Origin of the sequence: Devosia sp. (assembly GCF_014860165.1) — a bacterium.
Classification (GTDB): Bacteria; Pseudomonadota; Alphaproteobacteria; order Rhizobiales; family Devosiaceae; genus Devosia.
Map to the genome: position 1 here is coordinate 1 of NZ_JACZKG010000075.1, position 57,671 is coordinate 57,671.

Consider the following 57,671-nt stretch of genomic DNA (forward strand, 5'->3'; position numbering starts at 1 on the left):
GGGCGATGGCGGCCGGTGCGGTGCCAGCGCCCGAAATGACGATGCGCAGGGCCTCGAGGATGGCTTCGCCGCCGGCGGGAGGTGCGTCGGGCTGTTCGATCAGCTTGTGGATATGGTCCTTGGCATCGAGCGCCACGGCGATCAGTTCTGATGTGGCCGGGGTGTGACCCTTGCGGACCTGGTCGAAGGCGGTCTCGAATTCGTGGACGAAGGTGGCGACGGCGGTGAAGCCGAACATGGCGCCCGAGCCCTTGATGGTATGGAGGGCGCGGAAGGTGGAGTTGATCAGGTCGTCATTGGCAGGGTTCTGCTCGAGGTCGAGCAGGCCCAGCTCGAGCTGGTCGAGCAGTTCCCTTGCTTCCTGGCGAAATGTCTCGGTGGGATCGGGGAAGCTCATGCGCCGGTGACCTTCTTGATCACGGCCAGCAGCTGCTCCTGCTTGAAGGGCTTGACGATCCAGCCGGTGGCGCCGGCTTCCTTGGCCTGGCGCTTGAGCTCTTCATCGGATTCAGTGGTCAGCAGGATGATCGGCACGCCCTTGCTGGCAGGGTGCTGACGATATTTCCGGATGAATTCGATGCCGTTCATGACGGGCATGTTGAGATCGGTGATGACGGCATGGACCGTCTGGCTGGTGGCCTTGGTATAGCCATCGGCGCCATTGATGGCCTCGATGACATCGAGGCCCGCAGCCGAAAGCGTCATCACCACCATCTGCCGGATGGATGCGGAATCGTCGATGGTCAGGATCGTCTTGCTCATGCTGGCTTGCCCTCGCCCGGTCTTGCAGATTGTGTCCAGAAGTCGCCATCGGGGGTCAGGGGATGGCCATTGGCATCAAGGCAGCCGACCTCGATCAGCAGCGCGCGCAGCACCCCTGAGGGCGGCGCGGCCAGGAACAGTGACTTGCCCGTGTCCCGGGCCTGCCTGTTGGCGGCCAACAACAGCTGGATGGTGGTGATGTCGGCGCCTGATATCGCCTCGGTCGCGATGGCGACCCTGTCGTGTCCGGTGAGCGCCTGGCGCAGCGACAAGGCGATGTCCTGGGCCGCTCGAAGGCCGGCATCGCCTGATATCTTGACCGTGTAAACGCTGCCCCTGGTCATGACAATGACCGGGCTGAAAAGCACGAAACGCAACGCATAACTTTTACTACCGTTGGATGGGCGGCCGCAGCAGTGGAGCCGTATTATCTATCGATCAATTACGCCGCTGACTGAGGCATTCCTTGATTTCACTACGCACATCGTATTCCCATCCGATGCATTACAGACTGTATGCGAAGTTGATTAAGGCACCCTTACTGATTGATACTTCCCTTGATCAATTTTCTTCTGCTCAAACTCAGCAAATAATCTGCGATTGATTCAGAATCCTCGCAGTGGATTCAGATGATCGACTCAGTCTCGATTCTATTGCGTCGAGTCTTCGACTCAGACGGCGCGAGTCAGACTCGAATCAAGGGCAAAGTATTATTGCCGATCCGGCCCAGTATTGTTCGAGGATGCCAAATTCCGGCGACCGCCTGATCTTGCCCGGAACCTCGCGGGCCGGCATTTTTACCGGGGAACGCGGACCATTCGCGGCGCATGGACAAACCGCAGGGGTCCAAACGAGCGTGCGATGCCGAAAGGGGAAGGGGAGCTAGAAGCCGACCGCGGCGGCCTGAGCGCCACCCATGATGGCCTCGATTTCGGGCCACTTGGCGCTGAAGGCGGCAACGCAGGCGGGGTCGAAGTGGCTGCCGCTGCAGGCGACGATTTCGGCATAGGCCTTCTCGATGGGCCAGGCCGCCTTGTAGGGCCGTTCCGAGCAGAGTGCGTCGAATACGTCGGCTATGGCCACAACGCGCGCCTCGATGGGGATATCGCCCCCCGACAGGCGGTCCGGATAGCCCGTGCCATCCCAGCGCTCGTGGTGGCTCTGCGCGATCAGCTCGGCGGTCCGGATCAGTTCGGACGAACCGTTCTCCAGGATGCGGGCGCCGATGGTGACATGCTCGCGCATGATCCTGAACTCTTCGGGCGTCAGCTTGCCGGGCTTGCCCAGAATGGCATCGGCAATGCCGATCTTGCCGATATCGTGCAGCGGCGCCGCCAGGTAGATCATGCGGCAGCGCTGGGCGCTGAGGCCGATGCCTGATGCAATGAGCTGGCTGATCTGGGCGACGCGCGAGACATGTTCACCCGTATCGCCGTCGCGATATTCGATGGCACGCGCCAGGCGCCAGATGATCTCCTCTTCACGCGCCAGCAGGTGCGCCGTGGCCGTCTCGACCTCACGCGCCAACCAGGCGGCGCGGTCGGCCAGCTCGACCTGCGCGGCGCGCAGGGTCAGCAGGTTGGCGACACGGGCCTGCAGCTCGGTGGGATCGAAGGGCTTGTTGACGAAGTCGGTGGCGCCTGCGCGGATGGCCTCGATGCGCGTATTGCGGTCCATGTCCGAGGTGACCATGACGATGGGCACCAGCCGGTAGGCGTCGCGGGCGCGCAGGGCGCTGGTGAACTGAACGCCGTCCATTTCGGGCATGATGTGGTCGACCAGCACCAGGTCGTATTGGGTGAGCCTGGTCTGTTCCAGGGCCTCGAAGGGATGCAGGTATGCATCGATATCGGCGTTGGTGGCCGCCCTGACGATCGTACCGATCATGGCAAGGCTCGACCGACTGTCGTCAACGATCAAGATACGCATATCCGCCCCCGGAACTGGCGCAAGGATAGGCGTGAAGCCGTTATGCGACTGTTAATTGCCACGACTTGAGGCGGCCAGGGCGCCAAACGTCGCCATCCCCAAGGCCGACTAGGCAAGCTTAAGGCAAGGGCGTAGGGTTAGTGCCAATGGCCTCGAGGGAGAGAACAATGGCGCAGATCAGCTCGAGGATATCCCAGCGCGCTTTGGCCGCCGACAAGTCCTTTGCAGCGGTTGCCGACTTTTACTTCAATTCGCGGTACGGCAAGCAGCGCGGGGACGGCGGCATCGCGGACTTCACGTTCGGCAATCCCCACGAAATGCCCCTGCGCGGCCTTGTCAGTGCCTTGACCCGAGCGGCGGAACCCGAAGACAAAAACTGGTTCGCCTACAAGTCGAGCGAACCGGAGCCGCAGGCTTTCCTTGCAGAGCGGCTGAGCCTGGAGCTCGGACTGCCCTTCGAACCTGAGGACTTCGCACTGACCGCGGGCGCCTTTGCTGCCATCTCGCTGGCTTTCCGCGTCCTGCTGGATGCCGGCGATGAGGCAATCTATTGTGAGCCCGCCTGGTTCTGCTACGAGCCGATGCTGCATCTGGCAGACGCGGTTCCGGTGAAGGTGGACCTGAAGGCCGACAACTTCGACCTGGACATTGCGGCAATCGAGGCGGCGGTAACGCCACGAACGCGGCTCGTTATCATCAATTCACCGCATAATCCCACCGGGCGAATCTACAGCGCCGAACTGCTCAAAGAACTGGCGGAGATGCTTGAGCGTCAGTCCCTGCGGATCAATCGACGCATATATCTGCTTTCCGACGAGCCTTACCGGCGGCTCCGCTTCGACAACGCCCCATTTGTCAGCGCCGCGCAACTCTATCCATGGACCTTGATCGACTATAGCTATGGCAAGGTCTTGCTCGCGCCTGGGCAAAGGCTTGGATATCTGGCGATTTCGCCACTGATGCCAACGGCTGAACGCCATCAGTTGCGGGCGGTGATGTTCGCAAGCCAAATGGCGCTTGGCTGGTGTTTTCCCAACGCGATCATGCAGCACGCGATCCGCGATCTTGAGGATCTCAGTATCGATCTTGCTGCTTTGCACAGGCGAAGGAACACCTTGCTACAGGAGCTTCAAGGCTCCGGATGCCAGGTTACCAATCCAGAGGGCACGTTCTATCTCTGGGGCCGGTGGCCCGGAGATCCGGAACGACTCTGGAATGACCTGGCGGACAGGAACGTCTTCGTCATGCCCGGCACGATCCTCGGGGCGCCAGACTGCTTCCGCATCAGCCTGACGGCTTCCGACGCGATGGTGGAAGCAGCTCTGCCTGTTCTACATGAAGTTCTGCGCTAGACAATTCTGACCCGATAGGGGCGGGCGTCTTGGGGCTGCGCAAATTCGCCCTGGCTGCGCCACACACGCACCGACCCGCCTTGACGCACCGGCCGATTTCCAGCATCTAGTTGCGCGTCGCGGGTGTAGCTCAATGGTAGAGCAGAAGCTTCCCAAGCTTACGACGAGGGTTCGATTCCCTTCACCCGCTCCAAAAATCCCACATCGTCGCACGGATATGCTCGTCGGCACCGGCCGGCCCGTTTCCGTGACACCGTCACATCAGCGGATTCAGCTGTTCCATGGTCGGATTAGCGCCGTAGTCATTCGCCAGGGACGCGGGCGCTGGCGATTTCCGGCCGTGTCGATGCATGGTCGACAGCGTCAGATACGGGCATCGGCGCAAGAGCTCGCCAACAGATGTCGACGACAACTGCAACGGCCGTCAGGGCCGAGAGCTTGAGGAAGATCGACGCCTCGCGGCCGGCCATCCAGGCGGGTCCGCCATATGACGCAGCATAGAGGCAGGTGGCGCCGATGACCACAACGATGGCCCCGCCGAGCAGGCAGGCTCCGATCCAAGGCAAGTGTCTGGGGGTGGGCAAGACGCACTCCTGATTGCGTTCCCACCCTGCCCTGCAAGGTTTTCCACCGACCCAAATTCGGGATCGCAATTGTATCCAATCGGGCAGCTATTGATTCACCTTCCGCTGCAAGGGTTGGCCTCGGTGACGAGTCGAACCCGTTGTTCCGGCAAGGAGAAACCTGCTTGAAATACGCGCTGAGAATCGTCGGCCTCCTCGCCATCCTGTTCGCGGTCTATGTGATTGCCGGCGAGCAACTGGTCGGCTCGAGCGGCAATGCCTATGTGAACACGCGGCTGGCGGCCGTGCGGGCGCCGCTCGAGGGAATGCTGCAACTGTCGGTCGTTCCAACTGGCGGGCGCATCGCGGAAGGCGAGGTGATGGGTTCGGTCGCGACGAGCCGCGACAGCGACTCGGCGCTGTCCTGGATCGAGCAGGGCCGGCTCGAAGCGCTGGCCGAGCTCAAGGCCCTGGACCGTCTCGAGGCTGTTGATGAAGCCGCCAGGCGCCTTGCGACCGAGCGGCTGGCTGCGTACGAACGCATGCTGCAGGCCCGGCGGGCCGCACTTGTTGCGCGCAACGTCGCCTCGATCCGCTCGCCGGTCGGTGGGGTGGTATGGAGCCTGCCCGTCTATAGTGGGGATGTCATTGCCCGTGGGGACGTCATCGCCAACCTTGCCGATTGCGACGGGCTGTTCGTGCACGCCACGGTGGATCAACGCATCTTCAACGAGCTCAGCCCCGGCGACGCCGCGCAGTTCCGTTTTCACGATGGACAGGTGGTGCCGGTCATAGTGACCCTGCGGGCCGGCACGGGGCCGCGTACCCTGTTCGACACCCTGGCGGTCAGCCCAACCCGGGAGCAGACGGAGGGGTATGCAGTGCTGCTCGAGGGCGCTGGCCTGATGGCGAATGGCCAGTGCCCGATTGGCGAAACCGGACGGGTGGTATTCAGCGAGGGACCATTGGGCGCGATCGGCGATTTCATCGGCGCGCTGGGCCTTTGATGCTGAACTTTCCCGACTGGGTTGTCGCGCTGGCGCCTTCCATCCTGCTTTTGGGAATAGGCCTTGCCGTCGCGCCGATGTTCTCGCGCACCTTCATCCCGGCTCGTATCGCCATGGCGCTTGTGGCGATCGTCTTCAGCCTTCGCTACGTCACATGGCGGGCAACAGAGACATTGGCGCCATGGGGATGGAGCCTCGACACCCTGGTCAGCTGGTCGTTCTTCGCGTTCGAGGCCGGCAGCATCGTGTCCGGGGTCTCGGCCTTCATCATCCTCTCGCGCTACCGGAACCGCTCGCCCGAGGCCGACGCGGCCGCCGCGGGCATGGCCGCGCGAAACCCGCGGGTCGCCATCTTCATCGCGACCTACAATGAGGAATGGCCGGTGCTGGAACGCACCATTGCCGGCGCCCTGGCCTGCGACTACCCCAACAAGACGATCTACGTGCTCGACGATGGCCGGCGCGGCTGGCTGGGTGAACGGTGCCGGGACATGGGGGTTGTCCATGTAACAAGACCGGACAACAGGGACAGCAAGGCCGGCAATATCAATCACGCGCTTGCCTTGCTCAGGGCGCATCGGCGGGTATCCGATTTTGTGGCCGTGCTCGACGCGGATTTCGTGCCGCATCGCGATTTCCTGACGCGCGGACTTGCCCTTTTCGCCGATCCCGCGGTGGGGCTGGTGCAGACGCCACAGCACTTCTTCAACCCCGATCCAATCCAGCACAATCTGGGGATCAGCCGCTCCTATCCCGATGAGCAGCGCTTCTTTTTCGACTACATGCAACCGGCGCGAGACGCCTGGGGCATTGCGGTGTGCTGCGGGACATCGTCCATCGTGCGCTGGTCAGCGCTCGAGGCTATCGGCGACTTCCCCACATCGAGCGTGACGGAAGACTATTTGCTGACCGCAACCCTCGCCATGCATGACTATGCGACCGTCTATCTCAATGAGCCGCTGAGCGAGGGATTGGCGCCCGAGGGGCTCAAGGAATACATCACGCAGCGCGCCCGCTGGTGCCTGGGGCTGATGCAAATCGTTCACAGCGAGGCAGGCCCGATGAGCCGGCGTCGCCTGCGCTGGCGGGATCGGTGGAGCATACTGGATTCAGCCGCCTATTGGCTGACCACCTTCCCGTTCAAGCTCGCCTGCCTGATCTACCCGCTGTTCTACTGGTATTTCGGCGCCATCGTCATGGATGCGCAGCTCAACGAGGTCATCTTCTACTTCGTTCCCTATTATCTCGGCACAATGCTGTTCCTCAACTTTGTGTCGGTGGGGATGTTCGTTCCTGTGGTCAACGACATCAGCCAGCTCGTGGGCGCCTGGGAAATTTCGCGCGCCGCGATAGCCGGTCTGGTCCGGCCGCGCGGGCACGCCTTCAAGGTGACGATGAAGGGGGGCGACAGGGGGACCCTGACCGTGCAGTGGAGCCTCATGCGACGCTTCCTCGTGCTGTTCCTGCTCACGCTGGGCGGGCTGTCGGTCGGGCTGGCATCAGACTACCTGTTCGACGCGCGTGCCGCCGAGGGGAAGAGCGTCATCCTGTTCTGGACGCTCTATAATCTCCTGGTTCTGGCAGGAACCGTGCTGGTCTGCGTGGAACTGCCGCGCACTGCCTCCGTGCTGCGGTCCCATCCGGAGCGCGTGGTGGTTCGCGGCGCCGGGCGGGAATGGAACGCCTGGCTTGAAGACATCAACCTGGAGGCCGTGCGCCTGCGCGGGCTTTCCGTGCCCGCTGGTACGCAACTCAAGGTTGCCGTTGCCGGGCTGGGCGGCGTGTCGGCGACGACCACGCTGCTGCTGGGCGCCACCGTGGACGCCGATATCTTCCTCACCAACCAGCAGCGCGAGTTGCTCGTGGAAAAGCTCCACACGCGCGCGGGCGCCCCGGGGACCACGGGCGTTGCCGCCATTGCGCTGGGCGCCGGCCTGCTGCGCCGGATCATAGCCGGCACCGTGCACTAACCCGACGATCCCGAATCCCCGCCGGGGCCGGACGCCTGGAATCGCGCCAGGGCCTCCGACAGCACCTGGCTTTCCGCCGTGCGGCGATGTTCCCTGATATAGGCTGTGGGCTCGCCTCTGGACTGTGACAGAAGGGCCGCGCTCAGCCGGCGAAGCGGCCTGATCAGAATGCCGGCGACCAGAGCAAAGATGACCAGCACGGCGAACCACAGGACGGCCCCGGCGGCCCACATCTGCCTCTGGAAGCTCTGTTCGGACAGATCGAACGCACTCTCCTCCAGCCGCGCGACCAGCGCCCAGCCAAAGGAGGGCATATCGGCATAGGTCAGGTTTGGAACGGTGAAGCTATGGTAAGCCGTGCCGTCGCCCCAGGTTTCGGTGAAGTTCGACGTCACCCCGCGCCGGGCCGCCTCGAACGAGGGCAGCGCCGCACTGGCTTCGTCGATCGGCGCCGTGGCGAGGATCACCGTACCCTCCCTGTTGACCACGAAGGCATCCAGTTCGAGTTGCCGGGCGGCCTCCGCGGCGACGTTGCGGACCCAGCGCCAGTTCACATGCGCGCCAAGCACGCCCATGACCTGGCCATCGGCGCCGACAATGGGTGCCGAAAAATCGACGAACCGCAGGGGTTCGCTGGTATCATTCTGCAGCAGGCGCGCCAGAAGTACCGCCTCATGCACGTCGCCGGCGAAGGGACCGGCCAGGCCCTGCTGAAACCAGGGTCGCTCGGCCACGCTCTGCCCCTCCAGCAAGCCACCGGTCGAGGCCAGTATCCTGCCTTCAGGCGATGCCACGCCCATCCATGAGATCTTGTCGGGATTGCCCGCCAATGCATCGAGCCGCTCGCGCAGCGCGGGAAGGTCCGCCCTGGAGAACTCGGCGGCCGAAGCCTCCAGCTGGCGCCACTCCTCATAAAGCGTTCGCGTGAGAAAGCTGCCAAGCGCCTGCGCGCGAACGCGCACCGCATGTTCCGAGGTCTCCGCCTGATAGGTGTTCAGGTTGTTCTGGAAGACCAGTGCAACGATGACAAACACAACAGTGCCAATCAGGCCAACCACCAGAGTGAGCAAGGTCCGTAGCTGCATGGCGCTTCATCTCCCGGTGACGGCTAAGGGGTGCAACGGCCCGTTTGTTCCCGACCACCAGTCGACAAGGTTAACCCGGTCAAAGTCCGGGCCGTTTCAGCACTGCCTCGGCGTATGGCTCGCCGGCATGCTGGATGGAAGCGATATCTCCCGCACAAGCATGACCCCGGGGGAAAGCCGGTGCTTCCCCCCGCGGTCTGTCTGACGCTCGCTTCATGGCATCGCTCTTGCCCCGCTGCGGGGCGGGCATCGGCCGTTCTCTCAGGCCCTTTCGTACACCCGGACGCTGCGGCCGTCGGGTCGGGCTACCAACCTGCCCGGCTGGCGGATCAGGGCCGTTGCCCGTTCGGCCATGCCGGGATCGGTGATGAGCTTGCCGCTGCCGGCATCCTCGGTCGATAGCACGCTGGCCTTGAGCAGGCGCGAATAGGGGTGCTCGGGATTGTCGAGCACGGTCCGGGCATCGCCCATTTCCACGATCCGCCCGCGCTGCATGATGATCAGGCGGTTGGAGATGTAATAGGCGGTGGCCAGGTCGTGGGTGATGTAGATGACGCTGACCCTGAGGTCGTCGCGCAGGCTCTTGAGCAGGTTGACGATGCTCATGCGCAGGCTGGCATCCACCATGCTGACCGGTTCGTCGGCGACCAGCAGCGGCGGATTGGGGATCAGCGCCCGGGCGATGGCGGCACGCTGCAGCTGGCCGCCGCTCATTTCATGGGGGAAGCGCCCGCGGACTTCCGCAATGCTCAGGCCGACCTTTTGCAGGGCGCTGTCCATTGCCGCGTCGAGATCGTCGCGATGGCGCAGCTTGAGGAAACGCTTGGCGGTGGATTCGAGGTAGCGATCGATGCGCTTGAGCGGATTGAAAGCCTCGAACGGGTTCTGGAAGACCGGCTGCACATTGGCCATGAATTCCAGCCGTTCCTGGCGCCCCACCCGATGGCTCACGGTCTTGCCGCGAAAGCTGATCTCGCCATCGGTGGGCAGTTCCAGACCCAGGATCATGCGCGCCAGCGTGGTCTTGCCCGAGCCGGATTCCCCGATGATGGTGAAGATCTCCGGCGTCTCGGCGCTCAGCGACAGGCTCGCATCCTGGACGGCGTCGACGGTCTTGCGCGACAGCAGGCCGCCCATAGTGAAGCGCTTGGATACGTTGCGGACGTCGAGCAGTGTGCTCATGCCATCACCTCATGCCGCTGCGGCACCACAAGCGGCTCTACGTCCTGCCAGCGCCAGCAGGCAGAACGGTGATCATTGGCCACTTGGATGAGCGGCGGGACATCCGTCTTGCATTTGTCGATCGCCAGCGGGCAGCGGGGGTGGAAGCGGCAGCCGCTGGGCGGACTGGCGAGGCTCGGCGGGCGACCCTCCAGCGCCGGGCGCTGGGCGGTGTCGCCGATGCGCGGCAGGCTGGCCACCAGGTGGGCGGTATAGGGATGCTTGGGCGCGAAGAACATCTGCCGCGTCGGCCCCTCCTCCACCAGCCGCCCGGCATAGATGATGCCGACCCGGTCAGCCATGTTGGCATGGACGGTCATGTCATGGGTGACGAAGACCACGGACGAGCCCATGTCCTGCTGGATTTCGCGGATCAGCCCCAGCACTTCCTTCTGCACGACCACGTCGAGCGCCGTGGTCGGCTCGTCGGCAATAACGAATTCGGGGTGGCAGACGGTGGCCAGGCCAATGGTCACGCGCTGGCGCATGCCGCCCGAAAGCTCGTGCGGATAGGCATTGAGCACGTCGGCGGGCAACTTGAGGCGCTCGAGATGGTTGAGCACACGCGCCCGGTACGCTTCGCCGCTCAGCCCCAGCGGGCGCCTGGCGAAATCCTCGAAGGTCCGCCCGATGCGGCGCACCGGGTTGAGCACGCTCATGGAGCCCTGCATGATGTAGCTCAGGTGCCGCCAGCGCACCGCCTCGATCTGGGCGGGCGTGGCTGTCGCGACATCGATGGGGCCGTTCTTGAAGTCATACTTCACCGACCCGGCCACGATACGCATCGGCGGCCGGATTGCGGCGGCCAGCACCTTGATGAAGCTGGTCTTGCCCGAAGAGCTTTCCCCGGCAATGCCGTAGATCTCGTTCTTGCGGATGGTCATAGTGATGTCGTCGACGGCGCGCACTTCGCGTTCCACGCCGAAATAGTTCATCTGGTAATAGGCCTTGAGGCCCTCGACCTTGAGCAGATCTTCGGTCATTGGCCTAGGCTCCCATGCGGCGCAGGCGGCTGCGCGGGTCGATATATTCGTTCATCGAGACGGCCAGCAGGAACAGGCCCAGGAACGTCATGACGATCAGGATCACCGGGATGACGATCCACCACCAGGTGCCCACCACCATGGCCGAGTGGCTGTTGGCCCAGTAGAGCACCGTGCCGATTGTGGGCTGGTTGATATTGGTGAAGCCCAGCACTGCCAGGGTCACTTCGAGGCCGATCGACCACAGCATGTTGTTCATGAAGGTGGCGAAGACGATGGGCATCACATAGGGCAGATGTTCTTCAAGCAGCACCTTGGGCGTGCTCATGCCCGCGAATACCGCATGGCGGGTGAATTCGCGATGCTTGAGGCCCACGGCCACCGAGCGGATGAGCCGGGCGTCGAAGGGCCAGCCGAAACCGGCCATGATCAGCGCCAGGGTGAAGCTGTCCATATTGTTGCGCAACACGAAATAGAACAGCACCAGGATCGGGAAGATCGGCACGGAAACGAAGATGTCGTTGATGAACATCAGCACCCGGTCGACCCAGCCGCCGAGATAGCCCGAGGTCAGGCCCACCGCTATCGAGATGATGCGACTCAGCACCGCCACGGTCAGCCCGAAGATCAGGCTGTTCTTGAACGCGGCCGCCAGGTGCCAGAACATGTCCTGGCCGCGTGAGTTGGTGCCGAACCAATACTGCGCGGACGGCGGCTGATCGGGAATGGTCATATAGATCAGCGACGGATCGACCGGCGAGAAGAAGCTCGCGGCGGAAAACGCCACGATGATGACCACCAGGACGAGGCCGATGGTGAATTCGGCATTGTAGCGAACCAGGTCGCGGAAGACGGCAAACATCGGCGCTACTCCGCCTTCACGCGTGGATCGAGCAGAGGATGCAGCAGATCGACAGTAAAGATCGCCACGGCGACGGCGGTGATCGACACGGTCGAAACCGCCAGCACCAGCGAATAGTCGCCATAGTTCACGGCGTCGATCAACAGCGACCCCAGGCCCGGATAGTTGAACACCTGCTCAGTGATGACGGTGCCGGAAAACACGCCGCCCAGCGCCAGCGCCAGCGCAGTCAACTGCGGTACCATGGCATTGCGGATCACGTAGCCGCCCACGATCGTGGATTTGTCCACGCCCGCCAGTTCCGCATAGGTCACATAATCGTCGTTGACGACATTGGACACCAGTGCGCGCATGCCGATGAACCAGCCGCCAAACCCCACAATTACCACCGAAAGGGTGGGCAGAATGGCGTGCTGCAGCACCGAGCTGATGAACGGCCAGTTATAGCCGGGCGTAACGTCCATGGCGAAACCACCCGAAATGGGCAGCACCGGCCAGAGGAAGCCGAAGATGATCAACAGGATGAAAGCCACCACGTAATAAGGGATGGGCTGGATGCCCATTGCGATGATGCCGAAGAGCTTGAAGAAGCGGTTATTCTGGTTGTACCCGGCCAGCGCGCCCAGGAGGTTGCCGATGACGAAGGTGATCAGGGTGGCCGACACCAGCAGCCCCAGAGTCCAGGGCATGGCCCGCGCCACGATATCCATTGCCGGCGTGGGGAAGGCCATCAGCGAGGGCCCGAAGTCGCCGCGGACGAGCCGCAGCCAGAAGTTGACATACTGCTCGTGGAGCGGCGCGCCGGTGCCAAACAGGTCACTCAGTGCCGCGCGCGTCGAGGCGATGGCTTCAGGCGAGAGGTTGGCACGCGAGGACAGGCGACCCAAGACTTGTTCGACCGGATCGATCGGTGAGAGATGCGTCACCAGAAACGTCGCCGAGATGGCACAGAAGATTACTGCCAGCATCTGTAGCGCGCGTTTTGCGATGAACCATAGGTAACCGTGCATGCGGACTCCTCAACCGTCCTCTTGATCCTCTCTCCATCGCGGAGAGGTGTCTCGGCAATGCCGAGACGGTGAGGGGAGTGGCGAGCGCGCCCATACGCGCCCCTGTTCCAGGCATTATCCCACCCACCGCGTCATTCCCGCGAAGGCGGGAATCCATTCTCATCTTTCCCCGGCGGCCTAAATGTGGAATCCCGTCCGCGCAGGAATGACGCCGGGCATTTTGGACCACCGCGAAAAACAGAGAGGGGCACGAGGCAGGTCGCGCCCCTCAGAACGGCCCGGCAATGACGCCGGGCCATCCGGGAGGACGACGTTACGCCACGGGCGTGATCTGGGTGAAGATATACCGGCCGTTGGACCAATTGGTCACCGGGTTGGCATAGTTGTTGTTCGCGTCCGGCCAGCCAGTCCAGTACTTGTTGGACTGAATGGAGAACACGTTATACGCCATGATCGGGATATTCGGCATTTCCTCGAGGTGAAGCTTGACGAAATCCGTGCCGTATTCGATGCCCTTGGGGTCGTTGAAGTCGATGCCGCGGATCTTCTCGATGATCTCGTCGAGACGCGGATCCTTCCAGCGCATCCAGTTGCGGTCTGGCTGCGAAGCGCCCGGCTCGGCGACATAGGCCGAGTGGTAGCTGTCGAGGAAGAAGCTGAGGTCGGGGTGACCGCCCCAGGTTTCCACGGCCCAGGCGATGTTGACTTCGTAATCGCCAACGCGCTGGCGGCCCCAGGTGTCGGAGTCGACCTGTGCAGTCGCCTGGATGCCGTTCTGCGACCAGGTCTGCGCAATGATCACACCGAGACGGTTGACCACGCCTTCGGCCGGCACCATCACCTCGAAGGCGAAGGGCTGTCCATCGGGCATCATCCACTGGTTGCCATTCTTGGTGAAGCCGGCAGCCGTGAGCAATTCGCCGGCAGCTTCGACATTCTGCTTCCACCAGCCGTAGCCGAAGGCGTTGCGGATAGCCGTTTCGTCGGTCGGGACGGCGTCACCGAACTGCGGCCGCACCATATCGGCAATCTGGATACCGATGGTGGGGTCGTAGGGCTTGACCTTGCTGGTGCCGGTGTCGATCTCGTAGTCGGTCAGGAACTGCTGGAGCGGACCATGGTAGTCGCGCGGATGCGTTCCGGTCGGCGGCACCGAGATGGCGGACAGCGTTGCTGCACCACGATAGGACGCCATCGACATGGCACGTGCATCGAGCATCAGAGCCAGGGCCCAGCGGACGCGCTTGTCCTGGAACTTGGGATTCTGATGGTTCGGGATGGCCATGACCAGGGTCGGATCGGGGTGGGCATAGGGGAAGCCCGGGAACCAGCCCTGGATCTGCGGGTCCTGCTGCACGACCGAGAAGGTGCCTTCCGGCGTTAGATCGTGGACCATATCAAGATTGCCGTTGCGGATCTCGATCAGGCGATTGTCGGTGGAAATGTTGTTCCGGTAGATGATGTACTTCGGCTTGGGCTCGCCCACCATGCCGAGAGCGGTCGCTTCCCAATCGGCGCGCTTTTCCCAGATATACCAGGTGCCGTTCGGATCGAAGGAATGGAGCGTGTACGGCCCCAGGCTCACCGGCGGGTTATTGTCGAATTTCAGGATATCTTCCTGAGCTTCCATGATGTGCTTGGGCATGATCCATGCCGCAGTCCAACGCACCGAGAACAGCGCGTGGAAGCGCGAGTTCGGGGCATTGAGCACGAAGTGGACCGTATAGTCGTCCGGCGCTTCGACCGTCTTCACCTGGGCGGTGAAGGCGCCATTGTAGGGCGTACCCGGCGTGGCCTTCTGCTTTTCGACAGTATAGACGACGTCGGCGGCCGTGAAGTCGACGCCGTCGCTCCACTTAATGCCCTTTTTGAGCTTCACGGTCATCTCCGTGAAGTCGGCATTGTATTCCCACGGGCCGTCGGCCAGGGAATTGTAGACTGCGTTTTCGCTGGCGCCCTCGACGCCGGCATCGGGGTCGATGAACCACAGCGTGTCCGTGGTCAGGTTATGCGTGCCGTTGCTGGTACCGGCGCCGCTGCCCACGACCCAGGGATTGAACCAGGCCGGATTGCGGATCACGCCTTCGGGATTGTGAACGATCACAGTCTCGTTGCGTGGAAAGCTCGTCAGGTCAGGCGCCGCGCCTTCAGCAGCGTCCTGGGCGAATGACAGCCGGGTACTGGCCAGCATCAGCGCGGTAACGGAAGTTCCGATAAGAAAATTGCGTCTATCCAATTTTTCCTCCCTTGGGACGCCCTCCAGCGCCCTCATTAATCATACTAAGGACCCCCTGACTGTTGTCAATGAGGATCATGATGTTCATCATATTTCTGGATACAAACGGCGGGCTCCATCAGTTTTGATGGAGCCCAGGCGTTCTCAGCCGAGCTTCACCCGCACCATCTGGTAAGAGTATGGCGGCAGGGCGACAGTCAGGGTGTTGCCGGCAATCCTGGCGCCGGAGCCCTTGCGTGGAGCCACTTCCTGCTGGTTCCTGGCGGTGTTGACCGCCTTGAGGTCCGGATGGGTCATCACCTGGTGATCGATGACGGTGCCATTGCCGAAGCCCTGCAGGCTGACTTCGGTCTCTATGGTCTCTGATGTGTGGCGATTGACCAGGAAGAAGCTCAGCGTACCATCTTCTTCGTTATGAACGCCTGACACATCCACGAAGGGGGTATCGGCGGCATGGGTGGTCTCGTAGCCCGGCGAGCTGGTCACCAGCTGCAGGGCGGTGCCACGTCCGAAGACCGAAGCGAAGAAGTAGGGGTAGTAGATGGTCTGCGCCCAGGCCGGGCCGCCCTTTTCGGTCATGATCGGCGCGATAACGTTCACCAGCTGGGCGATGCAGGCGATCTTCACCACATCCGAGCGGCGGATGAAGGTGTTGAGGATCAACCCCACCATCAGCACGTCTTCGAAATTGTAGATGTCCTCGAGCAGGCCCGGCGCATGCGGCCAGCCGCCATTGCCGTCCAGGATCTCGCGATCCTTCTTGTTGGAATGGTACCAGACGTTCCATTCGTCGAAGGAGATGTAGATGTCCTTCTTGGACTTCTTCTTGGCCTTCACCTGCTTGATGGTGGACGCCACGGTCTCGATGTAGCGGTCGAGCTTGTGGCTCAGGCCCAGGTAATTGGGCGTATTGTCGTCGCGATTGGCGAAATACATATGCAGGCTGATGTGATCGACATGCTCATAGGTATGCTCGAGCACGATGCGTTCCCAATCGGGGAAGCTGGGCATGTCCATATGCGACGAGCCGCAGACGATCAGTTCGAGCGACTTGTCGAACATGCGCATGGCGCGGGCCGTGTTGGCGGCCAGCTTGCCATATTCGTCGGCATCCTTGTGGCCGACCTGCCAGGGGCCGTCCATTTCGTTGCCCAGGCACCACATCTTGACGTTCCACGGTTCCTTGCGGCCGTTTTTGATGCGCAGGTCGCTCCAATAGGAGCCGCCGGGATGGTTCACATATTCGAGGAAATTGCGGGCCTCGTCGACGCCGCGCGAACCCAGGTTCACAGCGAGCATCATTTCGGTACCGACGGTCGCGCACCAGTCGGCGAATTCATGCACGCCCACCGCATTGCTCTCGGAGGTGTGCCAGGCCAGGTCGAGGCGAACGGGGCGCTGGTCGCGCGGGCCGATGCCATCTTCCCAGTTATAGGCGGAAACGAAATTGCCGCCGGGGTAGCGGACCACCGGCACATTGAGGTCCTTGACGAGCTTGACGACGTCGCCCCGCATCCCGTCCTTGTCGGCGGTCGGGTGATCGGGCTCGTAGATGCCCTCGTAAACGGCCCGGCCGAGATGCTCCAGGAATGCGCCATAGACACGATCATCGATCTTGCTGATCGTGTAGTCCTTGTGCGCGACGACGGACGCCTTCATCATTTCCTCCATTCCCATTCCTGATTTATATCAGTTACTGCGTTTTAAACGTGCGCAGGGCACCGACGCAATAGGGGCTCGGGAAAAATATGATAAATGGCTAGCGGGCGGTCTGCAGCCGCATGATGATGTCCTGGTCGTAGTTGCCGAAGCCGCGGCCGAAAATGTTGACGCCGCCGGGGTGCTTGGCATCGTCCTTGACCGCGATCCGCAGCCGGATCGAGTGATGCGTGGTCAGGTCAAGGTCGCCCAACGAGACTGGGGATATCTTCATTCCGTCCACATAGGTGCCGTTCTGCGTGACGCGCCAGCTCTTGAGCTTGCCGTACTGGCTGCCCTTGAGCTTCCACCAATCGGGCGTATAGACGCCGCGCTTGTCGCCAAAATCGCCCGGCGAGGTCCAGCTGCCGATTTCGGTGCCGTTGACGGACAGGGTGATGTCGCTGGGCCAGTCGGCCGAGGTGCCCGGCACCTCAGAGCTTAGCTCCATCGAGAATTCGATGGCTTCGATCTTGCGCTGGCCCAGCTTGGCATTGTTGGGAAACTGGTATTCGAGATAGCCGCGGGTGAACCAGATCAGCCCGGCCTTCATCCGCTCCGGGTTGAGGAAGGAATCGGGCACATCGAGCAGTCCGATGATGCCCTCGACCGAGCAGGAGCCGCAGGGCGCCGAAACTTCGCAGCTAGTATAGAGTCCAAGCGGCATCGACACCTCGATGGTGTTCTCGCGCGGCGGACTGGAATCCTCCTTGAACATCACCACCACCTCGTCGAAGGCGGAGTGACACACCTTCTGGTTGCCCTTGCGGGCCTTCTGCGTCTCCATCCGGATCAGGCCGGAGCTTTCGAGGATTTGCAGGTTGGTCGACACCGTCGACTGCGGCAGGCCCAGATGCTCGGCAAGTTCATTGCCGTTGAGCGGCCCCTTCTGGCGCAGGGCCTTGAGAACCTTGACCCGGATCGGCGATGCCAGAGCCTTGAGCACCTCCATGCCTTCCTCGGGGTCGATCAGCAGAAAATTCCGGCTCATTGTGCATCCGTTAGTGCGTGCTGCCAGCTTTGTGTATCAGAGCTTTCGATACTTATCTGGCGTGGCGAGGCTTCGTGTCAATGGCGGCAGGCCGCCCCGTTATCGTCAGGCCTGTACCGAGGCCATGACGCGCGCCTCGTCGAGGTCGATGACCTCGCCCACGATGGCCGTGGCTTCGGCGGCGTCGGCATTGCCGATGGCCGCCACCAGCCGCGTCAGGGCTTCGAGCGTGGTCGTGAGATAGTCGCCGGGGCCTTGCGCGAGGCATTGCTTGAGCGCCAGGGCCACGGTCAGTTCGACGATGCCGGTCACCGACCGCAGCAGGGCGTTGCCCGAGGTTTCGGCGACGGTGCGGTGGATTTCCAGCGCCGCGATGCCGTGGTTCTCGAGATCGCCGCCGGCTGACTCCATCTGGTGCAGCCAGTATTTCATGACGCGGATATTCTCGGCGGTGCGCCGCTGGGTGGCGAGGGCAGCGGCGCGGATTTCGAGCGCACGGCGCACGTCGAACAGGCTTTCGTAGAAGTGGCGGTCGGGCTTGGCATAGAAGTGCCAGGAAAGCACCTGCGGGTCAAAGAAGCTCCAGCGGCTGGGTAGGGAGACGCGGGTGCCGACCTTGGGGCGCGCCTCGACCAGGCCCTTGGCCTCGAGCGTCTTGAGCGCCTCGCGCAGCACAGTGCGCGATACGCCATAGGTTTCCATCATCACCGCATCGCTGGCGAGGATCGAGCCCACCGGATACTTACCCGTGACGATGCCCTGGCCGATTTCGTTGATGACGAAGGTATGGAAATTCCGTGCAGCGGGTCGCCCGGACAGCGAGCGAATAAGGCTGCCTGCTTCGATCATGCTACACTTTCTCGGGCGACTCTTCTCCGGGAGCGGAGGCCGCAAATATGATGCGCTGCAGGACAATGAACAAGAACAGCAGCACGCCGATCACGATCTTGGTCCACCAGCTCGACAGCGTGCCGTCGAAGATGATGTAGGTCTGGACCAGACCCAGCAGCATGACGCCGACAAACGAGCCCAGCACGAAACCATAGCCACCCGTCAGCAGCGTGCCGCCGATAACCACCGCGCTGATCGCGTCGAGCTCGACGCCAACCGCCGCCAGCGGATAGCCGGCCGATGTGTAGAGCGAAAAGACGATTCCCGCCAAGGCCGCCAAGACGCTGGACAACATGTAGATCTGTACCGTCGTGCGGGCCACCGGCACCCCCATCAGCAGGGCCGATACGGGATTGCCGCCCAGCGCATAGACATAGGAGCCAAACCGGGTGCGATGCGCCAGCAGGGCACCGACGAGGAAGACAGCCACCATCAGCAGGCCGATGAAGCTCAGCCGGCCGCCGCCCGGCAGGCGAATGATAAGGCCGGAAATGGCGGCGTAGAACTCGTGGTTGATCGGCACCGAATCCTGGGTGATGACCGAGGCGCCACCGCGCGCCAGGAACATGCCGGCCAGGGTGACGATGAAGCTGGGCACCTGCAGATAATGGATGGCCGCGCCCATGGCGCCGCCGAACAGGGCCGCGACGCCCAGGGCAATGGCGAAGGCGGCCAGGGGATGCAGGCCCATCCAGGAAATCAGCACGGCCACCAGCACCCCGGTGAAGCCGATGACGGCCCCCACCGACAGGTCGATACCGCCCGAAATGATGACAAAGGTCATGCCGACGGCGGCGATACCCAAAAAGGCATTGTCGGTGAGGAAGTTGCCAAGCACGCGGGTCGACAGCATGCCGGGAAACTGCAGCACGCTCAGGGCATAGGCGATGAGGAAAATGACGGCGGTGGCGGCGAGCGGACGAAGACTGCGTTTCATTTCGAGCCCGCCTGCCTGGTGTCGCGTTTGAAGAAGCCGGCGGCGTTGCCGACCAGCGGCGATTGCAGCATCAGGATGAGGATGATCATCCCGGCCTTGACGATGAGGTTGAACTCGGGCCGGAAGCCGGAGACCAGGATGCCGGTATTCATCGCCTGGATGATGAGCGCCCCGACCACCGCCAGCGGAATAGAGAATTTGCCGCCCAGCAGCGAGGTGCCGCCGATGACCACGGCCAGGATGGCGTCGAGTTCGAGCCAGAGGCCGGAATTGTTGGCATCGGCGCCGCGAATGTCGGCGGCGACGATGATGCCGGCAATGGCGGCGCAGAAGCCACTGAGCGCATAGACCAGCACCAGCAGCATGCGGCTGTGAATACCGGCCAGCGATGCCGCCGCGCGATTGACGCCGATGGCCTGGATGAACAGGCCTATGGCAGTGCGCCGGACCAGCAGCGTCACCAGGATCATCAGCACCAGGGCGATAACCGCCGCCATGGGAAAGCCGAGAAAGGAGCCGGTGCCGATGAAGATCAGGCTCGGCTCGTTGAAGGTGACGATGGAGCCCTCGGTAATGAGCTGGGCAATGCCGCGGCCGGCCACCATGAGCACCAGGGTGGCCACGATCGGCTGAATGTCGAGTATCGCGACCAGGAAGCCATTCCAGAGGCCGCAGGCAATGCCCACGGCCAGGGCCGCGACGACGGCGATGGGGGTCGGATAGCCGGCGACGACCATGGTCGCGGCCACGGCGCCGCACACCGCCATGATGGCGCCGACCGAAAGATCGACGCCCTTGGTGGCGATGACCCCGGTCATGCCGATGGCGAGGATAGCGACCGGCGCGCCGCGATTGAGCACGTCGATGAAGCTGCCGAACAGGCGTCCATCCTGCCAGGAGATGCGGAAGAAGTTCGGGAACAGGGCCCAGTTGATCAGCAGCACGGCGACAAGGGCCAGCAATTGCGGATTGGCGAGGCGTTCGAGATGGAGCCGCTTCATGCGACGGCCTCGTCGGGATGGTTGGCGATGGCCTGCACGATGACTCCGGGATTGATGTTCTTGCCGCGCAGTTCGGCGACCATTTCGCGGTCGCGCATCACCACGATGCGCGAGCTATAGGCGACGACTTCGTCGAGCTCGGACGAGATGACCAGCATGGCCATGCCATCCTCGCGCAGCCGGTTGATGGTGCGGACAATTTCGGCATGGGCGCCGACATCGATGCCGCGGGTGGGTTCGTCGAGAATGAGGAAGGCGGGATCGGTGGCCAGCCAGCGCGACAGGATGACCTTCTGCTGGTTGCCGCCCGAAAGCAGTTTGACCGGCATGTCGAGCGAGGCGGCGCGGATATCCATGGCCTCGCCGAAGCGGCCGGCAATTTCGAGCTGCTCGTCGCGGTTGAGCGCCTTGAACCAGCCCAGCTTGCCCTGGAGGGCGATCACGATGTTCTCGCGCACGCTGAGATCACCGAGGATGCCCTCGGCCTTGCGGTCTTCGGGGCAGAAGCCGAAGCCGTGCTTGATGGCGTCGGTGGTCTTGCGGATGGCGGTCGGCTTGCCGTTGACCGAGAGCGTGCCCTGATCGGCCGGGTCGGCGCCGAACATGATGCGCGCCATTTCGGTTCGGCCCGAGCCGAGGAGGCCGGCCACGCCGACCACCTCGCCCTTGTGGATGGTGAGATCGAAGGGCAGCACGCCGCGCTTGCGACCGTAGCCCTTGAATTCGAGCAGCACTTCGTCCGGATTCTCGCTGGGCTCGACATCGGTGGCGCCGGAAAAGGCGATATCCTTGCCCAGCATCAGGCGGACCACGTCGGTGCGGCTGAGCGCATCGAGCTGCCTGGTGTCGACCAGCTTGCCGTTGCGCAGCACCGTAACGCGGTCGGCAAGGGCGAAGACCTGATCGAGGAAATGGGTGATGAAGATGATCGCCAGGCCGCGCGCCTTGAGGCCGCGCACCACCTCGAACAGGCGTTCGACCTCGTTGCGGTCGAGGCTGGCGGTGGGTTCGTCCAGGATCAGCACCTTGCCCGAAAGCTGGACGGCCCGCGCAATGGCGACGATCTGCTGCACGGCAACCGAATGGGTCCCCAATTCGCTCGCCGGGTCGATATGAAGATCATAGATGGCCAGCAGCGCACGGGCATCGGCTTCCATCTTGCGGAAATCGACGAAGCCGAAGCGGCGTGGCTGGTGCCCGAGAAAGAGGTTTTCCGCCACCGAGCGGTTCGGCAGCAGGTTGACCTCCTGGTAGACCGTGCCGATGCCGAAGGTCTGGGCATGCAGGGGATTGTCGAGCGACACCTTGGCGCCATCGACATAGATGCCGCCGCCATCGGGCTGGTAGGCGCCGGTCAGTATTTTGATGAGGGTGGATTTGCCGGCACCATTTTCGCCCAGCAGGGCATGGACTTCGCCCGAGCGCAGGCCGAAATCGACGCCATCGAGAGCAACATGGTTGCCAAAGATCTTGAGGACGCCGCGTGCTTCGAGCACGTAGTTGTTGTCCGCCATATCGCCCCTCCCCCAGTCAGCCGATTCAGCTTAGCACCGATTTCGGTTCGGCCGTCATTGCCCGGCTTGTCCGGGCAATCCAGCAGCCCGCAATGGACCACCCGGACGAGCCGGGTGGTGACGTTGCGGAGGTATCCGGTATTTGTCGAGCTTAGTAGCCCAGACCCTTGCGGGTGTCATACTCGCCCTGCGGGTTATCAGCAGGCGTATAGAGCTTGGACTCGGTGATGATGAACTTCTCGGGTTCGGTGCCGTCGGCCAGATAGGCCGAGAGGGCTTCAAAGGCGGGACCGGCCATGTTGGGGGTCAGCTCGACCGTGGCATTGGCTTCGCCGGCAACCATGGCGGCGAAGATATCGGGCACGGCGTCGATGGAGACCACCTTGATGTCGGTGCCGGGCTTGAGGCCGGCATCCTTGATGGCCTGGATGGCGCCAACGGCCATGTCGTCATTGTGGGCATAGACCGCGCAGATGTCGGCGCCGCCGTTTTCGGCCTTGATGAAGCCTTCCATCACTTCCTTGCCCTTGGCGCGGGTGAAGTCGCCGGTCTGGCTGCGGACGATGGTGAGGTTGGCGTGGCCGGCAATGGCCTCTTCGAAGCCCTGCTTGCGGTTGATGGCCGGGGTGGAACCCACGGTGCCCTGCAGCTCGACGATCTTGCAATCGGCATCGCCGACTTCAGCCACCAGCCATTCGCCGGCAACGCGGCCTTCCTTGACCTGGTCGGAAGCAACCGAGGTCAGGTAGAGGTCTTCGGGCGCATCGACGCCGCGATCGAGCAGGATCACCGGGATTTCGGCTTCCTTGGCTTCGGTCAGCACGTCGTCCCAGCCGGTGGCGACCACGGGAGCGACCAGGATGGCATCGACACCCTGGGCGATGAAGCCGCGGATCGCCTTGATCTGGTTTTCCTGCTTCTGCTGGGCATCGGCAAACTTGAGATCGATGCCGAGAGCTTCGGCCTGCTGCTTGGTCACCGAGGTCTCGGCGGCGCGCCAGCCCGATTCCGAGCCGATCTGGCTGAAGCCGACGACGAGGCCCGAAAGGTTTTCCTGGGCAATGCTGACCGAGGTCAAAGCGGTAGCGAGGCTCGCCGCGATGGCGAGCTTGGAAATGATGGTCACGATGTCCTCCCAATGTGGCCGTCGCGGCGTGTTCACCTGCGACGATGCGAGGACGCTATATAAAGTACTATTATATGTAAATAGCAAAAAACACGGCCGCGGAATCTGGCTGCGTCAGGAGAAAAAGCCAGATATTACAGGCCTTTCAGGCTGTTCGGCTCATTGCACCCTCACCGCTGGTGACCCGTCCTTGCGGGCCGCGCGACCCTGCACGGGCAACGATGAACACGGCTTTCCCCCGGCCCGGCTGCCATTGCTGCTCGATGGCGAAGCCGGCGCCGGTAAGGCTAGCGACCAGTTCGACCGAGGTCATCACGTCGAGTTGCGGCAGCAGGCCCAGCGCCTTGCCGAGCGGCGCGATGAACTTGAAGGCGCCCATGGTGTCGCCCACACACGTCGTGCTGCTGATGAACACGCCACCCGGCTTGAGCAGGCGGAACACCCTGGCGATGACGGCATCCTTGTCGGCCAGCAGGTGCAGGATGCTGAGGCCCAGGATCACATCGAAACTGCCCTCGGGCGCCACGAAGCTGGTGATGTCGGCGCGCTCGAAGGTCACGTTGCCGGTGCCCGCGGCGGCGGCCTTGGCGCGGGCAATGTCCAGCATGGCCTGGGAGAAATCAATGGCCGTGATGTGCCGGACATAGGGCGCCTGGAGGATGGCGGTACCACCGGTCCCGCAGCCGAATTCCAGCACATCCATGTCCGGGCGCAGGTAGTCGCGCGTGATCTGCAGCTTGCGCTGATAGGCCGCCTCGTCGGCGATCGGCTGCCGCGCGTAGCGTTCGGCCAGCCGATCCCAGAACCTGTCCTCGCCCATAGTTTTGCTCCTGTCTATGCAGCAAAGGATAGTGGCGGGCGCGCTGAAACGAAATTGCAGAAATTCGCACGAGCGATATACATCAGCGCATGAGTTCGCATTACCCCGACTGGAACCAGCTGCACGCCTTCCTCGCCACGGTCGAGACCGGCTCGCTGTCGGCTGCGGCGCGCCAGCTTGACCTGACGCAGCCGACCGTGGGCCGGCAGGTCGCGGCGCTGGAACAGGACCTCGGCGTGCTGCTGTTCGAACGCGTCGGCCGCTCGCTGAGCCTCACCAGTGCCGGGCGGGAGCTGTTCGAGTCGGCGCGGTCGATGAGCGAGGCGGCAAGCCGCCTGTCCCTCATCGCCTCGGGCCAATCGCAGGCCGTCGAGGGGCTGGTGCGCATCACCGCCAGCGATATCGTCGCCGCCTATACACTGCCCCCGATCCTCAAGCGCCTGCATGAGGTGGCACCGGGCATCGAGGTGGATGTCGTGGCCGCCAACGATGTCCGCGACCTGATGCGGCGGGAGGCAGACATCGCCATCCGCCACGTGTCGCCCGAGCAGCCGGACCTGATTGCCCGGCGTTGCCGCGGCACCACGGCGCATCTTTATGGCGCGACCAGCTACCTGAACGCCCACGGTCGCCCGGCCGGCGCCGCCGATCTCGCCGATGACGACTTCATCGGCTATTCGGCCGCGGATGGCCTGGTAGCCGATCTCAATGCGCGCGGCGTGCCGGTGACGCGGCGCAATTTCCGCTGGACCACCGGCAGCGTCGTCACTGCCTGGCAGATGATCCGGCAGGGCCTGGGCATCGGCGTCATGTTTCGCGAGGTGGCCGAGGGGGCCGATGGCGTCGAGCCGGTCCTGCCGGAGCTGGCGCCGTTCGACGTACCGATCTGGCTGGTGGTGCGTCGCGAGCTGCATACCAGCCGTCGCATCAGGCTGGTCTTTGACCTCTTGGCCGAAACGCTGGGCTGATCGCATACCCCCTGTGACACCGGCAGGCTTGCGCCTTCGGCCCCGCAGTGCTTTACGGGCGCGTTCGCTGTGCCCATTGGCCGGCCGCAGGAATCCGCACGGCAATGATACGTCTCGAAAGCATCGGTAAGCAGAACGGCAAGCAGATCGTCTTCATCGACGCATCGGCAACGCTGCTCAAGGGTGAGAAGGTCGGCCTGGTCGGCCCCAATGGCGCTGGCAAGACCACCCTCTTCCGCATGATTACCGGCGAGGAACAGCCCGACGAGGGCCAGGTTTCGATCGATCGCGGCATGACCATAGGCTATTTCAGCCAGGATGTGGGCGAGATGGAAGGTCGGCCTGTGGTCGCCGAAGTGATGGATGGCGCCGGCCCGGTCAGCGCCCTCATCACCGAGATGCGGGCGCTCGAGGCCGATATGGGCGACCCCGACAAGGCCGATGACATGGATGCCATCATCGAGCGCTATGGCGAGGTGCAGCACCAGTTCGAGGAGCTCGACGGCTATTCGCTCGATGGCCGCGCCCGCGAGGTGCTCGACGGCCTTGGCTTCAGCCAGGAGATGATGGACGGCGATGTCGGCGCGCTCAGTGGCGGCTGGAAGATGCGCGTGGCCCTGGCCCGGATACTCCTGATGCGTCCCGATGCGCTGCTGCTGGACGAGCCGAGCAACCATCTCGACCTGGAAAGCCTGATCTGGCTGGAAGATTTCCTGCAGAATTATTCGGGCGCGCTGTTCATGACCAGCCATGACCGCGAGTTCATGAACCGCATCTGCACCAAGATCATCGAGATCGATGCCGGATCGCTCACCACCTATTCGGGCAATTACGAGTTCTACCAGAGCCAGCGCGCCATTGCCGAGAAGAACCAGCAGGCGCAGTTCGAGCGCCAGCAGGCCATGCTGGCCAAGGAGCTGGATTTCATTGCCCGTTTCAAGGCGCGCGCCAGCCATGCCGCGCAGGTGCAGAGCCGGGTCAAGAAGCTCGACAAGATCGACCGCGTCGAACCGCCCAAGCGGCGGCAGACGGTGGAATTCGAGTTCCGCCCTGCCCCGCGCTCGGGCGAGGATGTCGCCCTGCTCAAGGGTGTCTCCAAGAGCTATGGCAGCCGCACCATCTATGACGGGCTCGACTTTCATGTGCGCCGCAAGGAACGCTGGTGCATCATGGGCGTCAACGGCGCGGGCAAGTCGACCCTGCTCAAGCTGGTGACCGGCACTGCCGATCCCGACCAGGGCACGGTGTCGCGCGGCCCCTCGGTCAAGATGGCCTATTTTGCCCAGCATGCCATGGACGTGCTCGATGGCGACCTGACCGTGTTCAAGCAGCTCGAAAGCGCCTTCCCGCAGGCCGGACAGGCGCCGCTGCGCGCACTGGCCGGCGCCTTCGGCTTTTCGGGCGACGAGATCGAAAAGAAGTGCCGGGTCCTCTCGGGCGGCGAGAAGGCACGGCTGGTGATGGCCATGATGCTGTTCGATCCGCCGAACTTCCTGGTGCTCGACGAGCCCACCAACCATCTCGACATCGCCACCAAGGAAATGCTCATCACCGCCCTCAGCCAATATGAGGGCACCATGCTGTTCGTCAGCCATGACCGCCATTTCCTCGCCGCGCTCTCCAATCGCGTGCTGGAACTGACGCCCGAGGGCGTCCATACCTATGGCGGCGGCTATACCGAATATGTGCAGAGCACCGGGCAGGAAGCGCCGGGGCTACGCAGCTAACACATTCGTGACGGCAAACGTCTGAATGACTCGATCCGATTCAGGAATAGAGAACGCTTAGCTGGTATCCCTGAGGGGGACCCTGGGGCGTGGCCGCCCCGCCCGGCCCGGGAGGCCAGATTGACGTCACCCTGGCAGATGCTTGCTGGCAATCTCGCCGTCGTTGCTCTTTTTGTCCTGGCATGGGGCCATGCCCGATTCTGGTTGCGCGGCGTGCCCGGCGCAAGCCGCGCCGCCCTGTTCGGCACGGTCATGGGGCTTGGCGCCGTATCGACCATGTTGATGGCAGCCGAAATCGCGCCCGGCCGCTTTCTTGACCTGCGCCTCTCCCTGGTGGCGCTTTCGGCGTTCTTCGGCGGACCGCTGGCGGCAGCGATCACGCTTGTGATGGCTCTGACCTTCCGTGTGGTGCTGGGTGGCGTCGTGTTGCCGGCAGTGGTGACGATCGTCGCGGTGGCCGCTGTGGGACTGGTCCTGCGCCAGATCGTGCGGCGTGGCGCCATCACGCCCTGGCATGCCCTTGGCCTGGGCATTGCGACAGCCATCGTTCCGTCGACCAGCGCCGTGGTGCAGCAGGCATGGACGATGCTGCCCAACCTGGTACCGCTGGCGGTGCTCAACACGGTCGCCATCTTCCTGGCCGGCGTAATCTTCCTGCAGGCCCGGCGCTTCGCTGCGGAGCGCGACCTTCTAGCCGCCGCCCTCGCGCAATCGCCGGACTACAACTATATCAAGGACCAACACGGTCGCTTTGTCGCGGTCAACGAGCGCGTCGCGCGGCTGCATGGCTTCGCCAACCCAACCGACATGATCGGCAAGACCGACTTCGACATTGCCACGCCCGAACGCGCATCGGCCCTGTTTGCTGCCGAGCAAAGCCTGATCGCCGGCCGTGAGACGCAGGTCGAGCTCGAGGAACTGTTGCAGGACGAGACCGGGGCCGAACGCTGGTTTACGACCGCGAAGGTACCGCTGCATGGGGCCAATGGCGACATGATCGGCATAGCGGGCGTTACACGCGACATCACCGCCGATCGGCAATTGCGGCAGGATCTGATCGACAGCCGCAACACGCTGTCCTATGCGCTGGAGGAGATGTCGGACGGCCTTGCCATGTTCGACCGCCAGGGCAACATCATCCTGTGCAACGACCAGTATCGTGCCCTCTTCCCCTATACGAGCGAGGTCCGGCGACCGGGTGCCAATCTGCGCGACATCCTGCAAGAAGTGGTCAAGACCGGCGAGCAGCTCAGTATTCCGGCCGGCCACGAGGCTGCCTGGATCGAGCAGATCATCGGCAACCTGCATTCTGAATGCGAAGAAGAGGTCAACCTGTTTGACGGCCGGTGGCTGCAGGTGCGCACCCGCCCGACCAGTGAAGGCCGCACCCTCGTCGTGGTCACCGACGTCACCCGCCTCAAGAATGCCGAGCTGGCGCTGCATTCCGCCGCCGACCAGCTCAAGCATCTGGTGCGGACCGATAGCCTGACGGGGCTCTTGAACCGCCGCGCCTTCGACGAAGCGATGGAAACCGAAATTGCCCGCAGCGCCCGGACTGCCGCACCGATGAGCTTGCTGCTCATCGATGTCGATCGCTTCAAGGCCTTTAATGACGAATATGGCCATCCGGCGGGCGACGACGCCCTCCGGCTCGTGGCCAAGCATCTGCGGGGGTCACTCAAGCGGCCCGCCGACATGGCGGCGCGCTATGGCGGGGAGGAATTCGCCGCCATCCTGCCCGATACCGACGAGGACGGCGCCTATCTGGTTGCCGAGGCCTTCCGGCGCTCGGTGGCGGATGCCAAGCTGCCGCATCGAGGCAGCGAACGCGGCGTCCTCACCGCCAGCGTTGGCGTCGCCACCTATATGCCGGACAATCTGCATCGCAGCGCCGCCGAGATCATCCAGGTCGCCGACGAGGCGCTCTACAGCGCCAAGGCCGCCGGCCGCGACCGCGTCTTCGGCACACGGGTCGCCGGCAAGCAGCGCCGATACGGAACCCACAACTGACAGCTACGGGTCTGGCCGCTATGGCCGGGGTCTCCGGAGGCCGATCCAGGCAAGACGGATCTTTTCCCATCCGTCAGCGCGGGGTCGCCACCATCGGGCCCGGCTCGGCCATCGCTTGGACAGGGTGTTGGCTGGCCGATGCGGCGACTTGAACCAGTAGAAGGGCCGCGCCAGCAGGTCATGTGCTGCACGCAGCGTGGCAAAGCCCATCAGCAGCCAATAGGCGGGCAAGAGGATCTGGGCCGGCAGCAATTCGCTCCTGCCAAGCCGGTGCAGGCCAAGCCCCGTCATGGCGAGCGCACTGCCATAGCCCAGCGCCAGTATCGCCAGATAGAATGCGGTCCAGATGCTGGCATCGAGGCCCCCCATGCCGGAGAGCCAGCGGACCAGCAGCAGCAGGGCGAAGCCGCAATGCAGCATCGGCGCCAGGATCATACCGAGCAACAGCGCCTCGACCACCAGAAAGGCCGGCAGGCCCATTTCGGCCATGAGCCGGCCCGGATCGCGATTATGCACGATGAAGGTCTGCATCCAGCCCTTTATCCAGCGGGTGCGCTGGCCGATCCAGGGCAGCAACTGGGTCGGCGCGGCCTCGCGCGTTGACGAGGCCAGCACCTCGACGCGCAGCCGTCGTCGCGCCAGGCGCAGGCCAAGATCGGCATCCTCGGTGACGTTATAGGCATCCCAGCCACCCAGTTCGCGGAGCACCTTGAGGCGAAAGTGGTTTGAGGTCCCACCCAGTGGCATGGGCAGGCGCCAGCGTGCCAGGGCCGGCAGCAGCACCAGGAACAGGCCGGCATATTCGCCCGCAAACAAGGCCGCAAGCCAGTTGCGGGAGCCATTGTCGATCACCAGCGGCGCCTGCAGGCAGACCAGGTCATCGGCGTCGCGAAACCGCAAAGCGGCCTTCCACAGCTGGTCGGGATCGGGCACGTCCTCGGCGTCGAAGACGACGACATGCTCGCCCCGGCAAAGCGGCAGCGCGAAATCGAGCGCCTTGGGCTTGGTGCGAGGCAAGGCATCGGGCACAGTCACCAGCGAGAAGCGTGGATCGCTCAGCCCGGCGCGGACCGCGGCCACCGTATCCACCGAACGCGCCTCCACCACGAACTTGATGTCGAGGCGTTCGGCCGGATAGTCCAGCGCAGCCATGGCAGCATAGAGCTGGGGGACCATCTCGGCTTCATTGTAGAGTGGGATTAGCACCGAATAGTCGGGCAGTTCCTCATCGGGCGGGCGGCGGAGCGACGGGGCTGGCCGAATCGGCGTGAATACCGCGCCAAGCCGGATCGCCGCAGGCAGGAGCAGCATGCCGCAGGCCAGGGGCAGCAGCCACACTTGCGCGACGAACGGGGCCAGCAAGAGGCTCGACGCCAGCAGCGCCAGGGCACCGACAAAGCCGAGCCGAGCCAGCAGGGTCAGCTCGAGATGGGCGGAGGCATAGGGCCATCGCCGCGCCAGGTTCTGCCGCGCGCCATCGATCAGGGCCGGCGCGGCGGCCTGGGCGAGATATTCGCGCAGCGCCGGCTCGGGCACGAAGAACAGCAGGTTGAGCAGCCGGGGCGTTGTGCTCTTCTTGTTGCGGAGGCGAATGACATCGAAGAATCCGGGCGCCGCAAAGGCGACCTCGCGATCCAGCAGCTGCACCCGAAACAGGCGGACGCTGGCCAGCGCTTCGAGCTTGGTCGGCTGGGCATCGCCCTGCGCCCCCAGCGGCACGCGTTCATAGAAGGCATAGCCGGCCCAGGCGGCGGCACGCTGCATGACGAGATCCGCACCCAGGCCGAGCGTCGCCGCGCAATAGCGCAGCACATCGACCTCGCGCTCCAGCGCCGCCTCCAGCACCCGCAGGGCGCGTGCGTCATCAGGCTCGGCCAGAATGGCTCTGGTCAGGTCCAGCGCATCGGACATCGAACGCGGTCCGGATCAGCGCTTGTACATCGGCATTCCGAGGTGATCGTCCGGTCTATCGACCCTGTACACTGTCATGGCCCTGCCCCCAAGCAAGAGACGGCTGCGCCCCCGGCACAGCCGATATTCTCAATACTGATATAGATTTAGAGCAAAGGCTAGTTGTTCGACGCCAATATTGCGTTCCCTGCAAGCGAGATCTGGCGGGAATACATCATGCGGGCCGGCGGGCGATGGGGACGGCCGCCGGGCGGCCGTTCCGTCTCAATGCTTGGCGTTGAACTGGTGCGGGTTGAAGCGATAGGCGGTCGAGCAGAATTCGCAGACCACTTCTATCTCTCCGTTCACGGCCATTTCCTCGCGGTCTTCGGCGGTGAAGCTGGTGGCCAGCATGTCCTCGATACGGTCGGCCGAGCAGGTGCAGCGCTCCACCATTGGCAGAGGGGTGAACACGCGGACGCCAGTCTCGTGATAGAGCCGGAACAGCAGGCGTTCCGAGCTCAGGTCTGGATCGGCCAGTTCAAGATCATCCAGGGTGGCCAGGTGGATCTTGGCTTCGTTCCAGCCGTCGGCCTCGACAAAATCGGGGTCGGCCGTTTCCGGATTGTCGAAATTGCCGTCGCCAGGCAGATCGGCCATATGCGAGATGCCATGCTCGGGCAGATGCTGGATCAGCACGCCGCCGGCACGCCAGTGCGGGCGATGGTCACCCTTCTTGGTGAACTCGGCGACCGCCAGCCGGACCTGTGTTGGGATCTGCTCGGACTGCATGAAATAGGTATGCGCCACTTCTTCCAGGGAATTGCCGTGCAGGGCCACGATGCCCTGATAGCGCTCGGTATTGGGTCCCTGGTCGATGGTCATGGCCAGGTGGCCGTTGCCCAGCAGTTCGTGTGGCCTTGTACGACCCTCCGCGGCTGCCTTGAGCAGCGCCTCATGATCGAAGCGGGCGTAGCCGCGCAGCCCGTCGGGCGCGTCGAAATCGACCACGATCAGGTTCACCGGACCATCGGTCTGGGTCTGCATGATAAAACGGCCCTCGAATTTGAGGGACGAGCCGATCAGGGCGGCCAGCACCACTGCCTCGCCGAGCAACCGGGCCACCGGAGCGGGATAGTTGTGGCGGGAGAGGATGGTATCGAGCGCATCGCCCAGCCGCACGCTGCGGCCGCGGGTGTCGAGCCTATCGAGGGTGAACGGCACCACGGTATCATCGCGGCTTTCCGGCCGGTCGAGCCCCAGGGCACTCATCAGGTTCTCGTTCATGGCAGTCGTATCCGTCGTCATTCTCTTGGCTTTCTTGAGGCTAAACCCTCAAGGCGAAACGTGCCACCAGCTGTTCGTTCAAACCACAACGTCATTCCCGCGCAAGCGGGAATCCACTCCTTCGGGTCAAATCGAAGAGTGGATTCCCCGCATTCGCGGGAATGACGCGATAGAATAGATCAGTCGCAACCTAGTTCACGTCTGCCCCGAAGGCCCAGCACAGGATGGCTTTTTGGGCATGCAGGCGGTTTTCGGCCTCGTCCCACACAACCGATTGCGGACCGTCGATCACCTCGTCGGTCACCTCATCGCCACGATGGGCGGGCAGGTCATGCATGAACAGGGCGTTCTTGTCCGCCAAGGCCATCAAACTGGTGTTGACCTGGTAGGGTTTCAAGACCCGGCGGCGCTCGGCGACGTCGACATCGCCCATCGAGACCCAGGTGTCGGTGATGACGAGGTCGGCGCCCTCGACAGCCTCGCGGGGGTCCTCGATCAGCTTGACGAAGTCCCCGGCCCGCTTGATGTCGTCCATCAGGTCCTTTTCGGGGCTATATTCCTCGGGTGTCGCGATGGTCAGGTGGCATTCGAACAGCTCGGCCGCGTTCACCCAGGAATGCAGCACATTGTTGCTGTCGCCGACCCAGGCCACCTTCGCGCCCCTGATATTGCCGCGGTGCTCTTCGAAGGTCATGAGGTCAGCCATGATCTGGCAGGGATGGGCGCGGCGCGTCAGCCCGTTGATGACAGGGACCGTGGCGGCCTCGGCCAGGTCGAGCAGGTCGGCGTGGCTCAGGATGCGGATCATGATGGCATCGACATAGCGGCTGAGCACGCGAGCCGTATCGGCCAGCGTTTCCTCACGGCTGAGCTGCATTTCCTGACCCGACAGCATGATGGTCTCGCCACCCAGCTGGCGCATGCCGACATCGAAGCTGACGCGGGTGCGGGTGGACTGGCGCTCGAAGATCATGGCCAGGACCTTGTCCTTGAGCGGCTGCGGGCGATCGCCCTGCTTGAGGCGGGATTTGAGCGAGCCGGCCGCATCAAGCATGCCGCGCAGTTCGGGATAGGTGAAGTCGTCGATCGAAAGAAAATGCCGTGGGGTGCCGGTCGATGTCATGGGCCGGGTTCCTTTTTGACGCTATGGTTGTTCAGAGCATACGCGAGTTCTCTCCTTCCCTCAGGGAGGAGGAAACAGACCGCGTCGTCGCCGACCAAAATAGCGGACACTCAAGTCCATCTCAGCCAACCGCCGGAACCGACGCCGTTTCGGCCTCGATGGCGTCGAAGGCGTCGCCGAGCTTGGCCATCGCCTCCTCGATCTCCGCCTCGGTGACGATCAGCGGCGGAATGAGCCGCAGCACATTGTCGCCGGCGCCGATGGCCAGCATGCGATGATCGTCGCGCAGCCGGGCGACGAAGTCGCGTACCGGTGGGGTGATCTTGATGCCGGCGAGCAGGCCCTTGCCGCGCAGTTCGAGCACATAGTCGGGATATTTCTGCGCCAGTTGCTGCAGGTGCCAGGCCAGCTTCTGGCCCATCTGGTTGACATGGTCGATGAAGCCGGGCGCCAGGATGCGGTCGAGCACGGCATTGCCGACGGCCGATGCCAGCGGATTGCCGCCATAGGTCGAACCATGCGTACCGGGCACCATGGATGCCGCGACATCGCCCTTGGCCAGGCACGCCCCGAGCGGGAAGCCGCCGCCAATGGCCTTGGCCACCGCGACGATATCGGGCGTGATGCCGCTCCACTCGAAGGCAAAGAAGCGCCCGGTCCGGCCATAGCCGCATTGCACTTCGTCGAGGATCAGCAGCATGCCGTGTTCGTCGCAGAGCGCGCGCAGGCCCTGCATGAATTCTGATGTCATGGCGGTGACGCCGCCCTCGCCCTGCACGGTCTCGATCAGGATGGCGCAGGTCTGCGGCCCGATCAGTGCCCTGACCGCATCCAGATCGCCCGGCGCGGTATGCTTGAAACCGGGCATTGGCGGGCCGAAGCCTTCCAGGTAGCTCGGATTGCCGCCGGCGGCGATGGTGCCCAGCGTGCGGCCATGGAACGAGCCGGTAAAGGCGATGATCTCGTAGCGGTCGACCTCGCCCTTGGCCCAGAAATAGTGCCGTGCCGTCTTGATGGCGCATTCGAGCGCCTCGGCGCCCGAATTGGTGAAGAACACCGAATCCGCGAAAGTGGCGTCCGCCAGCCGCTGGCCCAGCCGTTCCTGTTCGGGAATGGTGAAGACGTTGGAGGTGTGCCAGACCTTGTCGGCCGCCGATTTCAGCGCCGAGACGATGTGGGGGTCGCCATGGCCCAGCGCGTTGACCGCGATGCCGGAATGGAAATCGAGATAGTCTCGGCCATGCTGGTCATACAGGCGCATGCCCTCGCCCCGCTCGAAAGCGAGATCGGACCGGGCATAGGTGCCGTAGAGCGCAGACATGGACAATTTCCTTCGATTGCAGGGTTGAAAACGAGGCTAGCGGCGATGCGTGACAATACCGCCACAAAAACCAAAAACGCGCTCATTGCGCAGCGCGTTTCGGTGTCAGAGTTAGGCCATTTTCGTCAGATAAGTCAATGATCGCCGCCCAAGCCCCTGATTTGACTCATGGTTTGTTAGGACAATTTTAACCAGTGAATTTACGGGGAAAGTCGCCCCCGACTCTTGATCCCGATTCCGCCGATGTCGTAAACTACATGGCATTGGGAACACGATATCTCGTGTGGCGGACCCACCTAACATACGACGCCTAGCGTTTGATGGTTGCCATGGCCATTTGGCAGCGCAATGAAGGATTCTGTTTTGACGATGGTTTCAGGAGCACAATCGGCGGGCTGGACTGACGAGCGCGTCGAGACTTTGAAGAAGCTCTGGATGGAAGGCCTCTCGGCCAGCCAGATCGCCGGCGAGCTGGGCGAAGGGGTTACCCGCAACGCCGTGATCGGCAAAGTGCATCGCCTCAAGCTGTCTGCCCGCGCCAAGCCGACCAATTCGGCACCGCGTGCGCGCCCGGCAGCCCGCCCGGCGCCGCGCCGCGTGGCCAGCCCCTCGGCCGGCATTTCGAGCATGGGTGGTGGCGCCGGCAAGGTGCGTCCACAGATGTCGTCGCGGCCGCAATCAATCGGCGCAACCGCGCTGGCGCATAATCCGGAAATGGAGCAGCAGCTCTATGTGGCGCCTGCCGCGGCGGAACTGTTCATCCCCGAGGACAAGCGCCTGAGCCTGCTGCAGCTCACCGAAGCCACCTGCAAGTGGCCGATCGGCGATCCGCTGACCAAGGACTTCTACTTCTGCGGCCAGCATAGCCTCGAGACCGGCCCCTATTGCGAGTTCCACTCGCGCCGGGCGTACCACCAGGTCGACAAGAAGCGGCGCTGAGGCGCGATCACAGAACGACGAAGGGCGCCACCGGGCGCCCTTTTTGTTTGAAGTGACGAGCAGTCATCGACCTGCAACACACCACCGCATGTCACCCTTGGGCTTGACCCGAGGGCACTGTACTTAGCAGAGCGCCTGGTAAGTGAAGAGCCCTCGGGTCAAACCCGAGGGTGACGCCCGGTGGATGGGTAACATCGAGGCGCAGCAGAGCATCGCGCCTAAGGCAGAAACACATCCACCCGCATGCCCTCGCCCGGCTTGCTCCTGAACGAAAGCTGCCCGCGATGGCGGTTGACGATGTGCTTGACGATGGCGAGGCCAAGGCCCGTGCCCTTCTTCTTGCGGCTGACCTCGGCATCGATGCGGTAGAACCGTTCGGTCAAGCGCGGCACATGCTCGGGCTCGACGCCCGGGCCGTGGTCGATGACAGTTACCTGATGCTGAAAACCCGGCCGGCCGGCCGGGGCGAGGCTCACCTCGACATACTTGCCGCTCGCGCCATACTTGACCGCATTGTCCAGCAGGTTCTCGAACACTTCATAAAGCTGGCCCCGATCGCCGGTCGTGATGCTCGGGCCCTCGAACAGGCTCAGACGGATTTCGACATCGGCCGCCTTGGCCTGCATCATCAGCCCCTCGCGCACTTCGCGCAGCAGGGCTGCCAGGTCGATGCTGCCGGTGGGCCGCACATGCTGGTGCATCTCGATGCGCGACAGGCTCAGGAGGTCGTCGATCAGCTTGCTCATGCGCTCGGCCTGGCCGCGCATGATGCCGAGGAATTTTTCCCGCGCGGCGGCATCCTTGGCGGCCGGCCCGAGCAGCGTATCGATGAAGCCGCGCAACGAGGCGAGCGGCGTCCGCAATTCATGGCTGGCATTGGCGATGAAATCGGAGCGCAGCGCATCGACGCGCTTGAGCTCGGTGAGGCTCTGGAATGTCACCACCAGTTGCCTGTTGTCGTCGGCGAACCAGTCGCGGCCGGTCCGGCGCAGCGGCGACACCACGACCTTGTCCCAGGTTTCGGACGGCACCGTCTCATGCAGCTCGACCGTGTGGACCGCACCGCCACGCATGGCCAGGTCGATGGCCCCGACCAGTTCGGGATTGCGCAGCGAGAAGGTGATCGGGTTGCCATTGCTCACCGAAGGGAACTGCCGGCGGGCTGCCGCATTGGCGTGAAGCACGACGCTGCGGCGGTCGAGCACCAGGCAAGGATCGGCCAGGGCGTCGGCAAAGGCAAAGACCGCGTCATCCGCAGCGGCGGCCGGGTGCGGCGTCTCGACCATCTGCGTCACCGTGACGGTGTTGCCTGGGAGCACGAGGACAGCCGCCAAAATGGCCAGATAGCCAAGCAGGGCCGCGACAATGCCGACCTCGCCAAACAGCGCCAGGCCGATGAAGACGGCAAGGATGCCGGCCAGCAGGCCGCCCTGCGCAGCCAGGCGTGCCAGCGCCACCGTCAGGGGCGAGATGGGGCGGGTCGCCCGGAGGTCATCCATGTTTTGTTTCTGAGAATCAGCCAGTTGCGAGGCCCCTTGCGCGCGGGGGCGCCTTCATAGCACGGTGAAGATGACAACGGAGAGACACCTGTGACCGACCCTCTTGATGGTTTCGACCTCGAAAATCCGGAACTGCCCAAGGCGATCAAGAAACGTGCGATGACCTCAGGCGGCTATCCTTACGAGGATAAGCTGGATGGCGACATCTATGAAGCGCAGATGTATGAGCTGCAAAAGCAACTGGTATTGCTGCAGGCGCACCTGGCCACATCGGGCGAGCGCATCATGATCGTGTTCGAGGGGCGGGATGCTGCGGGCAAGGGCGGCACCATCAAGACCTATCTCGAAAACCTCAATCCCCGCTACAACCTCATCGCCGCCCTGCCCAAGCCGAATGACCGCGAACGCACGCAATGGTATTTCCAGCGCTATGTCGACTGGCTGCCGGCCGCCGGGGAAACCGTGCTGTTCGACCGCTCCTGGTATAACCGGGCGGGTGTCGAGAAGGTCATGGGCTTTGCCACGCCCGAGCAGGTCGAGCACTTCCTCGATGAAGCGCCGGAATTCGAGAAGCGCATCACCAATGACGGCATCCATCTGTTCAAGTTCTGGCTGTCGATCGGTCGCGAAATGCAGCTTAAGCGCTTCCATGACCGCCGCCACGATCCGCTCAAGATATGGAAACTCTCGCCCATCGACATGGAGGCCCTGCACAAGTGGGACGCCTATACCGCGGCCCGCGACGAGATGCTCAAGCGCACCGATTGCCCGCACGCGCCCTGGACCGTCATCCGCGCCAACGACAAGCGCCGTGGCCGCATCAATGTCATCCAGACTGTGCTCAAGGGCCTCGCCTATACCGGCAAGGACGAGAAGGCCATCGGGGAATTTGATCCGAACATCACGATGAGCGCCGAGGATTTTCTGAGGCTGAAGAAGACCGACTAGCTTGGCCGCATTCCCACCCAACGGCCGTCACCCTCGGGTTTGACCCGAGGGCTCTTCATTTTTCGAACGCTTCGCAAAGTCCAACGCCCTCGGGCCAAGCCCGAGGGTAACGATCCAGCGTGTGAATTCAACATGAGGACACCCTTGGCATCCCCTACACGCCCTCGATGCTGCCCATCCGCTTGCTGGCGGTGGGCCAACTCAGTTCGGTGGTGCGAGCGATCACCGCTTCGACCACGGTGAACAGCGCGCCATTGGCGTCCCAGGTGCGCCCCATATCGGTCCGGCAGGGCAGCACCAGCTTGGCGAAGCGGCTGACCGGGCTCATCCACTCATCGGTAACAAGCACGATCTGTGCCCGGCGGGCGGCCAGCTCGACGGAGACATCGACAAGCCCCGGATCATAGCGCCGGACATCGAAGATGATGGCGACGTCGCCCGGCTTGACGTCGATCAACTGGTCGGCGCGGGTGGCGACGCGCCCGTCGAGCCGCCGCACGCTCTGCCGGATCAGGCGCAGATGGGCCTCCATATAGCCGGCGACGAAATCGGTGAACCGGCCGCCGGCCAGCCAGCAGGCCCCTCTTGTATCGGCCAGCCGCTCGCAGACTTCCTCGAATTCGGATGCTGGGATGAGCGACGCCGAACCGCGCAGGTTTTCGATCTCCTGGGTCACGAACCGGTCGAGAAAATTCTTGTCCCCCGCCGGCTGGCCGCTGGCAGACTGGCTGCGCTGCAGGGGCGACTTGGAGCGTTCCTCTAGTTCCTCGCGCAGGGCCCGCTGGAAATCGGGATAGGATTTGTAGCCCAGTTGCGCCACGAAGCGCAGGACGGTGGCCGAACTCGCGCCGGCCTGCTGGGCGAACTCGGCGACCGGGGCCAGGCCCAAGGTCGGATAGGACCCCAGAAGCCCCCGCGCCGCCCGCTTTTCCGCTGCCGTCAGCCGATGGATCGCGTCGTGGATACGCCCCGCGACCGATTTCCCCTCCATGCGCCCCTCTGAATTTGTGATTTCAGCATTGACAGTTTTGAGCAATGTGGAACTACTGATACAGAAGTTAATCGGCCATGCGTAGAGGCTAAATGGATATTGGCGGGCAAAAGGCGGTGCTGGTTTCCAATGCACGGGGGCGGTCGCCCTTCGTCATCGTCTGCGACCATGCCAGCAACCGCATTCCGGAAAAGTACGGCACGATGGGCCTCACACAGGCCGAACGAGTGAGCCATATCGCCTGGGACCCGGGTGCACTGGCCGTCAGCCGCCGGCTTTCCGAATTGCTGGATGCCCCCCTGGTGCAATCCACCGTGTCGCGCATCGTCATCGACTGCAACCGCGACCTGGATGCACCGGACCTGATCTGGACCCTGTCCGAGACGACGCGCATCGCCGCCAATGAGAACCTGCCTCCCGAGGAGCGCCAGTATCGGATCGAGCATTTCCACAAGCCCTACCATGCGTCCATCGAGACGCTGCTGGAGGCGCGGCGCCATGCCGGACAGGAAACCGTGCTGGTCTGCATGCACTCCTTCACTCCGGTCTATCACGGCGTGGCGCGGCCCTGGCCCATCGGGCTGATCCATGGCGCGGACCCCGCCTATACCCGGGCGCTGTTCGATGCGCTGACCGATGCGGAGCCCGGCCTCAACATCGGCTGGAACGAGCCTTATGCGGCGCTCAACGGCGTCACCCTGACGCTGGAGAAGCATGGCGACGGGCGGGGGCTCGACGCCACCATGATCGAAATCCGCAATGACGAAATTCTCGAACCTGCCGGCGTGACCCTGTGGTCGACCCGGCTGGCCCGTTGCCTCGAAGCGGCGCGGCAGGCGCGCAAAGGGGCAATGGCAGTCTAGACTTAACCGTGGGCTACTTCAGGGGGACGTGACTATGACTGATACCAAGAGGGTCGGCAGTGTCGCCTATGCGACGCGCGACAAGGACTATTTCGCAAAGCGCGGGCTCGAACGCTATGCCGGCATCTGGTCGCTGTGGGCATTGGGTGTGGGCGCGGTGATTTCCGGCCATTTCTCTGGCTGGAACTTCGGCTTTGCCACCGGCGGCTGGGGCGGCATGCTGGTTGCCGGCGGCATCATCGCCATCATGTATATGGGCCTGGTCTCCTCGATCGCCGAAATGAGCCCTGCTTTGCCCCATACCGGGGCGGCCTATTCCTTCGCCCGCACCTCCATGGGGCCATGGGGTGGGTTCGTCACGGGTCTCTTTGAAAACGTCGAATATGTGCTTACCCCGGCGGTGATCGTTACCTTCATATCGGGCTATTTCGGCTCGATTACCGGCATGGATACATCGCTCTACCCGATCCTGTGGATCGTCTTCTACGCGGTGTTCCTCGCTCTCAACATCTATGGCGTGGCGTTGAGCTACAAGGTGACGCTGGTCGTCACCCTGATCTCTTTGGCCGTGCTGGTGGTGTTCTGGATCTCGGCCATTCCCAACATGGATTTTGGCCGCTGGGCGCTCAATATCGGTGTCGGCGTAGACGGCAAGGCCGTCGAGTTGCCTGAGGGCAACGGCTCCTGGTTCCCCTTTGGCTGGCAGGGCGTGCTTGCCACGCTGCCCTTCGCGGTTTGGCTGTTTCTTGCCATCGAGCAGGTGCCGCTGGCTGCCGAGGAATCGGTCGATCCCAAGCGTGACCTGCCGCGCGGCATCCTGCTGGGCTTTGCCACGCTCGTGCTGTCGGCCTTCATGATTGTGCTGCTCAACCCGTCGGTGAACGGCATCGGCAGCTTCGCGCTCGGCACCTCGCTCGAGCCACTGCTCGACGGCTTCCGCGCCATCTATGGCGATGCGGGCGCAACGGTCCTGGGCATCGTGGCCCTCACCGGCCTCATCGCCTCGTTCCACACCATCCTCTATGCGCAGGGCCGCCAGGTCTATTCGCTGAGCCGTGCCGGCTACTTTCCGTCGGCCCTCTCGGTGACGCATGAAAAGTACAAGACCCCGCATATCGCCATGATATCAGGGGCGCTGCTGGGCCTGGCCGTGATGCTGATCATCTGGTTCGCCAATGGCGGCGGCGGCGGTGGCGAAACCCAGCTGGGCGACGACATCATCGGCACGGTGCTGCTCAACATGGCCGTGTTTGGCGCGATGCTGAGCTACATTATGCAGGCGCTCAGCTTCATCATCCTGCGGCGCAACCAGCCCAATATCGAGCGGCCGTTCCGCTCGCCGCTGGGCATTCCTGGCGCCATCGTCACAATCATCATCGCGGCGATAACGCTGTACTACCAGATGCAGGACCCCAACTTCTTCAAGGGCGTGATCTGGGTGGTGCTGTGGTGCGCTGTTGGCATCGTCTACTTCGCCGCCATCGGCCGCAACAAGCTGATCCTGTCGCCTGAGGAAGAGTTCGCCCTGGCGCACAAGGCGTAAAGCTAACGAGGGCGCGGTCACGCACTGCGCCCTCCCACCCCCGATGTCATTCCGGCGCAGGCCGGAATCCATGCGGTGACCCTTCCCCGCGCTGGGTGCATGCGGAACACCACGGACATGGATCCCGGCCTGCGCCGGGATGACCCGGCGGGGATCGACCAAACGAGGAGATTTTCATGGCCTACACTCTTGCCGAACTGCGCAAGGACGTCGCAGCGGGCAGCATCGATACCGTGCTCGTCGCCTTCCCCGACATGCAGGGGCGGATGATCGGCAAGCGCTTCCAGGCCGAGTATTTCCTCGAAGTCGCCAATGACGAAACCCATGGCTGCGACTATCTCCTCGCCGACGATATCGACATGGAGCCCGTCCCCGGCTACGAGGCCGCCAACTGGGGCAAGGGCTATGGCGATTTCGTCATGAAGCCGGACCTCGATACGCTGATGAAGGCCAACTGGCTCGACGGCACCGCGATCGTGCTCTGCGATCTCAGCGACCACCACCATCACGAGCCGATTGTCCACAGCCCGCGCGCCATCCTCAAGGCGCAGATCGCGCGCCTTGCCGCCATGGGCTACACCGCCAATGCGGCCACCGAGCTCGAATTCTACCTGTTCGACGAGGACTACCGCACCATCGCGCAAAATGGCCATGCCAGGGCGCAGACGGCGGGCGACTACATTCAGGATTACCACATCTTCCAGACCACCAAGGAAGAAGGCGTGATGCGGGCCCTGCGTAAGCACCTGCAGGCTTCCGGCATTCCGGTGGAAAGCTCGAAGGGTGAATGGGGCCCCGGCCAGGAAGAAATCAACGTCAAATATGCCGATGCCCTCACCATGGCCGATCGCCATGTGGTGCTCAAGAACGCCACCAAGGAAATCGCCTGGTCACAGGGCAAGGCCGTGACGTTCATGGCCAAGTGGGATTACACCCTCGCTGGCTCATCGAGCCACATCCATATGTCGCTGGCCGACAAATCCGGCAAGCCGCTCTTCGTTGACGGCAAGGACGAGCGCGGCATGAGCGACCTCATGAAGCATTTCATGGCCGGCCAGCTCGCCTATGCGCGCGACATCACCTATTTCCTCGCGCCCTATATCAACAGCTATAAGCGCTTCCAGGCGGGCACTTTCGCGCCCACCAAGGCGATCTGGTCGCCGGATAACCGCACGGCCGGCTTCCGCCTCTGCGGCGAGCATTCCAAATCCATCCGCGTCGAATGCCGCATGGGCGGCGCCGACCTCAACCCCTATCTCGCCATCGCGGCCCTGATCGCTGCCGGCATCAAGGGCATCGAGGACAAGATGCCGCTCGAGCCGGCCTTTGTCGGCGACGCCTATATCACCAAGAAGCTGCGCGAGATTCCCAAGACGCTGCGCGAGGCGACCGACACGCTGCGCAAGTCAAAGATGCTTAAGGACGCGTTTGGCGAACAGGTCATCGGCCATTATGTGCATACGGCGGAGTGGGAGCAGTTCGAGTATGATCGGCGGGTGACCGATTGGGAGCTGAAACGCGGGTTTGAGCGGAGCTGATCCCGATTGTCGCCCCGTCCGGCAGGCACTAAAGACCTGGCCACCACTGCGTCGCATACCACCCACGACGTCATTCCCGCGCAGGCGGGAATCCACCTTTGCGGAAGAATGGATTCCCGCCTGCGCGGGAATGACGCTGAGATAGAAGGCCAAACACCATGACCGAAACGGTCAAGATCATCTCCCCCATCGACGGCAGCGTCTATGCCGAGCGACCCCTGGCCAGCGCGACCGAGATCGACAGCGCCGTAATCCGCGCCAAGGCGGCCCGTCGTGCCTGGGGCGAGACCACCATTCCCGAACGCCAGAAGATCCTGACGCATTTGGTCGATGCCCTGTTGCTCATGAACGACGAGATCGTTCCCGAACTGGCCTGGCAGATGGGCCGCCCCATCCGCTTCGGCGGCGAGAAGCGCGGGGTCGAGGAACGCAGCCGCTACATGATCGAGCTGGCCGCCGAAGCCCTCGCGCCCTCGATGCGGCCCGAGAAGGAAGGCTTCACCCGCTACATTACCCGCGAAGCGCTCGGCACCGTCATGGTCATCGCCCCGTGGAACTATCCCTTCCTCACCGCGGTCAATTCCATCGTCCCGGGCCTGCTGGCCGGCAATGCGATCATGCTCAAGCATGCCAGCCAGACGCTGCTGGCCGGCGAACGCTTCGCCATGGCCGCCGAAAGCGCCGGGCTGCCGGCTGGGCTGTTCCAGAACCTGGTCCTCGGCCATGCCGATACTGAAAAACTCATCGCCTCGGGCGCCATCGACCACATCAATTTCACCGGTTCGGTGGAAGGCGGTCGTCGCATCGAAAAGGCCGCCGCTGGCACCTTTGCCACGCTCGGCCTCGAGCTGGGCGGCAAGGACCCGGCCTATGTGCGGGCCGATGCCGTCATCGACAATGCGGTCGAGAACCTGGTCGATGGCTCCTTCTTCAATTCCGGCCAGTCCTGCTGCGGCGTCGAACGCATCTATGTGCATGAAGCGGTCTATGATCGCTTCGTCGAGGGCTTCATCGACAATGCGCGCGGCTGGACGCTGGGCAATCCGCTCGACGCAGACACCATTGTCGGCCCCATGGCCCGCGGCAGCTTCGCCGACCACGTGCGCCAGCAGACCGAAGAGGCTCTGCGCGGAGGCGCTGCCAGGCACCTCAACACGCGCCACGAACTCGACAAGCCAGGCTCGCCCTATCTGGCGCCCGAGGTGCTGACCAACGTCAACCACCAGATGAGCGTGATGCGTGAAGAGAGCTTCGGCCCGGTCGTCGGCATCATGAAGGTGGCCGACGATGCCGAGGCCATTACCCTGATGAATGACAGCCCCTATGGCCTGACCGCCTCTGTCTGGACCGAGGACCTTGATGCGGCGGCGAAAATCGGCGGTCAGGTCGAGACCGGCACGGTTTTCGCCAATCGCTGCGACTATCTCGATCCGGCTCTGGTCTGGACCGGGGTCAAAGATACCGGCAAGGGCGGCGCGCTGAGCGAGATCGGCTATGCCAACCTGACGCAGCCGAAGAGTTATCATCTGAAGCGGGTGTAAATTCTGGGGGGCATTGCGCCCTCCCCAATCGTCACCACCGGGTTTGTCCCGGTGGTCCATGCCACCGCCAGCGCGATCCTGCGATGGATTGCCGGGACAAGCCCGGCAATGACGGTGGTGCAGGGCCAAAGGCCCGGAAACAACGAGGCGACAATGACCAAGGCCAACTGGAACTACCCCACCGCAGTCAAATTCGGCCCCGGCCGCATTGCCGAACTGCCTGAGGCATTGAAGACCGCCGGGATCAGCAACCCCCTGCTGGTCACCGATGCGGGCCTCGTCAACCTGCCGGTCACGCAGAAAACTATCCAGATCCTCAAAGATGCTGGCATCCCCGTGGGTGTCTTCGCCGATGTGAAGCCCAACCCGATCTCGGCCAATGTCGAAGCCGGCATCAAGGTGCTGCGCGAGGGCGGCCATGACGGCGTCATCGCCTTTGGCGGCGGCTCGGGGCTCGATGTGGGCAAGGTCATCGCCTTCATGGCCGGGCAGACCCGGCCGATGTGGGATTTCGAGGATATCGGCGACTGGTGGACCCGCGCCGATCCCAAGGGCATTTTCCCGATTGTCGCCGTGCCCACGACGGCTGGCACAGGCTCGGAAGTCGGCCGCGCCGGCGTCATCACCGATGAAACGACCCACACCAAGAAGGTGATCTTCCATCCGCTGATGATGCCCAAGGTGGTCATCGCCGATCCGGAACTCACCGTCGGCATGCCCAAATTCATCACCGTGGGCACCGGCATGGATGCGCTGGCGCATTGCCTCGAAGCCTATTGTGCCCCCGGCTATCACCCGCTGGCCGATGGCATTGCCGTCGAAGGCATCCGCCTCGTCTTCGAGAACCTACCCAAGGTCTATGCCGATCCCAACGATGTGGAAGCACGCGGCCACATGATGAGCGCCGCCGCCATGGGCGCCACCGCCTTCCAGAAGGGGCTCGGCGCCATCCATGCGCTCAGCCACCCGGTCGGCGCGCTCTACGACACCCATCACGGCATGACCAATGCCGTGTTCATGCCCTATGTGCTGGCGGTCAACCATGCGGCCATCGAAGCCCGCATCGCGCGCCTCGCCGCCTATCTCGGGCTCGCCCCCAGCTTCGAGGCCTTCCAGCACGCCGTCCTGGCCCTGCGCCTCCGTCTCGACGTGCCGCATACGCTGGCCGAGTTCAAGGTGGATAACAGCAAGCGCGAACTGATCGGGGACATGGCGATCGTTGACCCGACAGCCGGTGGCAATCCGATCGAGCTGACGAAAGAGCGGGCGCTGGAGATTTTCGACCGGGCCATGGAGGGGCGGGTCTGAACGAACTGTATGACCGCGCGTTGAACCGGGCCTCATGGAGTACCCGATATGCGCGCGATCTTCCTTGCGACCTGTCTCACCCTGATCGTCGGCGTAGCCAATACGCCGGCGCATCACAAGCCCGGCCACCCCATGCCTCCCGGCCAGGCCAAGAAACTGCTGCCGCCGGAACTGGTGATCATGGCCCCGCCACCCGAAGTGGAGGAGGTCTGCCTCGTCACCACGGACACGCCGGGCGACCCCTTCGCGCCGGTGATCGTGACCGAGTGGCTACCGCGTGACGTGGCAGAGAACCGTGCCGAGGCCGGCGGCAGCTTCGTCATCTACCACCCGGATTTCAACAGCGAAGTCGGCTGCGTGAGTTTCTAGCCGGCGACTTCGGCAACGGTGGCCTTCACGCCAACCTCGAACAGGCTGTCGAGATGGGTGGCGACCGTCTCGCCAAAAGTCTGGTTGTCCGCCAGGTCGCTGCCGAACACTTCGGTCAGCGCCACCAGGCCGACATAGAGCGCCTCGGCGTCATCCCCGGCGTCGGCGGCGATGGCCATCATGCGCATGGCCAGGGGGTCGCGCACGTCGATGCTCTCGCCCTTCTCGTCGATCCCCACGACATAGCGCATCCATGCCGCCACCCCCAAACCCAGCCGTTCGAACGGCTGGTTGGCCTTGAGGCGGTCGCGGATTGTCCCCAGCAGGCGCTGCGGCAGCTTTTGCGATCCATCCATGGCGATCTGCCAGGTGCGGTGCTTGAGCGCCGGATTGCGGAAACGGTCGAGCAACTGGTCGCGATAGGCGCCCAGGTCAACGCCCGGCATGTCCAGCGTCGGCATGGCTTCCTCGGTCATCAGCCCGTGGATCAGCTTGACGAAGTCGGCGTCGCCCATCACGTCGGAGATATATTCGTAGCCCGCCAGGTAGCCGAGATAGGCCATGGTGGAGTGGCTGCCATTGAGCATGCGCAGCTTCATGCGCTCGAAGGGCTCGACATCCTCGACCATCTGCGCGCCGGCCTGTTCGAAGGGCGGGCGGCCATCGGGGAAGTGATCCTCGATCACCCATTGGGTGAAAGGCTCGGTCATGATCGGCCAGGCATCCTCCGCCCCGATCATGCCGGCGACGGTCTCGCGATCGGCGTCGGTGGTCGAGGGCACGATGCGGTCGACCATGGTGCCGGGGAAGGCAACCTTGCCGACATATTCGCCCAAAGCCGCATCGCGCAGGCTGGCAAACCTGGTGACGATCCGCTTCACCGTCGCGCCATTGCTCGGCAGGTTGTCGCAGCTCATCACGGCGAAGGGGGCAATGCCCGCAGCCTTGCGGCGCGCCAGGGCCTCGACCAGCATGCCAGGCGCCGATTTCGGCACGGCGGGATTAGCCAGATCATGCACAATGTCGGGGTGGCGCTGGTCGAGCTCGCCCGTCGCCGGATCGTGGCAATAGCCCTTCTCGGTCACGGTCAGGGAGACGATGCGGATGGCCGGGCTTGCCATCAGCGCCAGCAGGTCCTCGCGCTGGGTGTTGGCGTCGAGTACTCGGAGGATGGAGCCGATGACACGGGGATGGGTGCCCGACGCATCGCGCACCGCGACGGTGTAGAGCCCGTCCTGCGGCTCCAGCGCCTCCTTGGTATCGGGCCGGCGGAGGCTGGCGCCGACGATCGCCCAATCAGGATGGCGGGCCAACAGATCGTCGACATAAACGGCCATATGCGCCCGGTGGAACGCGCCGATGCCCAGATGCACGATACCCGGGGTGATCCGGCTCCGATCGTATTTCGGCACGGTCACGCCGGCGGGAACTTGGCTCAGGGTTGCGGCGCTCAGACGCGTCATGGATGTCTCCGGCAAAACGATGCGACACCATAATGGTGTTTCATCTTGTATGGAAGATGCAGTATCTACACCATCCGTCTATCCACTACGTCATTCCCGCGCAGGCGGGAATCCACTCCTTGCTGCGACTGGACAAGAATGGATTCCCGCTTGCGCGGGAATGACGTCGTGACTATGCGAATAGCCAATTGGGAGGACGCGTAGTGGCAAATCGGTTCGTCAGCATCGGGGAATGCATGATCGAGATGAGCGGCGGCGAGGATCGCCTGTATCGCCTGGGCTATGCCGGCGATACGCTCAACACCGCCTGGTATATGCGCGCGCTGCTCGGCGAGGACTGGTCGGTGGATTATTTCACCGGCCTGGGCGAAGACAAATATTCCGGCGATATCCGCGCCTTCCTCGATACCAACAATATCGGCACCAGCCACATACGCACCGTGCCTGGCCGCCGTCCCGGCTTGTACCTGATCCACCAGGAAAAGGGCGACCGGCACTTCACCTATTGGCGCGATACTTCGGCCGCCAAGCTGCTGGCCGACGACAAGGACGCGCTGGCGGCGGCGGTCGATGGCGCCAGCATGGTCTATTTTTCCGGCATCACGCTGGCCATCCTCGCCCCGCGCGCCCGCGGAAGGCTGCTTGGCGCCATCGTCAAGGCGCGCGATGCCGGCGCCAAGGTGGTGTTCGACACCAATATCCGCCCGGCTCTGTGGACCAGCCCGCGCGTCATGACCGCGGTGCTTACGGCGGCGGCGACCATGTGCGACATCGTGCTGCCCACCCATGGTGACGAGGCGCCACTGTTCGGCGACAAAAATGTCGACGACACGGCCGATCGCTATCTCGAACTGGGCGTCGAGGAAGTGGTGGTCAAGGACGGGGCCGGCGAGGCGTTGATCGCCACCGCATCTGAGCGCGTGAAGGTCGCCCCGAAACCCGGAGCCACTGTGGTTGACGCCACCGGCGCCGGCGACAGTTTCAACGGCGCCTATCTCTCGGCAAGGCTGGCAGGAAAGTCCCTGCGGGAAGCGGCTGAGGCCGCCCATAGGGTGGCGGGCGTGGTCATCGGGCAAAAGGGCGCCCTGGTCGATCCCAAGTTGCTGCAGTAGGCACTTCGTCTCTCCCGGTGGGAGAGACGGCGGTCAAAACACCCGATCCTTCTGTTCTTCCATATAGGCTATCTCAGCCGGCGTACTCTGCCGCCCGAGGACTGCGTTGCGGAACGGAAACCGGCCGAAGCGCCTGATCGTGTCGCGGTGGTCGGTCATGAATTTCAGCATTTCCTCGCCGAACTGTACGAAGTGCCGGCAGCCTTCCTCCTGGATCAGCAGCGACTCGGAATGCTGGAAGGGCATGAACAGAAACATACGGCGGTCCGTTGGAATGGCCTGGTCGGCCCCAGCCGCAATGGTCTCCTGAGCCAGCACCAGGGCCATCTTGTCCTGTGCGAAGGCCTGCGGTGAACCACGGTGCAGCTGCCGCGAGAACTGGTCGAGCACGATGATCTCGGCCAGCCGGCCTTCCGGCGTCTCGCGCCAGCGCCAGGCCTCCCCCAGGGCGACGCGCGCATGCGTGTCGGCGAATTGCCTGGCAAGTTCGGCATCGAATTCCGCCTCGCCGCCGAACCAGTCGTCCATGCCATGCTCGACGAACCAGAACCGGATGACGTCCTCGGCGGTGCGCATGATCACTCCTAAACCGTGATGATCGCCTTGATCAGCCCCTGGCGTTCATGGGCCCATTTCGGCAGGTTGACCGGCACATCATCAAAGCTCGTCGCGTGGGTGGCAAGCCCGTCCGTCGGCACGCCGCCGTTGCGGATGGACGCCATGACATGGTCGAAATCCTCGCGCGTCGCGTTGCGCGAGGCGCGGATGGTCAGCTCCCGACGGTGGATTTCCGGATCCTCCCAGCTCAGCGTGCCCTTTACCACGCCGACCAGCGTCAGCGCGCCACCATTGCGGCAATAGCCGACCGCCTGGTTCATCGCCGGAATGGCGCCGGTGGCGTCGAAGACGGCATCAAAGCCGGTTCCCATCCTGGCCTTGAACACGGCGCCATCGCGCTCGCCCAGTGAAGCCGCGGCAAAGCCGAAGCCCTGTGCCGCCTCCAGCTTGTCCACCGCCGCGTCGAGAACGGTCACGTCGGCCCCGGCAATCCGTGCGAAGAAGGCGACTCCCAGCCCGATCGGTCCGCCGCCCACCACCAGCACGCGCCAGCCCGGCTTGAGCTCGGTGCGGCGCACCGCATGGGCGCCAATGGCCAGGAATTCCACCATGGCCGCGTCGCGCAGGCTGAGGCCCTCGGCCTTGTAGAGATTGGCCTCCGGCATGACGATTTCCTCGGCCATGCCGCCATCGCCATGCACGCCGAGAACCGTCAGCGTCTCGCAGCAATTGGTCTTGCCCTCGAGGCATGCCGGGCACTGGTCGCAGGGCAGATAGGGGTTGACCACCACCGCGTCGCCATTGGCCAGCGCGACCGCGCCATTGGCATCGAGCACCACGCCGCTCAGTTCATGGCCCATGATGCGCGGATATTGCAGGAACGGGTGCTTGCCTTCGTAGATGTGATAGTCGGTGCCGCAAATGCCGATATAGCGAATGCCGACCCGCACCCAGCCGGGCTTGAGCTCGGGTCGTTCGATATCGACCAGCGCCAGTTCGCCCGGCGCCGCACAAGAAATAGCCCGCATGAAATCCTCTCCAGATCAGTGATCGGAGTGACTAACATGTTAGTTGGGGAGGGGGAAGGGTTCTGTGTCTGCTGCGGGCGGAACAGGCAGTCCCGCCTGAAGTGAGGGCCAGCAAAAGGGTGCTGGGGGATCACCCCACCCTTGATCCCCCCACAGGGGGAGGTTCAATTGGCCACCGTGGTCCAGTCGATACCGCGACAACCCACCCATCAAGGCAGATCATCGCGTCGGCGCTAGACCGCCACCAGTACCCTTATGCGATTGCCCGAGGGGTCCTGCGTCTCAATGCCGCCATCTACGGCCGAAACCGGTGCCGCAGCGCCTTGCAGCCGCGCCTTGACGCCGTCGAGCGTTGCGGCATCGGGCACCACAATGGTGAACCAGCGCAGACCCGCCGCTCCGGCCGCCGGCAGGCCGGCATTGGGGCCCGACCAGATGTTGAAGGCCAGGGTGTGAGGCATGTAGTCGAGCCCGACATCGCCCATGCCAAACGAGGTAATCAGCAGGAATCCGGCAAAGCCAAGGACGTCGCGATAGAAGTGCATGGCGATGTGCAGGTCGTTCACATGCACATGCACATGGCCGATTCGCGTACCATCGGGCATGCGCGCAGCCAGGTCAGGGGCAGGTCCCAGTTCGGCCAGCAGGCCATCCAGGTCGATGGGCTCGCGCCCCGAATGCGACTTGCCCTCCGAGGTGACCGCATAGGTCTGGCCCTTGTCGGGGTCGCCCAGCGTGCCACGCCAGGGCGTTTCAAAGGTGATCTCGATGCCATTGCCATCAAGGTCCCACAGGTAGATCGCCTCGGAGACCAGGTGATCGGTCGGGGAAATGCGCACATTGCGCTGCAGCGCCCGCACGGCCATCTGTGCCAGATCCACGCGCCGGGGCACGTGGATGGCCACGTGATAGAGCCCGATCGTGCGCGGCACGACGGGCCGCAGCGCCCCGGTCTCGAGCACGATCAGCGGCTTCCCGCCAGCGCCCAGGATCAGTGCGTTGCCGTTCTCCCCGATCAGATCGAGCCCGACGACGTCCTGCCAGATGGCGAGTGCCCTGGCGCGATCGGTCACGGCGATATGCACGGGCCCCAGCGTCGTGGTCAGCGGCAGGATGGGCGCAGACCTCACATTGGTCTGTATGGATGTGTCGATCATGGCGATCTCCAATTCAGCTTTTCCCAGCATATAGGCCGGTGTTCACGCGCCCACCACTGGTCCGCCAGCGAAGGCATTGTTCGCCAAAGCGTGAGCAATGCGATCCGGCTTTGCCGATCGGCGCTTTCGTGCTGAACTCCGGAAGGACTTGGGAGGCCACAATGAAACTGAGAAGTCTGATCGCGGCTGTCGCCCTGCTTGCAGGCACGGGAGCGGCCATGGCGAATTGCTACGAGATCATCGGCTGCGACTACAGCGACTATTTCCAGCGCAGCGACCTGCGGCAGCTCAGCTGCCAGTCGCTGTGGGAGGTGCGCAACCTGATCTACCAGCAGAACGGCTACTGCTTCCAGACCGACCGGGCCCGCCGTGCCTTCGGCAACCAGGGCTGCTGGATCAGCGAACAGGGCCAGGTTCGCCTCAACGCCTATGAGCGGGAAAACGTCGCCCAGATCGTGGCGGTGGAGAAATCCAAGGGCTGCAACTAGAGGACGGGTGATCGCTACCTCCTCGCACTTGATCGTCACCCTCGGGCTTGACCCAAGGGCCCTGTACTTACCGGGCGTGCAGCAAGTGAAGAGCCCTTGGGTCAAGCCCGAGGGTGACGGCCCCAGTTGGCGGCGTCAATGTGCGCTCACACCGATTGGAGGAGCAGAACGCCGGGGCTCACACCCCGGCGTTTCAGTTTCACGCGATCTTCAGCCCCTTGGTCAGCTCCAGCGCCTGCCGCTCGAACAGCCGGCGATAGATGCCGCCATTGAGGCGGATCAGTTCGGCATGGTCGCCCTCCTCGACGATACGGCCCTTGTCGAAGACCAGCAGCCGGTCGAGCGCCCGCACCGTCGACAGCCGGTGGGCGATGACCAGCGTGGTGCGGCCGACCATCAGGCGTTCCATGGCCTGCTGGATCTGCACCTCGCTCTCGCTGTCGAGGCTCGACGTGGCTTCGTCCAGGATCAGCACCCGCGCATCGGCGAGGAACGCCCGGGCAATGGCGACGCGCTGGCGTTCGCCACCCGACAGCTTGACGCCACGCTCGCCGACCAGGGTTTCGTAGCCCTTGGGCAGGTTGAGGATGAAGTCATGCGCATTGGCCTGGACAGCCGCCAGCTCGATCTCAGCGCGCGTGGCGTCGGGACGGGCATAGGCGATGTTCTCGGCCAGCGTGCGGTGGAACAGGATAGGCTCCTGCTGCACGATGGCGATCTGGCTGCGCAGGCTCGCCTGTTTCACCTCAGCGATGTTCTGCCCGTCGATGCGAATGGCGCCGTCCTTCACGTCATAGAGACGCTGGATCAGCTTGACGAAGGTCGTCTTGCCCGAGCCTGAATGGCCGACAAGGCCCACCCGCTCGCCCGGTGCGATGGTCACCGAGAAATCGCGGTAGAGCGGCGTCGGGTGGGCGCCATACTGGAAGGTCACATGGTCGAACACGATCTCGCCCTTGCCGATGGCAATGGCTTTCGCGCCCTTGGCGTCATCGATGCCCAGCGGCGTCCGGTCGAGCGCCACCAGCTCTTCCATGTCATTGACCGCGCGCTGCAGGTTGCGGATGTGCTGGCCCACGTCCCGCAGATAGCCCTGCAGCACGAAGAACATGGCGAGCACGAAGGTGATATCGCCCGGCGTCGCCAGGCCGCGCTGCCACATCAAGAGGCCCGTGCCCAGGATGCCGGCCTGCATGGTCACCATCATGAAGCCCTGGATGGTGCCGCTCAGCGTGCCGCGCTTCCAGGTGCGGCGGGTGCGGATGTCCCACTTGCCCAGCACATGGCGCAGCCGCTGCTCTTCCCGGTCCTCGGCGCCAAAGGCCTTCACCACGGAGTTGCAGCTCACCGCATCGGCCAGAGCGCCGCCAAGCCGGGTGTCCCAGGCGTTGGCGAGGCTGGCGGCCGGGGAGACGAAGCCCATGGACAGAGCCACCGTGACGCCGATGTAAATCACCGAGCCGAGGCCGACGACGAGACCCATGACAGGCCAGTAGGAGCCGAGGATGACCGTGGCGCCGACCAGCATGACAATGGATGGCAACAGCGCGATCAGCAGCACGTCGTTGAGCGAATCGAGCGCCCACATGCCGCGGGTGATCTTGCGGACGGTGGAGCCGGCAAAGCTGTTGGCATGCCAGTCGGTCGAGAAGCGCTGCACCCGGTGGAAGCCGTTGTTGACGATGTCGGCCATCATGCGGATCGTCAGCCGGATGATGCCCTGGAAGATGAACCAGCGCAGGATGACGCTGGCCAGCCCCAGGCCGACCACGATGGCAAAGGCGCGCAGGGCCGCGTCCGCGCCGCTGCCGGTGCCCCCGGCAATGGCGTCGACGATCTGGCCTGAAAACACCGGTACCATGACTTCGGCAAGCGTCGAGGCGATCACCAGCACGCAGATGATGGCGATCAGCGCCGGCCGGCCCGACCAGTGGCGGAAGGTGAAGCCGAGCACGTTGCGATAGGCATCGGCGCGGAAATCGAGTTTCTTGCGACTCATATTGGCAGCCCGGTTCCGTTATCCGGCAACCGGCCCTCAAAAGCAGGGGATGAAAGGCGCAGCCGGAACGGGAGGCAAAATGATCCCGTCAGATCATCAGGGCTGCGAAAGGAAGAAACCGCGGGCGGCGGTCCTCGGTCTGGCCGAGGAGGGCCGCGGATGGAAACGACCTAACGTCGTTTGTCGCCCAGCGGGAGGGGGATGAATGTCACTGCCATACAACGCCTCCCTGGTTCGAAATCTGAAGCGGTGGACGGTTTGTACCCAAACCGTTCGGGCTTGCCAACAGGGTATTTTGCAGCGTTGCAGTGGTGATGCGCGAAAGCCACAGCCCAATGCACCGCCGTGCCTCAAGCACCGGACGGCGCACCTATTGTCCGGGGTGTTGGGAGGCACAGTGGGGGGCCAACCATACCGCCCTTGATCCCCCGCAGGGCGCGGGGGTCAATGTGAGGGTCAGCGATCGTGGGACTGGTCGGCCCGATAGACCTCGATGCCACGCGTCGACCATTGCGCATAGGCCAGCGCCAGCATGAAAGTGCCGAACAGCGCGCCGACGGCGACGGTGAGCAGAGTAAGGTTGGCAGCCATTGTAGTTTCCTTTGTGACGCTGCCAAACCTGCACCAACCGCCGCTGCCACCACCTTGATCCAGGTCAATTTGATTTTCGGATACATGGCTGTGGCGCCGATCCCAACCGGCGGCTAGGCTCCGGCCAACCGATTCAAGACCAAGAGGCATTCGCCCAATGACCATCGATCCCATCAAGCTCGACAAGCTCGCCCAGGTTGCCATCAAGGTAGGCCTGCAACTGGCCGAGGGCCAGGACCTGATCATGACCGCGCCGATGACCGCCGCGCCGCTGGTCCGCCGCATCACCGAGCATGCCTACAAGGCCGGGGCGGGCCTGGTGACCACCATCTATTCGGACGAGGAGGCGACCCTCGCCCGCTACAAGCACGGCAACAATGCCAGCTTCGACAAGGCCGCCGGCTGGCTCTATTCGGGCATGGCCGAGGCCTTCAGGAACAATGCGGCGCGCCTCGCCATATCAGGCGACAATCCGATGATGCTGGCCGGCCAGGACCCCGACAAGGTGACCCGTGCCATGCGCGCCAATTCGGCGGCCTACAAGCCGGCTTTGCAGCTCATCACCGGCTTCGACATCAACTGGAATATCGTCTCCTATCCCGGTGCCGCCTGGGCCAAGCTGGTCTTCCCCAATGACAGCGAGGAAGAGGCGGTGACCAAGCTGGCCGACGCCATCTTCAAGGCGTCGCGCGTCGACCAGGACGATCCGATCGCCGCCTGGAAAGACCACAATGCCAACCTCAAGAAGCGCTGGACCTGGCTCAACGGCAAGGCTTTCTCCGCGCTCAAATATACTGGCCCGGGCACCGACCTCACCGTCGGCCTAGCCGATGGACACCGCTGGAAGGGTGGCGCGTCAGAGGCCAAGAACGGCATCACTTGCAACCCCAATATCCCGACCGAGGAGGTCTTCACCACGCCGCACAAGCTGCGCGTGGAAGGCCATGTCGCCGGCACCAAGCCGCTCAGCCACAATGGTGCGCTGATCGAGGACATGCAGGCCCGCTTCGAAGGCGGCCGCCTGGTGGAATTCAAGGCGAGCAAGAACCAGGACCTGTTCAACAAGGTGCTCGACACCGACGAGGGCGGGCGTCGTCTCGGCGAAGTGGCGCTGGTGCCGCACTCCTCGCCCATTTCGGCCTCGGGCATCCTGTTCTTCAACACGCTCTACGACGAAAACGCCTCCTGCCACATCGCGCAGGGCCAGTGTTATTCGGACTGCTTCATCAACGGCAAGGATCTCAGCCAGGAGCAGATTTCCGCCCAGGGCGGCAATACGTCCAACATTCACATTGACTGGATGATCGGCAGCGACAAGATCGACATCGATGGCGTCCATGCCGATGGCAGCACGGAACCGGTGATGCGCGGCGGCGAGTGGGCTAACTAGGGGCGCAAAGCGCCAGGGGGACGAGCATGAAGAGACTGCTGTCGACTTTGATCCTCGTCGCCCTGGCGCAACCGGCCCTGGCGCAGACGGTGCTGGAGAGCGATTTCACCATTTCGGTGCCTAATGGCTCGGGCGATCCGGTGGTGGAAAGCACGACGCTGGTGCCGCTGCTGGCCGGCACCTGCTACAATTGGCACCTGCGCCTGGGCAAGGTGAAGGGCGATATCGAAGTCACCGAGATCTATAGGCTGCCCGCGGCGCCCGAGACCTGGGGGCTGAGCGAGGGCAGCGATATCGTCGTGTCCGACGACAAGCTGTCGGCGACTTCTACCCTCTCGCTGACGCCCGAGGACGGCTGGATCGCCAGCGGCTGGTGCGTGTCGGAAGGCGACCCGGAAGGGGATTACACGTTCGAGATCAGGTCCGGCGACAAGCTGCTGGAGACCTTCGAGTTTGAGCTGCGGGCGATGTAGCCTACCCCCTGAACTCGTTCTCCCGGATGCTTTCCGGCTTCATCTGGATCGAAAACCCCGGCAGCTTCGGTGGCATGTAGGCGGCGTTCCGGATGTCGCACGGCTCGATGAAATGCTCGTGCAGGTGGTCGACATATTCGATCACGCGGCCTTCCTTGGTGCCCGATACGACCAGATAGTCGATCATGCTGAGATGCTGCACATATTCGCAGAGGCCCACGCCGCCGGCATGCGGCCAGACCGGCAGGCCGAACTTGGCCGCCATCAGCAGCACGCTCAGCACTTCATTGAGCCCGCCAATGCGGCAGGCGTCGATCTGGACGATGTCGATGGCGCCGTCCTTGATGAACTGCTTGAACAGGATGCGGTTCTGGCACATTTCGCCGGTCGCCACCTTGACCGGTGCGATGGCCGCCCGGATCGCCTTATGGCCGGACACATCATCAGGGCTGGTCGGCTCCTCGATGAAATAGGGATTGAAGCGGCTGAGCGCCTTGACCCAGTCGATAGCCTGGTCGACCTCCCACACCTGGTTGGCGTCGATCATCAGGAACCGGGCCGGGCCCATGATGGAGCGGACGATTTCGAGCCGGCGGATATCGTCGTCGAGATCACGCCCGACCTTCATCTTGATGTGGTTGAAACCCTCGGCCACCGCTTCGGTGGCCAGCCGTGTCAGCTTCTCGTTGGAATAGCCCAGCCACCCCGCCGAGGTGGTGTAGCACTGGTAGCCCTCGGCCTTGAGCGTCGCCATGCGCTCGGCCTTGCCCGCCTCGGCCTCGCGGAAGATTGCCAGCGCTTCTGCTGGCGTGATGGCGTCGGTGAGGTAGCGGAAGTCGATGATATCGACGAGCTGTTCGGGCGTCATGTCGGCCACCAGCTGCCAGACGGGCTTGCCGGCGTCCTTGGCCAGAAGATCCCACACGGCGTTGACCACCGCGCCGGTGGCCAGGTGCATGGCGCCCTTGTCCGGGCCGATCCAGCGCAGCTGGCTGTCGCCAGTCACATGCCGCCAGAACCGACCGGGATTTTCGGCGATCCAGGAGAGCTCCAGCCCGACCACGCGGCTTTCCAGCGCCCTTATCGCGGCCACCACCACTTCATTGCCGCGGCCGATGGTGAAGGTCAGCCCATGTCCCTCATGCGTCCCATCCGTGCCGAGGATCACATAGGCGGCCGAATAGTCCGGATCGGGGTTCATCGCATCGGACCCATCGAGCGAGGCCGAGGTGGGGAAGCGGAGATCGTGGGTGGAAAGTGAGGTGATCCTGGTCATTTCAAACTCGACTGAAACTGAAAATGCGGCGCTGCGATGCGTTAAGTATGCGGATTAACCCAGGCGGAGCCCCTGGCGTGACATTGTCCTGTCGCAGGTTGGACCACGGGGATGCGGAGTGTCGGGCAAGATCTTTGGGCAGAGCTATCGACGCTTCTACGCCTGGCTGCTGCGGCTGGGCCGCGTGCGCGCGATGCTGCTGGGCACCACAATCGCGATCACGACATCGGTGCTGGTCACCGCGCTGGTCATGGCCGTGATCCCCGGCTCCAGGGACTTCTTCTGGTACAACATGATCGTTGCGGTCGTGTCG

Annotated in this window: 51 protein-coding genes and 1 tRNA gene (1 of these 52 running past the window's edge); 20 read left to right on the plus strand and 32 right to left on the minus strand. The window is 63.5% G+C overall.

Features of this window, described 5'->3' with window-relative positions:
* The 4 genes from IH615_RS19385 to IH615_RS19400 all read right to left on the minus strand — a co-directional run.
* Positions 1-397 (minus strand): Hpt domain-containing protein (locus tag IH615_RS19385; RefSeq protein WP_291364538.1); only part of this gene is annotated, 397 nt, incomplete at its 3' end.
* Complete coding sequence (locus IH615_RS19390) at positions 394-762, minus strand: response regulator (protein WP_291364539.1); 369 nt, start codon at positions 760-762, stop codon at positions 394-396. The genes IH615_RS19385 and IH615_RS19390, both read right to left, overlap by 4 nt.
* A complete protein-coding gene (locus IH615_RS19395) occupies positions 759-1,106 on the minus strand; it encodes an STAS domain-containing protein (protein WP_291364540.1) in 348 nt (115 codons plus the stop codon). Before IH615_RS19395 ends, IH615_RS19390 begins: the two co-directional genes overlap by 4 nt.
* Before the next feature lie 538 nt (positions 1,107-1,644).
* On the minus strand, positions 1,645-2,691 hold the full coding sequence (locus tag IH615_RS19400; protein ID WP_291364541.1) for an HD domain-containing phosphohydrolase: 1,047 nt from the start codon (positions 2,689-2,691) through the stop codon (positions 1,645-1,647).
* Between the two features lie 167 nt (positions 2,692-2,858).
* Between IH615_RS19400 and IH615_RS19405 the strand changes: the two genes are divergently transcribed.
* A complete protein-coding gene (locus IH615_RS19405) occupies positions 2,859-4,043 on the plus strand; it encodes an aminotransferase class I/II-fold pyridoxal phosphate-dependent enzyme (protein WP_291364542.1) in 1,185 nt (394 codons plus the stop codon).
* Between the two features lie 119 nt (positions 4,044-4,162).
* Positions 4,163-4,236, plus strand: a tRNA-Gly gene (locus tag IH615_RS19410).
* Between the two features lie 109 nt (positions 4,237-4,345).
* On the opposite strand, the gene IH615_RS19415 is transcribed toward IH615_RS19410, so the two are convergent.
* Positions 4,346-4,627, minus strand: a complete 282-nt coding sequence (locus IH615_RS19415) for a hypothetical protein (protein WP_291364543.1) — start codon at positions 4,625-4,627, stop codon at positions 4,346-4,348.
* Between the two features lie 164 nt (positions 4,628-4,791).
* On the opposite strand from IH615_RS19415, the gene IH615_RS19420 reads away from it, so the two are divergent.
* Both IH615_RS19420 and IH615_RS19425 read left to right on the plus strand, forming a co-directional pair.
* Positions 4,792-5,613, plus strand: coding sequence for an HlyD family secretion protein (locus tag IH615_RS19420; RefSeq protein WP_291364544.1), 822 nt, complete (start codon positions 4,792-4,794; stop codon positions 5,611-5,613).
* The gene (locus IH615_RS19425) at positions 5,613-7,583 is read left to right on the plus strand and encodes a cellulose synthase catalytic subunit (protein WP_291364545.1); all 1,971 of its coding nucleotides are present in this window, start codon (positions 5,613-5,615) and stop codon (positions 7,581-7,583) included. The genes IH615_RS19420 and IH615_RS19425 overlap by 1 nt, the downstream gene beginning before the upstream one ends.
* On the opposite strand, the gene IH615_RS19430 is transcribed toward IH615_RS19425, so the two are convergent.
* The 14 genes from IH615_RS19430 to IH615_RS19495 all read right to left on the minus strand — a co-directional run bounded on the left by IH615_RS19430 (position 7,580) and on the right by IH615_RS19495 (position 23,958).
* Entirely contained in the window at positions 7,580-8,668 is a 1,089-nt protein-coding gene (locus IH615_RS19430; RefSeq protein ID WP_291364546.1) for a cache domain-containing protein, read from the minus strand. The genes IH615_RS19425 and IH615_RS19430 overlap by 4 nt on opposite strands.
* Positions 8,669-8,929: 261 nt before the next feature.
* Positions 8,930-9,850, minus strand: a complete 921-nt coding sequence (locus IH615_RS19435) for an ABC transporter ATP-binding protein (protein ID WP_291364547.1) — start codon at positions 9,848-9,850, stop codon at positions 8,930-8,932.
* The gene (locus tag IH615_RS19440; protein WP_291364548.1) at positions 9,847-10,872 is read right to left on the minus strand and encodes an ABC transporter ATP-binding protein; all 1,026 of its coding nucleotides are present in this window, start codon (positions 10,870-10,872) and stop codon (positions 9,847-9,849) included. The genes IH615_RS19435 and IH615_RS19440 overlap by 4 nt, the downstream gene beginning before the upstream one ends.
* 4 nt (positions 10,873-10,876) lie before the next feature.
* A complete protein-coding gene (locus tag IH615_RS19445; protein ID WP_291364549.1) occupies positions 10,877-11,734 on the minus strand; it encodes an ABC transporter permease in 858 nt (285 codons plus the stop codon).
* A gap of 5 nt (positions 11,735-11,739) precedes the next feature.
* Positions 11,740-12,744 carry an ABC transporter permease gene (locus IH615_RS19450; protein WP_291364550.1) on the minus strand — a complete coding sequence of 335 codons (1,005 nt, stop codon included), beginning with the start codon at positions 12,742-12,744 and terminating at the stop codon, positions 11,740-11,742.
* 313 nt (positions 12,745-13,057) lie between these two features.
* A complete protein-coding gene (locus IH615_RS19455; RefSeq protein ID WP_291364551.1) occupies positions 13,058-14,980 on the minus strand; it encodes an ABC transporter substrate-binding protein in 1,923 nt (640 codons plus the stop codon).
* A gap of 144 nt (positions 14,981-15,124) precedes the next feature.
* Entirely contained in the window at positions 15,125-16,639 is a 1,515-nt protein-coding gene (locus IH615_RS19460; protein WP_291364552.1) for an alpha-N-arabinofuranosidase, read from the minus strand.
* Between the two features lie 100 nt (positions 16,640-16,739).
* A complete protein-coding gene (locus tag IH615_RS19465) occupies positions 16,740-17,669 on the minus strand; it encodes a metalloregulator ArsR/SmtB family transcription factor (protein ID WP_291364553.1) in 930 nt (309 codons plus the stop codon).
* A gap of 105 nt (positions 17,670-17,774) precedes the next feature.
* Positions 17,775-18,518 carry an FCD domain-containing protein gene (locus IH615_RS19470; protein WP_291364554.1) on the minus strand — a complete coding sequence of 248 codons (744 nt, stop codon included), beginning with the start codon at positions 18,516-18,518 and terminating at the stop codon, positions 17,775-17,777.
* A 1-nt stretch (position 18,519) separates the two neighbouring features.
* Complete coding sequence (yjfF, locus tag IH615_RS19475) at positions 18,520-19,497, minus strand: galactofuranose ABC transporter, permease protein YjfF (RefSeq protein WP_291364555.1); 978 nt, start codon at positions 19,495-19,497, stop codon at positions 18,520-18,522.
* Complete coding sequence (locus IH615_RS19480) at positions 19,494-20,498, minus strand: ABC transporter permease (RefSeq protein WP_291364556.1); 1,005 nt, start codon at positions 20,496-20,498, stop codon at positions 19,494-19,496. The genes yjfF and IH615_RS19480 overlap by 4 nt, the downstream gene beginning before the upstream one ends.
* Entirely contained in the window at positions 20,495-22,012 is a 1,518-nt protein-coding gene (locus IH615_RS19485) for a sugar ABC transporter ATP-binding protein (RefSeq protein ID WP_291364557.1), read from the minus strand. Before IH615_RS19485 ends, IH615_RS19480 begins: the two co-directional genes overlap by 4 nt.
* Positions 22,013-22,163: 151 nt before the next feature.
* Positions 22,164-23,090, minus strand: a complete 927-nt coding sequence (gene ytfQ, locus IH615_RS19490; protein ID WP_291364785.1) for a galactofuranose ABC transporter, galactofuranose-binding protein YtfQ — start codon at positions 23,088-23,090, stop codon at positions 22,164-22,166.
* Positions 23,091-23,283: 193 nt separating this feature from the next.
* Positions 23,284-23,958, minus strand: coding sequence for a class I SAM-dependent methyltransferase (locus IH615_RS19495; RefSeq protein ID WP_291364558.1), 675 nt, complete (start codon positions 23,956-23,958; stop codon positions 23,284-23,286).
* Positions 23,959-24,047: 89 nt separating this feature from the next.
* Here IH615_RS19495 and IH615_RS19500 point away from each other — a divergent pair, with 89 nt between their 5' ends.
* The 3 genes from IH615_RS19500 (at position 24,048) to IH615_RS19510 (ending at position 28,663) form a co-directional block, all read left to right on the plus strand.
* The gene (locus IH615_RS19500) at positions 24,048-24,926 is read left to right on the plus strand and encodes a LysR family transcriptional regulator (RefSeq protein WP_291364559.1); all 879 of its coding nucleotides are present in this window, start codon (positions 24,048-24,050) and stop codon (positions 24,924-24,926) included.
* 104 nt (positions 24,927-25,030) lie between these two features.
* Positions 25,031-26,653: an ABC-F family ATP-binding cassette domain-containing protein gene (locus IH615_RS19505; RefSeq protein ID WP_291364560.1), complete on the plus strand. Its 1,623-nt coding sequence runs from the start codon at positions 25,031-25,033 to the stop codon at positions 26,651-26,653.
* A 120-nt stretch (positions 26,654-26,773) separates the two neighbouring features.
* The gene (locus IH615_RS19510) at positions 26,774-28,663 is read left to right on the plus strand and encodes a diguanylate cyclase (RefSeq protein ID WP_291364561.1); all 1,890 of its coding nucleotides are present in this window, start codon (positions 26,774-26,776) and stop codon (positions 28,661-28,663) included.
* Between the two features lie 18 nt (positions 28,664-28,681).
* On the opposite strand, the gene IH615_RS19515 is transcribed toward IH615_RS19510, so the two are convergent.
* The 4 genes from IH615_RS19515 to IH615_RS19530 all read right to left on the minus strand — a co-directional run bounded on the left by IH615_RS19515 (position 28,682) and on the right by IH615_RS19530 (position 34,284).
* Positions 28,682-30,574, minus strand: coding sequence for a glycosyltransferase (locus IH615_RS19515; protein WP_291364562.1), 1,893 nt, complete (start codon positions 30,572-30,574; stop codon positions 28,682-28,684).
* 264 nt (positions 30,575-30,838) lie between these two features.
* A complete protein-coding gene (locus IH615_RS19520) occupies positions 30,839-31,861 on the minus strand; it encodes an Hsp33 family molecular chaperone (protein ID WP_291364563.1) in 1,023 nt (340 codons plus the stop codon).
* A 169-nt stretch (positions 31,862-32,030) separates the two neighbouring features.
* Positions 32,031-32,963 (minus strand): ornithine carbamoyltransferase, encoded by a 933-nt coding sequence (argF, locus tag IH615_RS19525; protein ID WP_291364564.1) that lies wholly within the window; start codon positions 32,961-32,963, stop codon positions 32,031-32,033.
* A gap of 121 nt (positions 32,964-33,084) precedes the next feature.
* Complete coding sequence (locus tag IH615_RS19530; protein WP_291364565.1) at positions 33,085-34,284, minus strand: aspartate aminotransferase family protein; 1,200 nt, start codon at positions 34,282-34,284, stop codon at positions 33,085-33,087.
* 369 nt (positions 34,285-34,653) lie between these two features.
* On the opposite strand from IH615_RS19530, the gene IH615_RS19535 reads away from it, so the two are divergent.
* Complete coding sequence (locus tag IH615_RS19535) at positions 34,654-35,223, plus strand: GcrA family cell cycle regulator (protein WP_291364787.1); 570 nt, start codon at positions 34,654-34,656, stop codon at positions 35,221-35,223.
* 218 nt (positions 35,224-35,441) lie between these two features.
* On the opposite strand, the gene IH615_RS19540 is transcribed toward IH615_RS19535, so the two are convergent.
* Positions 35,442-36,722: an ATP-binding protein gene (locus IH615_RS19540; protein ID WP_291364566.1), complete on the minus strand. Its 1,281-nt coding sequence runs from the start codon at positions 36,720-36,722 to the stop codon at positions 35,442-35,444.
* Positions 36,723-36,812: 90 nt separating this feature from the next.
* Between IH615_RS19540 and ppk2 the strand changes: the two genes are divergently transcribed.
* The gene (ppk2, locus tag IH615_RS19545) at positions 36,813-37,670 is read left to right on the plus strand and encodes a polyphosphate kinase 2 (protein ID WP_291364567.1); all 858 of its coding nucleotides are present in this window, start codon (positions 36,813-36,815) and stop codon (positions 37,668-37,670) included.
* A gap of 154 nt (positions 37,671-37,824) precedes the next feature.
* Here ppk2 and IH615_RS19550 read toward each other — a convergent pair whose 3' ends face one another.
* Positions 37,825-38,661, minus strand: coding sequence for a MurR/RpiR family transcriptional regulator (locus tag IH615_RS19550; protein ID WP_291364568.1), 837 nt, complete (start codon positions 38,659-38,661; stop codon positions 37,825-37,827).
* 92 nt (positions 38,662-38,753) lie between these two features.
* Between IH615_RS19550 and IH615_RS19555 the strand changes: the two genes are divergently transcribed.
* The 6 genes from IH615_RS19555 (at position 38,754) to IH615_RS19580 (ending at position 45,823) form a co-directional block, all read left to right on the plus strand.
* Positions 38,754-39,524, plus strand: a complete 771-nt coding sequence (locus IH615_RS19555) for an N-formylglutamate amidohydrolase (protein ID WP_291364569.1) — start codon at positions 38,754-38,756, stop codon at positions 39,522-39,524.
* Positions 39,525-39,558: 34 nt separating this feature from the next.
* Positions 39,559-41,067: an amino acid permease gene (locus IH615_RS19560; protein WP_291364570.1), complete on the plus strand. Its 1,509-nt coding sequence runs from the start codon at positions 39,559-39,561 to the stop codon at positions 41,065-41,067.
* A gap of 176 nt (positions 41,068-41,243) precedes the next feature.
* The gene (locus tag IH615_RS19565) at positions 41,244-42,605 is read left to right on the plus strand and encodes a glutamine synthetase family protein (protein WP_291364571.1); all 1,362 of its coding nucleotides are present in this window, start codon (positions 41,244-41,246) and stop codon (positions 42,603-42,605) included.
* A gap of 158 nt (positions 42,606-42,763) precedes the next feature.
* Positions 42,764-44,146 carry an aldehyde dehydrogenase family protein gene (locus IH615_RS19570; RefSeq protein ID WP_291364572.1) on the plus strand — a complete coding sequence of 461 codons (1,383 nt, stop codon included), beginning with the start codon at positions 42,764-42,766 and terminating at the stop codon, positions 44,144-44,146.
* A gap of 153 nt (positions 44,147-44,299) precedes the next feature.
* Positions 44,300-45,454 carry an iron-containing alcohol dehydrogenase gene (locus IH615_RS19575; protein WP_291364573.1) on the plus strand — a complete coding sequence of 385 codons (1,155 nt, stop codon included), beginning with the start codon at positions 44,300-44,302 and terminating at the stop codon, positions 45,452-45,454.
* Positions 45,455-45,502: 48 nt separating this feature from the next.
* Positions 45,503-45,823 carry a hypothetical protein gene (locus IH615_RS19580; RefSeq protein ID WP_291364574.1) on the plus strand — a complete coding sequence of 107 codons (321 nt, stop codon included), beginning with the start codon at positions 45,503-45,505 and terminating at the stop codon, positions 45,821-45,823.
* Here IH615_RS19580 and IH615_RS19585 read toward each other — a convergent pair.
* Complete coding sequence (locus IH615_RS19585) at positions 45,820-47,286, minus strand: mannitol dehydrogenase family protein (protein WP_291364575.1); 1,467 nt, start codon at positions 47,284-47,286, stop codon at positions 45,820-45,822. The two genes, IH615_RS19580 and IH615_RS19585, sit on opposite strands and share 4 nt — an antisense overlap.
* 203 nt (positions 47,287-47,489) lie before the next feature.
* Here IH615_RS19585 and IH615_RS19590 point away from each other — a divergent pair, with 203 nt between their 5' ends.
* Entirely contained in the window at positions 47,490-48,398 is a 909-nt protein-coding gene (locus IH615_RS19590; RefSeq protein ID WP_291364576.1) for a sugar kinase, read from the plus strand.
* A 33-nt stretch (positions 48,399-48,431) separates the two neighbouring features.
* On the opposite strand, the gene IH615_RS19595 is transcribed toward IH615_RS19590, so the two are convergent.
* The 3 genes from IH615_RS19595 to IH615_RS19605 all read right to left on the minus strand — a co-directional run bounded on the left by IH615_RS19595 (position 48,432) and on the right by IH615_RS19605 (position 51,141).
* Entirely contained in the window at positions 48,432-48,974 is a 543-nt protein-coding gene (locus IH615_RS19595; protein WP_291364577.1) for a DUF924 family protein, read from the minus strand.
* Between the two features lie 8 nt (positions 48,975-48,982).
* Positions 48,983-49,984, minus strand: a complete 1,002-nt coding sequence (locus IH615_RS19600; RefSeq protein WP_291364579.1) for a zinc-binding alcohol dehydrogenase family protein — start codon at positions 49,982-49,984, stop codon at positions 48,983-48,985.
* A 233-nt stretch (positions 49,985-50,217) separates the two neighbouring features.
* Positions 50,218-51,141: a VOC family protein gene (locus IH615_RS19605; protein ID WP_291364580.1), complete on the minus strand. Its 924-nt coding sequence runs from the start codon at positions 51,139-51,141 to the stop codon at positions 50,218-50,220.
* 161 nt (positions 51,142-51,302) lie between these two features.
* Between IH615_RS19605 and IH615_RS19610 the strand changes: the two genes are divergently transcribed.
* Complete coding sequence (locus IH615_RS19610) at positions 51,303-51,629, plus strand: YARHG domain-containing protein (protein ID WP_291364582.1); 327 nt, start codon at positions 51,303-51,305, stop codon at positions 51,627-51,629.
* A 199-nt stretch (positions 51,630-51,828) separates the two neighbouring features.
* On the opposite strand, the gene IH615_RS19615 is transcribed toward IH615_RS19610, so the two are convergent.
* Together IH615_RS19615 and IH615_RS19620 are read right to left on the minus strand one after the other, a co-directional pair.
* Positions 51,829-53,628: an ABC transporter ATP-binding protein gene (locus IH615_RS19615; protein WP_291364583.1), complete on the minus strand. Its 1,800-nt coding sequence runs from the start codon at positions 53,626-53,628 to the stop codon at positions 51,829-51,831.
* A 456-nt stretch (positions 53,629-54,084) separates the two neighbouring features.
* Positions 54,085-54,219 carry a hypothetical protein gene (locus IH615_RS19620; protein ID WP_291364585.1) on the minus strand — a complete coding sequence of 45 codons (135 nt, stop codon included), beginning with the start codon at positions 54,217-54,219 and terminating at the stop codon, positions 54,085-54,087.
* Positions 54,220-54,376: 157 nt separating this feature from the next.
* Between IH615_RS19620 and IH615_RS19625 the strand changes: the two genes are divergently transcribed.
* Positions 54,377-55,609 (plus strand): aminopeptidase, encoded by a 1,233-nt coding sequence (locus IH615_RS19625; RefSeq protein WP_291364587.1) that lies wholly within the window; start codon positions 54,377-54,379, stop codon positions 55,607-55,609.
* Positions 55,610-55,635: 26 nt separating this feature from the next.
* Positions 55,636-56,082 carry a hypothetical protein gene (locus tag IH615_RS19630; RefSeq protein ID WP_291364589.1) on the plus strand — a complete coding sequence of 149 codons (447 nt, stop codon included), beginning with the start codon at positions 55,636-55,638 and terminating at the stop codon, positions 56,080-56,082.
* Between the two features lies 1 nt (position 56,083).
* On the opposite strand, the gene IH615_RS19635 is transcribed toward IH615_RS19630, so the two are convergent.
* On the minus strand, positions 56,084-57,358 hold the full coding sequence (locus IH615_RS19635; RefSeq protein ID WP_291364591.1) for an L-fuconate dehydratase: 1,275 nt from the start codon (positions 57,356-57,358) through the stop codon (positions 56,084-56,086).
* A 118-nt stretch (positions 57,359-57,476) separates the two neighbouring features.
* On the opposite strand from IH615_RS19635, the gene IH615_RS19640 reads away from it, so the two are divergent.
* Positions 57,477-57,671, plus strand: partial view of a diguanylate cyclase gene (locus IH615_RS19640; RefSeq protein ID WP_291364592.1) — the 5' end (the start) only. It continues 597 nt past the right edge of the window; 195 of the gene's 792 nt are visible here — the first part of the coding sequence; its start codon is at positions 57,477-57,479; the stop codon falls past the right edge of the window.

Coding starts and splice junctions, on each gene's coding strand:
- IH615_RS19465 (WP_291364553.1), bottom strand. CDS start 17,669: ATGAGCCGGAATTTTCTGCTGATCGACCCCGAGGAAGGCATGGAGGTG.
- IH615_RS19620 (WP_291364585.1), bottom strand. CDS start 54,219: ATGGCTGCCAACCTTACTCTGCTCACCGTCGCCGTCGGCGCGCTGTTC.
- IH615_RS19575 (WP_291364573.1), top strand. CDS start 44,300: ATGACCAAGGCCAACTGGAACTACCCCACCGCAGTCAAATTCGGCCCC.
- IH615_RS19550 (WP_291364568.1), bottom strand. CDS start 38,661: ATGGAGGGGAAATCGGTCGCGGGGCGTATCCACGACGCGATCCATCGG.
- IH615_RS19625 (WP_291364587.1), top strand. CDS start 54,377: ATGACCATCGATCCCATCAAGCTCGACAAGCTCGCCCAGGTTGCCATC.
- IH615_RS19610 (WP_291364582.1), top strand. CDS start 51,303: ATGAAACTGAGAAGTCTGATCGCGGCTGTCGCCCTGCTTGCAGGCACG.
- IH615_RS19560 (WP_291364570.1), top strand. CDS start 39,559: ATGACTGATACCAAGAGGGTCGGCAGTGTCGCCTATGCGACGCGCGAC.
- IH615_RS19480 (WP_291364556.1), bottom strand. CDS start 20,498: ATGAAGCGGCTCCATCTCGAACGCCTCGCCAATCCGCAATTGCTGGCC.
- IH615_RS19445 (WP_291364549.1), bottom strand. CDS start 11,734: ATGTTTGCCGTCTTCCGCGACCTGGTTCGCTACAATGCCGAATTCACC.
- IH615_RS19400 (WP_291364541.1), bottom strand. CDS start 2,691: ATGCGTATCTTGATCGTTGACGACAGTCGGTCGAGCCTTGCCATGATC.
- IH615_RS19505 (WP_291364560.1), top strand. CDS start 25,031: ATGATACGTCTCGAAAGCATCGGTAAGCAGAACGGCAAGCAGATCGTC.
- IH615_RS19635 (WP_291364591.1), bottom strand. CDS start 57,358: ATGACCAGGATCACCTCACTTTCCACCCACGATCTCCGCTTCCCCACC.
- IH615_RS19485 (WP_291364557.1), bottom strand. CDS start 22,012: ATGGCGGACAACAACTACGTGCTCGAAGCACGCGGCGTCCTCAAGATC.
- IH615_RS19405 (WP_291364542.1), top strand. CDS start 2,859: ATGGCGCAGATCAGCTCGAGGATATCCCAGCGCGCTTTGGCCGCCGAC.
- IH615_RS19430 (WP_291364546.1), bottom strand. CDS start 8,668: ATGCAGCTACGGACCTTGCTCACTCTGGTGGTTGGCCTGATTGGCACT.
- IH615_RS19390 (WP_291364539.1), bottom strand. CDS start 762: ATGAGCAAGACGATCCTGACCATCGACGATTCCGCATCCATCCGGCAG.
- IH615_RS19580 (WP_291364574.1), top strand. CDS start 45,503: ATGCGCGCGATCTTCCTTGCGACCTGTCTCACCCTGATCGTCGGCGTA.
- argF (WP_291364564.1), bottom strand. CDS start 32,963: ATGACATCGACCGGCACCCCACGGCATTTTCTTTCGATCGACGACTTC.
- IH615_RS19500 (WP_291364559.1), top strand. CDS start 24,048: ATGAGTTCGCATTACCCCGACTGGAACCAGCTGCACGCCTTCCTCGCC.
- IH615_RS19535 (WP_291364787.1), top strand. CDS start 34,654: ATGGTTTCAGGAGCACAATCGGCGGGCTGGACTGACGAGCGCGTCGAG.
- IH615_RS19425 (WP_291364545.1), top strand. CDS start 5,613: ATGCTGAACTTTCCCGACTGGGTTGTCGCGCTGGCGCCTTCCATCCTG.
- IH615_RS19435 (WP_291364547.1), bottom strand. CDS start 9,850: ATGAGCACACTGCTCGACGTCCGCAACGTATCCAAGCGCTTCACTATG.
- IH615_RS19540 (WP_291364566.1), bottom strand. CDS start 36,722: ATGGATGACCTCCGGGCGACCCGCCCCATCTCGCCCCTGACGGTGGCG.
- IH615_RS19470 (WP_291364554.1), bottom strand. CDS start 18,518: ATGATCGAAGCAGGCAGCCTTATTCGCTCGCTGTCCGGGCGACCCGCT.
- IH615_RS19530 (WP_291364565.1), bottom strand. CDS start 34,284: ATGTCTGCGCTCTACGGCACCTATGCCCGGTCCGATCTCGCTTTCGAG.
- IH615_RS19450 (WP_291364550.1), bottom strand. CDS start 12,744: ATGCACGGTTACCTATGGTTCATCGCAAAACGCGCGCTACAGATGCTG.
- IH615_RS19600 (WP_291364579.1), bottom strand. CDS start 49,984: ATGCGGGCTATTTCTTGTGCGGCGCCGGGCGAACTGGCGCTGGTCGAT.
- IH615_RS19615 (WP_291364583.1), bottom strand. CDS start 53,628: ATGAGTCGCAAGAAACTCGATTTCCGCGCCGATGCCTATCGCAACGTG.
- IH615_RS19570 (WP_291364572.1), top strand. CDS start 42,764: ATGACCGAAACGGTCAAGATCATCTCCCCCATCGACGGCAGCGTCTAT.
- IH615_RS19605 (WP_291364580.1), bottom strand. CDS start 51,141: ATGATCGACACATCCATACAGACCAATGTGAGGTCTGCGCCCATCCTG.
- IH615_RS19515 (WP_291364562.1), bottom strand. CDS start 30,574: ATGTCCGATGCGCTGGACCTGACCAGAGCCATTCTGGCCGAGCCTGAT.
- IH615_RS19630 (WP_291364589.1), top strand. CDS start 55,636: ATGAAGAGACTGCTGTCGACTTTGATCCTCGTCGCCCTGGCGCAACCG.
- IH615_RS19565 (WP_291364571.1), top strand. CDS start 41,244: ATGGCCTACACTCTTGCCGAACTGCGCAAGGACGTCGCAGCGGGCAGC.
- IH615_RS19395 (WP_291364540.1), bottom strand. CDS start 1,106: ATGACCAGGGGCAGCGTTTACACGGTCAAGATATCAGGCGATGCCGGC.
- IH615_RS19460 (WP_291364552.1), bottom strand. CDS start 16,639: ATGAAGGCGTCCGTCGTCGCGCACAAGGACTACACGATCAGCAAGATC.
- IH615_RS19585 (WP_291364575.1), bottom strand. CDS start 47,286: ATGACGCGTCTGAGCGCCGCAACCCTGAGCCAAGTTCCCGCCGGCGTG.
- IH615_RS19495 (WP_291364558.1), bottom strand. CDS start 23,958: ATGGGCGAGGACAGGTTCTGGGATCGGCTGGCCGAACGCTACGCGCGG.
- IH615_RS19440 (WP_291364548.1), bottom strand. CDS start 10,872: ATGACCGAAGATCTGCTCAAGGTCGAGGGCCTCAAGGCCTATTACCAG.
- IH615_RS19595 (WP_291364577.1), bottom strand. CDS start 48,974: ATGCGCACCGCCGAGGACGTCATCCGGTTCTGGTTCGTCGAGCATGGC.
- yjfF (WP_291364555.1), bottom strand. CDS start 19,497: ATGAAACGCAGTCTTCGTCCGCTCGCCGCCACCGCCGTCATTTTCCTC.
- IH615_RS19555 (WP_291364569.1), top strand. CDS start 38,754: ATGGATATTGGCGGGCAAAAGGCGGTGCTGGTTTCCAATGCACGGGGG.
- IH615_RS19520 (WP_291364563.1), bottom strand. CDS start 31,861: ATGACGACGGATACGACTGCCATGAACGAGAACCTGATGAGTGCCCTG.